General features: G+C 73.9%; 48 protein-coding genes, 1 other RNA gene and 1 riboswitch (1 of these 50 only partly in view). Of the genes, 31 read left to right on the forward strand and 18 right to left on the reverse strand.

Translation table 11 applies throughout. From position 1 onward, the window contains the following. Nucleotides 1-49: 49 nt before the first annotated feature. A complete protein-coding gene (locus G339_RS0100795) occupies nucleotides 50-1,225 on the forward strand; it encodes a winged helix-turn-helix domain-containing protein (RefSeq protein ID WP_019629174.1) in 1,176 nt (391 codons plus the stop codon). 90 nt (nucleotides 1,226-1,315) lie between these two features. On the opposite strand, the gene G339_RS0100800 is transcribed toward G339_RS0100795, so the two are convergent. Then, entirely contained in the window at nucleotides 1,316-1,654 is a 339-nt protein-coding gene (locus tag G339_RS0100800; RefSeq protein ID WP_019629175.1) for an HGxxPAAW family protein, read from the reverse strand. Nucleotides 1,655-1,839: 185 nt separating this feature from the next. On the opposite strand from G339_RS0100800, the gene secA reads away from it, so the two are divergent. Continuing rightward, complete coding sequence (gene secA, locus G339_RS0100805; protein ID WP_019629176.1) at nucleotides 1,840-4,701, forward strand: preprotein translocase subunit SecA; 2,862 nt, start codon at nucleotides 1,840-1,842, stop codon at nucleotides 4,699-4,701. Between the two features lie 61 nt (nucleotides 4,702-4,762). Here secA and G339_RS36275 read toward each other — a convergent pair whose 3' ends face one another. The 3 genes from G339_RS36275 to G339_RS0100820 form a co-directional block, all read right to left on the reverse strand. Further along, entirely contained in the window at nucleotides 4,763-5,224 is a 462-nt protein-coding gene (locus G339_RS36275; RefSeq protein ID WP_019629177.1) for an Rv3235 family protein, read from the reverse strand. A gap of 121 nt (nucleotides 5,225-5,345) precedes the next feature. Then, nucleotides 5,346-6,626, reverse strand: a complete 1,281-nt coding sequence (locus G339_RS0100815; protein ID WP_019629178.1) for a PTS transporter subunit EIIC — start codon at nucleotides 6,624-6,626, stop codon at nucleotides 5,346-5,348. A 29-nt stretch (nucleotides 6,627-6,655) separates the two neighbouring features. After that, nucleotides 6,656-7,384: a GntR family transcriptional regulator gene (locus tag G339_RS0100820; protein WP_019629179.1), complete on the reverse strand. Its 729-nt coding sequence runs from the start codon at nucleotides 7,382-7,384 to the stop codon at nucleotides 6,656-6,658. 239 nt (nucleotides 7,385-7,623) lie between these two features. Here G339_RS0100820 and nagA point away from each other — a divergent pair, with 239 nt between their 5' ends. From nagA to G339_RS0100850, 6 genes are all read left to right on the forward strand, one after another. Further along, a complete protein-coding gene (gene nagA, locus G339_RS0100825) occupies nucleotides 7,624-8,784 on the forward strand; it encodes an N-acetylglucosamine-6-phosphate deacetylase (protein WP_019629180.1) in 1,161 nt (386 codons plus the stop codon). Further along, nucleotides 8,781-9,824 (forward strand): SIS domain-containing protein, encoded by a 1,044-nt coding sequence (locus tag G339_RS0100830; RefSeq protein ID WP_019629181.1) that lies wholly within the window; start codon nucleotides 8,781-8,783, stop codon nucleotides 9,822-9,824. Before nagA ends, G339_RS0100830 begins: the two co-directional genes overlap by 4 nt. 34 nt (nucleotides 9,825-9,858) lie before the next feature. Continuing rightward, nucleotides 9,859-10,110: a PTS sugar transporter subunit IIB gene (locus G339_RS0100835; protein ID WP_019629182.1), complete on the forward strand. Its 252-nt coding sequence runs from the start codon at nucleotides 9,859-9,861 to the stop codon at nucleotides 10,108-10,110. Nucleotides 10,111-10,126: 16 nt separating this feature from the next. Beyond that, on the forward strand, nucleotides 10,127-10,576 hold the full coding sequence (locus G339_RS0100840; protein WP_019629183.1) for a PTS sugar transporter subunit IIA: 450 nt from the start codon (nucleotides 10,127-10,129) through the stop codon (nucleotides 10,574-10,576). Between the two features lie 123 nt (nucleotides 10,577-10,699). Then, nucleotides 10,700-10,972 (forward strand): HPr family phosphocarrier protein, encoded by a 273-nt coding sequence (locus tag G339_RS0100845; protein WP_026341028.1) that lies wholly within the window; start codon nucleotides 10,700-10,702, stop codon nucleotides 10,970-10,972. Further along, complete coding sequence (locus G339_RS0100850; protein WP_026341029.1) at nucleotides 10,965-12,647, forward strand: putative PEP-binding protein; 1,683 nt, start codon at nucleotides 10,965-10,967, stop codon at nucleotides 12,645-12,647. Before G339_RS0100845 ends, G339_RS0100850 begins: the two co-directional genes overlap by 8 nt. A gap of 17 nt (nucleotides 12,648-12,664) precedes the next feature. Here the strand turns inward: G339_RS0100850 and G339_RS0100855 are convergent, their stop codons facing one another. Both G339_RS0100855 and G339_RS0100860 read right to left on the reverse strand, forming a co-directional pair. Further along, the gene (locus G339_RS0100855; protein WP_019629186.1) at nucleotides 12,665-14,275 is read right to left on the reverse strand and encodes a glycoside hydrolase family 3 protein; all 1,611 of its coding nucleotides are present in this window, start codon (nucleotides 14,273-14,275) and stop codon (nucleotides 12,665-12,667) included. Nucleotides 14,276-14,580: 305 nt separating this feature from the next. Continuing rightward, on the reverse strand, nucleotides 14,581-15,678 hold the full coding sequence (locus G339_RS0100860; RefSeq protein ID WP_240489721.1) for an N-acetylglucosamine kinase: 1,098 nt from the start codon (nucleotides 15,676-15,678) through the stop codon (nucleotides 14,581-14,583). A 61-nt stretch (nucleotides 15,679-15,739) separates the two neighbouring features. Between G339_RS0100860 and G339_RS0100865 the strand changes: the two genes are divergently transcribed. From G339_RS0100865 to G339_RS0100895, 7 genes are all read left to right on the forward strand, one after another. Next, nucleotides 15,740-16,708 carry a MurR/RpiR family transcriptional regulator gene (locus G339_RS0100865; protein ID WP_240489722.1) on the forward strand — a complete coding sequence of 323 codons (969 nt, stop codon included), beginning with the start codon at nucleotides 15,740-15,742 and terminating at the stop codon, nucleotides 16,706-16,708. Next, nucleotides 16,705-17,601, forward strand: coding sequence for an N-acetylmuramic acid 6-phosphate etherase (locus tag G339_RS0100870; RefSeq protein ID WP_019629189.1), 897 nt, complete (start codon nucleotides 16,705-16,707; stop codon nucleotides 17,599-17,601). The genes G339_RS0100865 and G339_RS0100870 overlap by 4 nt, the downstream gene beginning before the upstream one ends. Before the next feature lie 83 nt (nucleotides 17,602-17,684). Continuing rightward, nucleotides 17,685-18,323 carry an HAD family hydrolase gene (locus G339_RS0100875; protein ID WP_033322012.1) on the forward strand — a complete coding sequence of 213 codons (639 nt, stop codon included), beginning with the start codon at nucleotides 17,685-17,687 and terminating at the stop codon, nucleotides 18,321-18,323. A gap of 13 nt (nucleotides 18,324-18,336) precedes the next feature. Next, entirely contained in the window at nucleotides 18,337-18,828 is a 492-nt protein-coding gene (locus G339_RS0100880) for a DUF6912 family protein (RefSeq protein WP_019629191.1), read from the forward strand. 96 nt (nucleotides 18,829-18,924) lie between these two features. Continuing rightward, entirely contained in the window at nucleotides 18,925-20,556 is a 1,632-nt protein-coding gene (pruA, locus tag G339_RS0100885; RefSeq protein WP_019629192.1) for an L-glutamate gamma-semialdehyde dehydrogenase, read from the forward strand. A gap of 114 nt (nucleotides 20,557-20,670) precedes the next feature. Further along, entirely contained in the window at nucleotides 20,671-21,381 is a 711-nt protein-coding gene (locus G339_RS0100890; RefSeq protein WP_019629193.1) for an HAD family hydrolase, read from the forward strand. Nucleotides 21,382-21,419: 38 nt separating this feature from the next. Beyond that, nucleotides 21,420-23,369, forward strand: a complete 1,950-nt coding sequence (locus tag G339_RS0100895; protein ID WP_019629194.1) for an acetoacetate--CoA ligase — start codon at nucleotides 21,420-21,422, stop codon at nucleotides 23,367-23,369. Between the two features lie 91 nt (nucleotides 23,370-23,460). On the opposite strand, the gene G339_RS36280 is transcribed toward G339_RS0100895, so the two are convergent. The 3 genes from G339_RS36280 to G339_RS0100910 form a co-directional block, all read right to left on the reverse strand. Further along, on the reverse strand, nucleotides 23,461-24,387 hold the full coding sequence (locus G339_RS36280) for a CHAP domain-containing protein (protein WP_019629195.1): 927 nt from the start codon (nucleotides 24,385-24,387) through the stop codon (nucleotides 23,461-23,463). 10 nt (nucleotides 24,388-24,397) lie between these two features. Continuing rightward, nucleotides 24,398-24,543: riboswitch (cyclic di-AMP (ydaO/yuaA leader) on the reverse strand. 707 nt (nucleotides 24,544-25,250) lie between these two features. Continuing rightward, the gene (locus G339_RS0100905) at nucleotides 25,251-25,853 is read right to left on the reverse strand and encodes a hypothetical protein (protein ID WP_019629196.1); all 603 of its coding nucleotides are present in this window, start codon (nucleotides 25,851-25,853) and stop codon (nucleotides 25,251-25,253) included. Between the two features lie 36 nt (nucleotides 25,854-25,889). Beyond that, on the reverse strand, nucleotides 25,890-26,573 hold the full coding sequence (locus tag G339_RS0100910) for a C40 family peptidase (protein ID WP_051107748.1): 684 nt from the start codon (nucleotides 26,571-26,573) through the stop codon (nucleotides 25,890-25,892). A gap of 268 nt (nucleotides 26,574-26,841) precedes the next feature. On the opposite strand from G339_RS0100910, the gene G339_RS32100 reads away from it, so the two are divergent. From G339_RS32100 to G339_RS0100930, 4 genes are all read left to right on the forward strand, one after another. After that, complete coding sequence (locus tag G339_RS32100) at nucleotides 26,842-27,999, forward strand: serine/threonine-protein kinase (protein WP_019629198.1); 1,158 nt, start codon at nucleotides 26,842-26,844, stop codon at nucleotides 27,997-27,999. Between the two features lie 160 nt (nucleotides 28,000-28,159). After that, complete coding sequence (locus G339_RS32105) at nucleotides 28,160-29,635, forward strand: serine/threonine protein kinase (protein ID WP_019629199.1); 1,476 nt, start codon at nucleotides 28,160-28,162, stop codon at nucleotides 29,633-29,635. A 173-nt stretch (nucleotides 29,636-29,808) separates the two neighbouring features. Next, on the forward strand, nucleotides 29,809-34,629 hold the full coding sequence (locus tag G339_RS0100925; RefSeq protein ID WP_019629200.1) for an NAD-glutamate dehydrogenase: 4,821 nt from the start codon (nucleotides 29,809-29,811) through the stop codon (nucleotides 34,627-34,629). A gap of 361 nt (nucleotides 34,630-34,990) precedes the next feature. Then, nucleotides 34,991-35,668 carry a carbon-nitrogen hydrolase family protein gene (locus G339_RS0100930; protein WP_019629201.1) on the forward strand — a complete coding sequence of 226 codons (678 nt, stop codon included), beginning with the start codon at nucleotides 34,991-34,993 and terminating at the stop codon, nucleotides 35,666-35,668. A 229-nt stretch (nucleotides 35,669-35,897) separates the two neighbouring features. Here the strand turns inward: G339_RS0100930 and G339_RS0100935 are convergent, their stop codons facing one another. Both G339_RS0100935 and prfB read right to left on the reverse strand, forming a co-directional pair. Beyond that, nucleotides 35,898-36,872: a DUF8094 domain-containing protein gene (locus G339_RS0100935; RefSeq protein ID WP_019629202.1), complete on the reverse strand. Its 975-nt coding sequence runs from the start codon at nucleotides 36,870-36,872 to the stop codon at nucleotides 35,898-35,900. 104 nt (nucleotides 36,873-36,976) lie between these two features. Further along, complete coding sequence (gene prfB / locus G339_RS0100940) at nucleotides 36,977-38,086, reverse strand: peptide chain release factor 2 (protein ID WP_026341032.1); 1,110 nt, start codon at nucleotides 38,084-38,086, stop codon at nucleotides 36,977-36,979. A 100-nt stretch (nucleotides 38,087-38,186) separates the two neighbouring features. Here prfB and G339_RS0100945 point away from each other — a divergent pair, with 100 nt between their 5' ends. Continuing rightward, nucleotides 38,187-39,332, forward strand: a complete 1,146-nt coding sequence (locus G339_RS0100945) for a DUF8094 domain-containing protein (protein ID WP_019629204.1) — start codon at nucleotides 38,187-38,189, stop codon at nucleotides 39,330-39,332. 9 nt (nucleotides 39,333-39,341) lie between these two features. Here the strand turns inward: G339_RS0100945 and G339_RS0100950 are convergent, their stop codons facing one another. Further along, nucleotides 39,342-39,527: a hypothetical protein gene (locus tag G339_RS0100950; protein ID WP_019629205.1), complete on the reverse strand. Its 186-nt coding sequence runs from the start codon at nucleotides 39,525-39,527 to the stop codon at nucleotides 39,342-39,344. A gap of 527 nt (nucleotides 39,528-40,054) precedes the next feature. On the opposite strand from G339_RS0100950, the gene ftsE reads away from it, so the two are divergent. The 8 genes from ftsE (at nucleotide 40,055) to G339_RS0100990 (ending at nucleotide 48,565) form a co-directional block, all read left to right on the forward strand. Further along, complete coding sequence (gene ftsE / locus G339_RS0100955; RefSeq protein ID WP_019629206.1) at nucleotides 40,055-40,744, forward strand: cell division ATP-binding protein FtsE; 690 nt, start codon at nucleotides 40,055-40,057, stop codon at nucleotides 40,742-40,744. 105 nt (nucleotides 40,745-40,849) lie between these two features. Beyond that, nucleotides 40,850-41,755, forward strand: coding sequence for a permease-like cell division protein FtsX (gene ftsX / locus G339_RS0100960; protein WP_019629207.1), 906 nt, complete (start codon nucleotides 40,850-40,852; stop codon nucleotides 41,753-41,755). 35 nt (nucleotides 41,756-41,790) lie between these two features. Beyond that, entirely contained in the window at nucleotides 41,791-42,963 is a 1,173-nt protein-coding gene (locus G339_RS0100965) for a S41 family peptidase (protein ID WP_019629208.1), read from the forward strand. A 5-nt stretch (nucleotides 42,964-42,968) separates the two neighbouring features. Beyond that, nucleotides 42,969-43,442 (forward strand): SsrA-binding protein SmpB, encoded by a 474-nt coding sequence (gene smpB, locus G339_RS0100970; protein WP_019629209.1) that lies wholly within the window; start codon nucleotides 42,969-42,971, stop codon nucleotides 43,440-43,442. Between the two features lie 10 nt (nucleotides 43,443-43,452). Continuing rightward, on the forward strand, nucleotides 43,453-45,444 hold the full coding sequence (locus G339_RS0100975; protein ID WP_019629210.1) for a penicillin-binding transpeptidase domain-containing protein: 1,992 nt from the start codon (nucleotides 43,453-43,455) through the stop codon (nucleotides 45,442-45,444). Nucleotides 45,445-45,819: 375 nt separating this feature from the next. Beyond that, nucleotides 45,820-46,192: a transfer-messenger RNA gene (ssrA, locus tag G339_RS37320) on the forward strand. A gap of 284 nt (nucleotides 46,193-46,476) precedes the next feature. Further along, nucleotides 46,477-46,944: a DUF4352 domain-containing protein gene (locus tag G339_RS32110; protein ID WP_019629211.1), complete on the forward strand. Its 468-nt coding sequence runs from the start codon at nucleotides 46,477-46,479 to the stop codon at nucleotides 46,942-46,944. 901 nt (nucleotides 46,945-47,845) lie between these two features. Next, on the forward strand, nucleotides 47,846-48,565 hold the full coding sequence (locus G339_RS0100990) for a hypothetical protein (protein ID WP_157407228.1): 720 nt from the start codon (nucleotides 47,846-47,848) through the stop codon (nucleotides 48,563-48,565). Between the two features lie 6 nt (nucleotides 48,566-48,571). Here G339_RS0100990 and G339_RS0100995 read toward each other — a convergent pair whose 3' ends face one another. After that, nucleotides 48,572-49,312 (reverse strand): AraC family transcriptional regulator, encoded by a 741-nt coding sequence (locus G339_RS0100995; protein WP_019629214.1) that lies wholly within the window; start codon nucleotides 49,310-49,312, stop codon nucleotides 48,572-48,574. Between the two features lie 55 nt (nucleotides 49,313-49,367). On the opposite strand from G339_RS0100995, the gene G339_RS0101000 reads away from it, so the two are divergent. Beyond that, nucleotides 49,368-50,543, forward strand: a complete 1,176-nt coding sequence (locus G339_RS0101000; protein WP_019629215.1) for an MFS transporter — start codon at nucleotides 49,368-49,370, stop codon at nucleotides 50,541-50,543. 3 nt (nucleotides 50,544-50,546) lie between these two features. Here G339_RS0101000 and G339_RS0101005 read toward each other — a convergent pair whose 3' ends face one another. Then, nucleotides 50,547-51,362: an ABC transporter permease gene (locus G339_RS0101005; protein ID WP_019629216.1), complete on the reverse strand. Its 816-nt coding sequence runs from the start codon at nucleotides 51,360-51,362 to the stop codon at nucleotides 50,547-50,549. Continuing rightward, nucleotides 51,359-52,339: an ABC transporter ATP-binding protein gene (locus G339_RS0101010; RefSeq protein WP_019629217.1), complete on the reverse strand. Its 981-nt coding sequence runs from the start codon at nucleotides 52,337-52,339 to the stop codon at nucleotides 51,359-51,361. Before G339_RS0101010 ends, G339_RS0101005 begins: the two co-directional genes overlap by 4 nt. Before the next feature lie 119 nt (nucleotides 52,340-52,458). Here G339_RS0101010 and G339_RS39275 point away from each other — a divergent pair, with 119 nt between their 5' ends. Both G339_RS39275 and lanL read left to right on the forward strand, forming a co-directional pair. Next, a complete protein-coding gene (locus tag G339_RS39275) occupies nucleotides 52,459-52,614 on the forward strand; it encodes a hypothetical protein (RefSeq protein WP_019629218.1) in 156 nt (51 codons plus the stop codon). A gap of 110 nt (nucleotides 52,615-52,724) precedes the next feature. Continuing rightward, nucleotides 52,725-55,322, forward strand: coding sequence for a class IV lanthionine synthetase LanL (gene lanL, locus G339_RS0101020; RefSeq protein WP_019629219.1), 2,598 nt, complete (start codon nucleotides 52,725-52,727; stop codon nucleotides 55,320-55,322). Nucleotides 55,323-55,337: 15 nt separating this feature from the next. Here the strand turns inward: lanL and G339_RS0101025 are convergent, their stop codons facing one another. The 3 genes from G339_RS0101025 to G339_RS0101035 all read right to left on the reverse strand — a co-directional run. Beyond that, nucleotides 55,338-56,144, reverse strand: coding sequence for a trypsin-like serine peptidase (locus tag G339_RS0101025; protein ID WP_019629220.1), 807 nt, complete (start codon nucleotides 56,142-56,144; stop codon nucleotides 55,338-55,340). 378 nt (nucleotides 56,145-56,522) lie between these two features. Continuing rightward, nucleotides 56,523-56,924 carry a DUF2267 domain-containing protein gene (locus G339_RS0101030; protein WP_019629221.1) on the reverse strand — a complete coding sequence of 134 codons (402 nt, stop codon included), beginning with the start codon at nucleotides 56,922-56,924 and terminating at the stop codon, nucleotides 56,523-56,525. Between the two features lie 37 nt (nucleotides 56,925-56,961). Further along, nucleotides 56,962-57,089, reverse strand: partial view of a hypothetical protein gene (locus tag G339_RS0101035; protein ID WP_019629222.1) — the 3' portion only. The gene runs 127 nt beyond the window's last position; the window shows 128 of its 255 coding nt (coding positions 128-255); the start codon falls outside the window, past its right edge; it ends in the stop codon at nucleotides 56,962-56,964.

Genomic DNA, 57,089 nt, shown 5'->3' on the forward strand with positions numbered 1-57,089 from the left:
TGTCACCGGCGTTCCGGTTTTGTCGGTGTCGTGACGTAGCATCGCCCGCATGGCGATGCTCCTTCCCGAAGCCGAGGTCGAGCTGTCCGCGTCCGAGGCGCGGCGGATCCAGTTGCGCGCGCTGGGCCTGCTGGGCGCGGACGCGCGGCGCGGCGCCGTCCCGGCGCGGATGGCACGCCTGCTGGACCGGCTGGGCGCGGTCCAGCTTGACACGATCTCCGTCCTGGCGCGCTCGCACGAACTGGTGCCCTACGCGCGGCTGGGCGCGGTGGGCCGCGCGGCCGTGGAGGACGCGTACTGGAGCGGCGGCCGCGCGTTCGAGTACTGGGCGCACGCGGCGTCGATCATCCCCGTGGCCGACTGGCCGCTGTTCGCGTTCCGCCGCCGGGAGTTCCAGCGGCGCGGCAAGCGCTGGCACTCCGTGGACAAGACCGTCCTGGACGACGTCCGCGCCCGGCTCGCCGCCGAGGGGCCGCTGACCACACGCGAGCTGGGCGGCGCGAAGGCGGGCGGCGACTGGTGGCAGTGGAGCGACACCAAGATCGCGATCGAATGGCTGCTGGACACCGGCGAGGCCGTCTGCGTCGAGCGGCGCGGCTGGCGGCGCGTCTACGACCTGGCCGAGCGGGCGATCCCGGCCGACCTGCTCGCCGCGGACCCGGGCGACGCGGCCTGCCTGACCGCGCTGGTGGCCCGGTCGGGCCGGGCGCTCGGCGTCGCCACGCGCGCCGACCTCGCCGACTACTACCGCGTCCGCGCCGAGCAGGTGGACGCGGTCATCGGGGAGACGGGGCTCGTCCCGGTCCGCGTGGCGGGCTGGCCCGCGGCGGCGTGGGCCGATCCGGCGGCGCTGGCGTCACCGCCGCGCGGCCGCCACGCCACCACGCTGCTGTCGCCGTTCGACCCGCTGGTGTGGGACCGGTCCCGCGCGTCCCGCGTCTTCGGGTTCGACCACCGGCTGGAGGCGTACGTCAAGAAGGCCGACCGCGTCCACGGCTACTTCGTGATGCCGCTGCTCGCGGGCGGGCGGCTGATCGGCCGGGTGGACCCGGCCCGGGAGGGCCGCACGCTGGTGGCCCGGCAGGTGTCGTTCGAGCCGCACGCGGCGACTCCGGCCCGCGCGGAGGCGTCCCTGGCGGCGCTGCACCGCGCGCTGGCGGACGCGGCGGCCTGGGTGGGCTGCGACGACGTCCGCGTGGAGCGCGTCACCGCGCCGCTCGGCTGAGGGCGCGCCGGGACGCGCCGGCCGGAGACGACGACGGACGGGAACCCGCGGGCGGGCCCCGTCCGTTCTCCGTAGTGTGCGCCGTGGAGGTCAGCCGTGCGGCAGCTTCTGGGTGTCGGTGCGCGTCGGCGCCTCGATGCTCTCCCCGGCGTCCCCGCCGCGCCGCTTGGCGCTCCGCGAACCGAAGACCGAGTAGTCGACGATCTCGGGGATCACCCGCGGCGCGTCCACCACCACGTCCGAGAACACGTGGACCAGGCCGCAGGCCGCGATCCCGACGACCACGATGCCCACGCCGACGTAGAAACCGACCCACGCCGGGCCGAGGCACAGCGAGACGCCGCCCACGACGAAGCCGGCGAAGACGATCGCCACCGCGACCCAGGAACTGACCCGGCCCGCGTGCGAGCCGTGGGAATCTTCGGACATAGCGCCCCCCTCATCAGGTGCATCAATACAGCTATCCGCGCGCCGCCGGGTCAAACGGTGCCCCGGGTGGATTGCGTCGCAGGGTGACCTAGACCATTCTGGGTCTCGCCTACGATGGCAATCGTACGTGTGGTGTGCGCGCCGCCCTCAGGCGGTGACCCACGATCTGCAAGGAGCCTCCTAGAGTGCCGCCAGTCATCGACAAGATCCTTCGTGCGGGCGAAGGCAAAACCCTGCGCAAGCTCAAGAAGCTCGCGGATCAGGTCAACTCGATCGAGGAGGACTTCCTCGACATGAGCGACGCCGAGCTGCGCGAGCTGACCGACAAGTACCGGGAGCGCCTCGCCGAGGGTGAGACCTTGGACGACCTGCTCCCGGAGGCGTTCGCCACCGCACGCGAGGCGGCCAAGCGGGTCCTCGGCCAGCGGCACTACGACGTCCAGGTCATGGGCGGCGCGGCGCTGCACCTCGGCAACATCGCCGAGATGAAGACCGGTGAGGGCAAGACCCTGACCTGTGTGCTCCCCGCGTACCTCAACGCGCTGTCGGGCGAGGGCGTCCACGTCGTCACGGTGAACGACTACCTCGCCAAGCGCGACGCGGAGTGGATGGGCCGCGTCCACCAGTTCCTCGGCCTGGAGGTCGGCGTCATCCTCCCGCAGATGACGCCGGACGAGCGCCGGGCCGCGTACGCCGCCGACATCACGTACGGGACGAACAACGAGTTCGGCTTCGACTACCTGCGCGACAACATGGCGTGGTCGCTGGAGGAGTGCGTCCAGCGCGGCCACAACTTCGCGATCGTGGACGAGGTCGACTCCATCCTCATCGACGAGGCGCGCACCCCGCTGATCATCTCCGGCCCCGCCGAGCAGAACTCCAAGTGGTACGGCGAGTTCGCCAAGATCGTCCCCCGGCTGAAGCGGGCGGAACTGGTCAGCACGGCCGGTCAGGTGGACGAGTACGGGCCGGGCGACTACGAGGTCAACGAGAAGAAGCGCACGGTCGGCATCACCGAGTCCGGCGTCGAGAAGGTCGAGGACTGGCTCGGCATCGACAACCTCTACGACTCGGTGAACACGCCGCTCGTCAGCTTCCTCAACAACGCCCTCAAGGCGAAGGAACTGTACAAGCGCGACAAGGACTACGTCGTGATGAACGGCGAAGTGCTCATCGTCGACGAGTTCACCGGCCGAATCCTGCACGGCCGCCGCTACAACGAGGGCATGCACCAGGCCATCGAGGCCAAGGAGGGGGTGGCGATCAAGGACGAGAACCAGACGCTCGCCACGATCACCCTCCAGAACTACTTCCGCATGTATAACAAGCTCTCGGGCATGACCGGCACCGCCGACACCGAGGCCGCGGAGTTCAACAAGACCTACAAGATCGGCGTCGTGCCGATCCCGACGAACCGGCCGATGGTCCGCAAGGACGTCGCCGACGTCGTCTACAAGACCGAGCAGGCCAAGTTCGAGGCCGTCGTCAACGACATCGCCGAGCGCAACGAGGCGGGCCAGCCGGTGCTGGTCGGCACGACCTCGGTCGAGAAGTCCGAGCGGCTGTCGCGGATGCTGAAGCGCCGGGGCGTCAAGCACCAGGTCCTGAACGCCAAGCACCACGAGCAGGAGTCGGCGATCATCGCCGAGGCGGGCCGCAAGGGCGCCGTCACGGTCGCGACGAACATGGCGGGCCGCGGCACCGACATCATGCTCGGCGGCAACCCCGACTTCCGCGCCGACCTGGAGCTGCACCAGCGGGGCCTGTCGCCGCTGGAGACTCCGGAGGAGTACGAGGCGGCGTGGCCGGAGACGCTGGAGAAGGCCAAGGAGGCCGTCAAGGGCGAGCACGAGGAGGTCGCCGAGGCGGGCGGCCTGTACGTGCTGGCGACCGAGCGGCACGAGTCGCGGCGCATCGACAACCAGCTCCGCGGCCGGTCGGGCCGCCAGGGCGACCCGGGCGAGTCGCGGTTCTACCTGTCCCTTGAGGACGACCTGATGCGGCTGTTCAACTCGGCGGGCGTCGAGGCGCTGATGAACCGCCTGAACATGGACGACGACCAGCCGATCGAGTCCAAGCTCGTCAGCCGCGCGATCAAGTCCGCCCAGGGCCAGGTCGAGCAGCAGAACTTCGAGATGCGCAAGAACGTCCTGAAGTACGACGAGGTCATGGACCGGCAGCGCAAGGTCATCTACGCCGAGCGCCGCAAGGTGCTGGAGGGCGAGGACCTGCGCGAGCAGATCCACAACATGATCGACGAGGTCGTCAACGGCTACGTCGCGGGCGCGACGGGCGAGGGCTTCGCCGAGGACTGGGACCTGGACAAGCTCTGGAAGGCGTTCCGGCAGCTCTACCCGATCTCGATCGCGCCGGACGACCTGGTCGAGGAGGGCGGGGACATCTCCGACCTCGACGCCGAGACGCTGGCCGAGAAGATCCGCGAGGACGCGCTCGCCGCGTACGAGAAGCGCGAGGCGGAGCTGGGCGAGAGCGTCATGCGCGAGCTGGAGCGGCGGGTCATCCTGTCGGTGCTGGACCGCAAGTGGCGCGAGCACCTGTACGAGATGGACTACCTCCAGGAGGGCATCGGCCTGCGGGCGATGGCGCAGCGCGACCCGCTGGTGGAGTACCAGCGCGAGGGCTACGACATGTTCAACGCCATGCTCGACGGGATCAAGGAGGAGTCGGTCGGCTACCTCTTCAACCTGGAGGTCGAGATCGAGGCGGAGGAGCCCGCGCCGGTCGTCGGCGCGAACCCCGTCGCGCTGTCGGCCACCGCCGAGGGCGGGGAGGCCGGGACGGCCGTCGCGGTCGAGGACGTCGAGGAGACCGAGGAGGCGCCCGTCGTCCACGCCAAGGGCCTGGACGACCACCACCGGCCGAAGAAGCTGGAGTACAGCGCGCCGACGGTCGACGGCGAGGGCGGCGTGGAGCTGCACAGCGAGGAGCAGCCCGACGAGTACGCGGGCGTCTCCCGCAACGACCCGTGCCCGTGCGGGTCGGGCAAGAAGTTCAAGCGCTGCCACGGGGACCCGCGCAGCAAGTGAGGTCCTGAACGGCGTGGAACGGCCCCCGGAGCGATCCGGGGGCCGTTCGTCGTCTCCGGGGTCAGGCGGCGCGCAGGGCGGCGGCGCGGCGGGCGGCGGCGGGGGCGCCGTCGCGGACGCTCATCTCCAGGGCCACGCACGTCCAGCGGCCGCGCAGCGGTTCGAGGCGCAGCGCGAGCGCCCGCACGTCCGCGCCGGTGCGCACGACCGCGCCCGCCTCGACGGCGTGCGGCGTGGGCCGCTGCGTCCAGTCCGCGACGACGCGGGGCGGCGCGAGCAGCGCGCCCGGCGGGACGGGCGGGGCGTGCGCGGCGAGGGCCGCCCGGATCTCCGGCAGGAAGCGGCCCGCGGAGCGGTCGGGCGGCTGCGTCCCGGCGAGGATCTCGGCGACGAGCGCGAGCGCGGCGCGCGCGGCGGGCACCGGGTCGGGCGGGTTCGGCGCACCCGGGGCGAGGAGCCGCAGCGGGGGCCGGGCGGGGCCGACGCGCAGGACGGCGGCGGCGCGGGGGGTGCGGACGGTCATGGGGCCTCCCTGGTGGAAGGCGCCGGGCTCTCCGGCGTCACTAACCAAGAGCACCGGGAGCCGAAAAAAATACATCCTGACCGGATGAGGTCAACGACTTACCGAGAGTGACGAGCGTCTGCTAGGGCGGTCCGGACTGGTCGTCGTCGGGTTCGCGGCCGGGCGTGGCGAAGTCGAACCGCCTGATCAGGTAGCTGAAGATCACGTAATAGAGGACGAAGTAGACCAGGCCGAGCCCGACGATCAGCGGGAGGCCGCGCGTGTTGTCCTTCGTCGCGTTGAGCGCCAGGTCGATGAACCCGGCGGAGAACCCGAACCCGAGCTGCGCGCCGGCGGCGTTGAGCACCGCCATCGACACGCCCGTCAGCACCACGTGGACGCCGTACAGGACGGGCGCGACGAACATGAACGCGAACTCGATGGGCTCGGTGACGCCGGTGACGAACGCGGTGAGCGCGGCGGAGATCATCAGGCCGCCGACCGCTCGGCGGCGCTCGGGCGCGGCGGTCCGCCAGATGGCCAGGGCCGCGCCGGGCAGCCCGAACATCAGGACGGGGAAGAACCCGGCCGTGAACCCGCCCGCGTGCGGGTCGCCCGCGAGGTACCGGTTGATCTCGCCGTGGACGACGCCGTCCGGCCCGTTGTAGGTGCCGAACACGAACCAGATCAGCGAGTTCGGGATGTGGTGGAGGCCGAACGGCAGCAGCAGCCGGTTCACGACCCCGTACACGCCCGCGCCGAGCGCCCCGGCCCCGGTGATCCAGTCGCCGAAGCGCGTCAGCCAGCCGCCGAGGACGGGCCAGCCGAGCCCGATGAGGACGCCGAGGACGAGCGCGCCGAGCGCGGTGATGATCGGCACGAAGCGGCGGCCGCCGAAGAACGCGAGCCACGACGGCGGCCGGACGCGGTGGAACCGCTGGTACAGCACGGCGGCCAGGACGCCGATGAGGATGCCGCCGAGGACGTCGGTGGGGTTCTTGGCGCCCCAGTCCACGACCTGGTGGACGGTCCCGTCGTCGTCCACGCGATGGACGACGACGCTCGCGCGGAGCGACGACGAGTGGGACAGCATCGTCTTGGAAACCCGGTCGAAGACGAGGTACCCGACGACGGCGGCGAGCGCGGTGGACCCGTCGGCCTTGCGCGCGAAGCCGATCGCGACGCCGACCGCGAACAGCAGCGGCAGCGCCTCGAACAGGGCGTCGCCCGCGCCCCCGACGACCTCGGCGACGCGGTTCCAGCCGAGCCCGGCGCGGCCGAGCAGGTCGTCCTGGCCGAGCCGCAGCAGGATCGCGGCGGCGGGCAGCACGGCGATGGGCAGCATGAGGCTGCGGCCGATGCGCTGGAGCACGGCGAGGGCGGCCTGCGCCGGGCCGGGGGCCGCCTCGGTCGGGGACGTCATCGGGGGTGTCCTTCCAGGGGCCGCCGGGGTCAGGGGAGCCCGAGTGCCGTTCGGATCTGGTAGCGGTCGGCGCGGTAGGTGGAGACGCCCAGCTCCGCGCAGATCCCGCCGGTGTAGGAGCGGCGCTGGAGCCGCAGGACCGCGCCGCCGCGCGGGATCTCCAGCCGCCGCGCCTCGTCGGCCTCCGCGAGACCGGCGTCGATGGTCTGGTCCCCGGCGTCGAAGACGAGCCCGTAGACGGCCTCCAGGACGCCGTGCAGGGACCGGTCGGCGAGCCGCCGGTCGGTGAGGTCGGGGGCGAGCGACGCGAGGATGTGGGATCGCTCGACGGCCATCGGCTCGCCGTCAGCGGTGCGGAGCCGTTCGATGACGTGGACGGGCGTGCCCGGCGGGACGTCGAAGAGGCGGGCGAGGCGGCCGTCCGCGGGGACGGTGCCGCGCGCCAGGTCCGCGCCGCCGGGCCGCATGCCGCGCGCCAGCATGTCCTCGGTGAAGGAGACCAGCCGCAGCGGCATCTCCAGTTTGGGCCGGGCGACGAACGTCCCCTTGCCGGGGACGCGGTGCAGGCGTCCCTCGCCGACGAGCAGCTCGATGGCCTGCCGGACGGTCGTGCGCGACAGCCGGTAGCGGGCGCACAGCTCGCGCTCGGAGGGGATGGGGGCGTCCAGGGGGAGTTCCGCGCCGTCGATGAGGCCGAGCAGGACGGCGCGGAGCTGCGCGTACTTGGGCAGCGGGCCGCCCGGGTCGATGCTCGTCACGGAGATCCTTCAAGCGCCGGTCAACGCCGGACTAGACCACGGTCCCCGCCCGCGTGTCAATCGCCCGGGCGCGGACCGAACCGGCGCGTGAGCATGGAGAACCCGGTCGCGGGCAGGGTCGTGGAGCGGCCGTTGCCGCCGCCGTCCGGAACGGTGCAGTATGGTGCTAACTGGTCTAGTCCGGACTAGACCAGTTGCGGCGGGGCGAAGCGCCCCCCGTGCCCCTGGAGAGTGCGCGCATGGCTTCACTGCTGATCACCGTCGCCGGAGTGGTCGCTTCCCCCGACGGCGGCCCCGCCCGGCTGCTCGCGCCCGGGTTCGTCCGCGTCGAGGACGGGCGGATCGCGGAAGTCGGGGAAGGCCGGCCGCCCGGCGCCGACGAGCACCTGCCCGACGGCCTGCTGGCCCCCGGCCTGGTGGACCTCCAGGTCAACGGCTTCTTCGGCCACGACCTCGCGGACGCGGACGAGGACGGCTGGCGCGAGGTCGTCACGCGGCTGCCGGAGACCGGCGTCACCGCGTTCCTCCCGACGTTCATCACCGCGCCCGTCGCGGAGCAGGCCGCCGCGCTGCGCCGCACGCGCGGGCTGCTGCCGCGCCTGCCCGCCCCGGCCGCGAAGGTCCTGGGCGTCCACCTGGAGGGCCCGTTCCTGTCGCCGCGCCGCAAGGGCGCGCACAACGCGGCCCACCTCACCGACCCGACGCCCGAGGCGGTCGCGGAGCTGCTGGAGACGGGCCTGGTCCGGCTCCTGACGCTCGCGCCGGAGCGCGCGGGCGCGCTGGACGCCGTCCGGACGCTCGCCGCAGCCGGGGTGCTGGTCAGCGTCGGCCACAGCGACGCGACCGCCGAGCGGACGGCGGAGGCCGCGGACGCGGGCGCGCGCATGGTCACCCACATCTTCAACGCGCAGAGCGGCCTGGACCACCGCGCGCCGGGCGTCGCGGCGCAGGCGCTGGTCGACCCGCGGCTGAGCCCGGGGCTGATCCTGGACCTGCACCACGTCGCGCCGGTCATGGCCGCGCTGGTGTTCCGCGCGGCGCGCGGCCGGACGGTGCTCGTCAGCGACGCCGCGGCCGCCGCCGGGATGGCGCCGGGCGAGTACGACCTGGGCGGCGAGCCGATCACGCTGCCCGAGCAGGGCCCGCCGCTGCGCGCGGACGGCACGATCGCCGGGTCCGCGCTGCGGCTGGACGACGCGGTCGGCAACGCGGTCGCGCTCGGCCTGGACCCGGCCGAGGCCGTGGACGCCGCGTCCCGCGTCCCCGCCGACCTGGTCGGCCGACCCGACCTCGGCCGCCTCGCGCCGGGCGCGGCGGCCGACCTCACCTGGCTCGGCCCGGACTTCCGGGCCCGGCGGACGTGGATCGACGGGCGGGAGCCCACCGGAGGAGGATCATGACGACGAGCCGGATGCGCGCCGAGATCGGCGAGCAGCCCGCGGCGCTGGACCGCACGATCGGGGCGCTGCTGCCGCGTGTGCCCGACGTCGCGGCGCTGGCGCGCGAGACCCGCCAGGTGCTGTTCATCGCGCGGGGGTCCTCCGACAACGCCGCCGTCTACGGCCGCTACCTCGTCGAGACGCGGGCGGGGCGGCTCGGCACGCTGGCCGCGCCGTCCGTCGCGACCGCCTACCACCGGAAGCTGGACCTGTCGGGCGTGCTGGCGGTGGCGATCAGCCAGTCCGGCAAGACGGAGGAGATCGTCCAGACGATGGACTGGGCGGCGGACTGCGGCGCGCGCACCGTCGCGGTCACCAACGGGGCCGGGTCGCCGCTGGCCGAGGCCGCGCAGGTCGCGCTGGTCACCGAGGCGGGCGACGAACTGGCCGTCCCGGCGACCAAGACCTACACGACGCAGCTCGCGGCCCTGGCGGTGCTCGCGATCGGCCTGGGGGCCGACGTCGCCGCGGACGACCTGCGGCGCGTCCCGGACGAGGTCGCGGCGCTGATCGCGCGGACCGAGGCGGCCGCGGCCCTCCCGGCCATCGTGGACGGCCTCGCGGGCGTGCCGGGCGCGGTCGTGTCGGGGCGCGGCCTGGCGTTCGGCACCGCGCTGGAACTCGCCCTCAAGATCAAGGAGGCGTGCTACCTGCACGCGATGGGCCTGTCCTACGCGGACCTGCTGCACGGCCCGATCGCCGTCGTCGACGACGCGACGCCCGCGCTGCTGGTCGCCGCCGGGGACGGCCCGACGCTGCCCGGCACGATCGCGCTCGCCGAGCGGGTGCGCGGCGCGCGCGCCCGCGCGTTCGCGGTCGGCGGCGGGGCGGGGCTGGCGGCCGCGAGCGACGCGGCGCTGCCCGGTCCGGAACTGCCGGAATGGGTCACTCCGCTCGGTCTGATCGTCCCCGGGCAGATTCTGGTCGAGAATCTTGCCCGTCGGCTCGGCGTGGACCCCGACGTCCCGCGCGGGCTGAACAAGGTGACGCAGACCGACTGAGCAGTCCGCCGAGCGGGCGGACGGGAAGGCCCGGATGAGAGGTCACGGCGGGATACGGCGGGCGGAGGCGATCGTCGCCGCCCTCGGCGGCGCGGCCAACATCGTGGACATCGAGCCCTGCACGACGCGGCTGCGCTCCGAGGTCCGCGACGCGGCGCGGGTGGACGAGCCCGCGCTGCGCGCGGCGGGCGCCATCGCGGTGCTGCGCAGCGGCCCGGTGGTGCAGGTGGTGGTGGGGCCGCAGGCCGACTCGATCGCCTGCGACATCGAGGACGTGCTCGGCTGACCCCGGAGGGACGCGTATGACGCGGGTGCTGTCGCCCGTCGCGGGCCGCGCGATCGGCCTGGCCGGGGTGCCCGACCCGGTGTTCGCGCAGGCGATGGTCGGGCCGGGCACGGCCGTCGACCCGGTGCGCGCGGCGGGCCGGGCCATCGCGCCGGTGACGGGCCGGATCGTGAAACTCCACCCGCACGCGTACGTCGTGGTGGACGATGAAGATCACGGAGTCCTCGTCCACCTCGGCATCGAGACGGTGAAGCTGAAGGGGCGGGGCTTCGCGCTGCTCGCGGCCGAGGGCGACGAGGTGAACGCGGGGGAGCCCGTGGTGGCCTGGGACCCCGTGGCGGTGGAGGCGGCCGGCCGGTCGCCGATCTGCGCCGTCGTCGCGCTCGATGCGGACGGTGGCGCGCTGACCCGGGTCCGCGCGGATGGACCGGTCCACCAGGGGACCGAGCTGTTCACGTGGGTTTGATACGCATGTCCGCTGTGCCGGGTAGGGGGCGCGTGGAGGTTTCCACGTCGCCTCCTGGATAAGGCGGACTTCATGGACATCAATCCGCCCCGAGCTCGGGGCCTGACGAGGAGTTGTTCCCAAGTGACCGAGCGCAGAGTGAAGATCAAGTCCCGCGTGGGCCTCCACGCGCGCCCGGCCGCGCTGTTCGTGCAGACGGCGGCGAAGGCCCCGATGGAGGTGACCGTCGGACGGGACGGCAACGATCCGGTGAACGCCAAGAGCATCCTCGCGGTGCTCGGCCTGGACGCCCACCACGGCGAGGAGGTCACCCTGACCGCAGTCGGGGACGGCGCCGAGGAGCTGCTGAACACGCTGGAGGGCATCCTCACCGAGGAAGAGCCCGAGCATGCCTGACGCGGGTCCGTTGCGCGGCACCGGGGTGAGTCCCGGTTCCGGGTACGGACCCGTCCGCCGCATGGTCGGCACCGTGCCGGAGCCGCCCCCCGGGGCGCGGCACGACTCAGACGCCGCCGCGGAGACCGCGGCGGCGTTCGCGGCCCTCGCGCGGGTCGCCGAGAGCCTGGAGGACCTGGCCGGGCGCGCCGCCGACGACGTCGGCCGGGACGTCCTGGTCGCGCAGGCGCTGATGGCCCGCGACCCCGAGCTGGCGGCGGGCGTCGCGGCGCGCGTCGCCGCCGGGCTGGCCGCGCCCCGCGCCGTCTGGGAGGCGTTCGGCGTCCACCGGGACGCGCTCGCCGCCGCCGACGCCTACCTCGCCGCCCGCGTCGCGGACCTCGACGACGTCCGGGACCGCGCCGTCGCGCTGCTGCTGGACGTGCCGCTGCCGGGCGTCCCGGTCGCCGACGAGCCGTTCGTGCTCGTCGCGCGGGACCTCGCGCCCGCCGACACGGCCCTGCTCGACCCCGCCGTCGTCGTCGCGTTCGTGACCGAGGACGGCGGGCCGACCAGCCACACCGCGATCCTCGCCCGCGCGCTCGGGGTGCCCGCCGTCGTCGCGGTGCGCGGCGCGACGGACCTCCCGGACGGGACGCCGGTCCTGGTGGACGGCGCGGCGGGCACCGTGCGGCCGGGGCCGTCGCCCGCCGAGGTGCGCGCCGCGCGGGTCCGCGACCGGACGTCCAGGCGCGCCGCGCCGGACCCGGCCCTGCCCGGCGGGACGCGCGACGGCCGCCGCGTCCCGCTGCTCGCCAACATCGGCGGCCCGGCCGGGGTCCGCGCGGACCTGGACGCGGCCCGCGCGCACGGGGCCGAGGGCGTCGGGCTGCTGCGGACCGAGTTCCTGTTCCTCGACCGGGCCGAGGCGCCCGGCCACGACGAGCAGGTCGCCGCCTACACCGAGGTCTTCGCGGCGTTCCCCGAGGGGGACGTGATCGTCCGCGTCCTGGACGCGGGCGCGGACAAGCGGCTGGCGTTCCTGCCGCCGCCCGCCCCCGAGCCGAACCCGGCGCTGGGCGAGCGCGGGCTGCGGATGCTGCGCCGCCACCCGGACATCCTCACCGCGCAGCTCGCCGCCCTCGCCGCCGCGGCGGCCGGGCGCCCGGTGGGCGTCATGGCCCCGATGGTGACGGGCGCGGACGAGGCCGCCGGGTTCGCCGCGCTGTGCCGCGACGCGGGCCTCGCGCGGCCCGGCGCGATGATCGAGGTCCCGGCCGCCGCGCTGCGCGCCCGCGACCTCGCGCGCGCCGTGGAGTTCTTCAGCGTCGGGACCAACGACCTCGCCCAGTACGCGTGCGCCGCCGACCGGCAGTCCGGGGCGCTCGCGCGGCTGCACGACCCGTGGCAGCCCGCGCTGCTCGACCTCGTCGCGCTCGCGGCGGGCGCGGGCGTCCCGTGCGGCGTGTGCGGGGAGGGCGCGGCCGACCCGATCCTGGCGTGCGTGCTGGTCGGCCTCGGCGTCGCGTCGCTGTCGATGGCCCCGCCGTCGATCCCGGCCGTCCGCGAGGAACTGGCGGGCCACACCCTGGACCGCTGCCGCGCCGCCGCAGCCGCCGCCCGCGCCGCCCGCACGGCCCCGGCGGCGCGCGCCGCCGCCCGCGCCGTCCTCGCCCGCCGCGACCGCCCGGTCTAGCGCCCGCACGGACGGGGTCAGTAGGTGAGGCCGTGGCCTGCTTTGCGGCCGGCGGCCGGGACGGGGAGCCTGCCGGCGGGCTTCACCTTTCCGGCCAGGACGCGGGCGAGGGCCGTTATCGAGACCGGCGACGACGAGTACGCCGCTACCGTGGCCGCCGCGCCGCCCGCCTGCTTGAGGACGTAGGGCAGGCCGAGAGCGGCGACCACGACCGACCGCGCGCCCGCCGGGATCGCGGGGCGGCCGCCCAGAACCGTCACCACCGTCACGTCCGCGTCCTTCGCCGAGGACGCCGCGCGGACGCCCGCCGAGCGCAGCGCGGACCTGAGCGCCGCGCTCTGCGGCCCGGTCACGAACACCTTCTTCGACCCGAGCGGCAGCGTCCCGCCGTCGTTGCGGACCAGCGTCACGGAGTGCTCGGCGACCGTGCGCGCGGTGCGGCGGTGCGCGGCCGTCCGCATCGCCGCGCCCGCCTTGTCGGGATCGACGGCGGTGCCCTTGAACAGCCCGCGCCGCTGCTTGAGCGTGAGGATGCGCGTCAGGGACTCGTCCAGGCGCTTCTCGGTGATCGTGCCCTTGCGCACGGCCGCCAGCACCGCGTCGAACGCCTTCGGCAGGTTCGGCGGCATCAGGAGCTGGTCGGCCCCGGCCTGGATCGCGCGGACGGGCGCGACGGCGTCGCCGTACTTCTTGCGCACCCCGGCCATCTTCAGCGAGTCCGTGATGATCACACCGTTGAAGTGGAGCTTGTCGCGCAGCAGCCCGGTCAGCACGGCGTGCGAGAGCGTGGACGGATCGCCGGACGGGTCCAGCCGGGGCACGACGATGTGCGCGGACATCACCGCGTCCACCCCCGCCGCCACGGCGGCCTCGAACGGCGGCGCGTCCAGCCGCTGCCAGTACGACCGGGAGTGCTCGATGACCGGCAGGCCCGTGTGGCTGTCGACGTCGGTGTCCCCGTGCCCCGGGAAGTGCTTGACGGTCGCCGCGACGCCCGCGCCCTGGTACCCCGCGACGGCGGCGCTCACCAGCGAGGCGACGAGCTTCGGGTCCGACCCGAACGAGCGCGGCCCGATCACCGGGTTCGCCGGATTGACGTTGACGTCGGCGTCGGGCGCGTAGTTCTGGTTGATCCCGACGGCGCGCAGCTCGGCGGCCGTCACCTGCGCGGCCTCGCGCACGTATCCGGGGTTCCGCGTCGCGCCGAGCGCCATGTTGCCGGGGAACCGGGTGATGAACGGCGCACGGTGGACGATGCCCTGCTCCTCGTCCACGCCGATCAGCAGCGGCGTGGACGCGGCCTTCTGCAGCGAGTTGGACAGCCGCGCGGTCGCCTCGGGCGACGGCATGTTGCGCGGGAAGTAGATCAGCCCGCCGACGTGGTACTTCTCGACGAGCTTGGTGGCGGCGGCCGCGTCGGCGAAGTCGGGGACGAAGAGCTGGCCGACCTTCTCGCGCAGGCTCATGTCCCGCAGATAGCCCGCGATCCACGACGTGGACGGCGACGCGGACGCCGAGCCGCGCGGCGTCGCGGACGTCCCGCCGCCGCCACCGCCCCCGTCGCAGGCCGCCACGGGCGCGACGACGGCCGCCGCCGCGACGATCGCGAGAGAACGTGAGGTGCGCACGCGACCAGCCCCCCGACATGGTCGACCGACAGATCCGGAAAGATCAGTGCTTACCCTGCGACGCTAGCCGTTGCACTCAGCGCTGTCGATACGGCCCCCGGCGCAGGCCCACGCCTCGATCCCGCGCTCCCAGCCCGTACCGCGCGCCTGTGCCGCGCGCCTGTGCGGTGAGCCCATGCTTCGAGCCCATGCTTCGAGCCTGTGCGGTGAGCCTGTGCGGTGAGCCCGTGCGGTGAGCCCGTGCGGTGAGCCCGTGCGGTGAGCCCGTGCCGCGCCCCCCGGAGGGAGCGCGGCACGGGCGCCGGTCAGGTCACCGCCGTCCGGCGCGGCCCGAGCACCGGGTAGCCGAGCCGCCGCAGCGCCATTCCCGCCGCGCCGACCGCGCCGTCCCCGGCGCGCCGCGGGTCGGCGGCGAACCGGTCGCGCAGCCCGGCGCGCACCGCCTCGGCGACCGGCCCGTCGCGCAGGACGGACCCGTGCATCACGACGGGCGCGAACGACCCGCCGAGCGCGGGCCGGACCGCGTCCACGTCCCGCAGCAGCACCGCCGCCGCCTCCTCGGTGATCCGCCGCGCGACCGCGTCCCCGGCCTCCGCCGCCGCCGCGACGACCGGCCCGAGCCGGCCGAGCGCGGCGGGCGGCCGCCCGTAGACCTCCTTGACGATCGCCTGCGCGAGCCGCGGGTCGGGCGGCGGCGGGGACGGCCGGGGGATGAGGACGGCCGTCCCGCCCCCGCCGGACAGGGCGGGCGCCGCGCCCGCCAGCGCGAGCGCGCGCCGGTGCCGCCCGCGGTGCCGGTGGGCGGTCAGCTCGCCCGCCGCGCCGGGGCCGAGCAGCGCGCGCGGCACCGACTCGGTGAGCAGGGTGGGCGACCCGCGCCCGTCGAACGCGGCGAGCGCGGCGCGGACGGCCTCGCGGCCGAGCCAGACCGCCGACCCCTCGTCGCCGACGAGCCAGCCGTAGCCGTCGGCGCGCCGGACGATCGCGCCGTCGTTGATGACGGCCGCGCCCGCGCCCGTCCCGGAGAAGACGACGATGCCCTTCTCGGCCGTGGTCCCGGCGGCGAACGCGACCGCGATGTCGGTGACTACGGCGGGCGACCCGCGCAGCCCCGCCTCCTGCCACGCGCGCCGCGCGGCGGCGACGGCGGCGGGCCGGCCGGCCGACCCGGCCCCGGCGATGCCGAACACGCCGCCGATCACGTGCGTCGGATCGAGGGAGCCGAGCGCCTCGTTGAGCGCCTCCGACAGTGCGCCCGCGGTGTCGCCGCCCGAGTTGGGATTGGCCCCCGGGCCGGTCCCGGTTCCGGCGAGAACGCCCCCGAGCGTGAGGACGACACAGCGGGTCTTCGTGCCACCCGCGTCGATGCCGACCACGAAAGGACCGGCCAAATGGGTCAACACATGGCGACCGTAGCCTTTTCTACCGTTGACGTGACATCCAGGCAGTAAGAAAATTTCTTCCATGAGGAAACCCACCGGCACGGAGCCGGGGAGTGCAACGGGGGAGGCGGGCGCGCCCACGGGTGACGCGGTGGCCAAGGAGGCGACGCCGCTGAGCACCGTGGTGCGGGTGCGTTCTCTGCTGCCCTCGCTGCCCCCCGCCGAGCGACGAGTCGCTCAACGCGTCATCGACGACCCCGAAGGGGTCGCGAACTCGACCATCACCGAACTCGCCCAGACCTGCGGAACCTCCGAGACCACGGTCATCAGGTTCTGCCGGGCGATCGGCTTTCATGGTTACCCCGAGCTGAGACTGACCCTCGCCACCGAGGCGGGCCGCGCGCAGAGCGCGAGCGGCGGACGGGTCATCGGCAGCGACATCAGCCCCGACGACTCCCTCGAACAGATTGTGGAAAAGGTCACCTTCGCCGACGCGCGCGCGGTGGAGGAGACGGCGACCCAACTCGACATCAAGATGCTGGAGCAGGTGGTGGACGCGATCGTCGCCGCCGGGCGGGTCGACGTGTACGGCGTCGGGGCCAGCGCGTTCGTCGCCGCCGACTTCCAGCAGAAACTGCACCGCATCGGCCGGGTGTGCAACGCCTGGTCCGACGCGCACATCATGCTGACCAGCGCCGCCGTCCTGCGCGCGGGCGACGTCGCGATCGGCATCTCGCACACCGGCGCGACGGTGGAGACCATCGACGCGCTGGAGGTCGCGGCGCAGCGCGGCGTCACGACCGTCGCGGTGACGAACTTCCCCAAGTCGCCGATCGCCGAGACGGCCGACCTCGTCCTGACGACGGCGGCCCGCGAGACGACGTTCCGGTCGGGGGCGACCGCGAGCCGGCTCGCGCAGCTCACGGTGATCGACTGCGTGTTCGTCGGCGTCGCCCAGCGCACGTTCGGGTCGACCCGCGAGGCGCTGGAGGCCACTTTCGAAGCGGTCCGGGGCCGGACCGTGCGACGAGCCGAGCGGAGGCGCCGGTGATCGACGTCGATCTGCCCACGGAGGGCCGCAACCCGCGGACCCTCGACCTCGACACCCTGCCCACCCTCGACGTCCTGCGACTGATCAACACCGAGGACGCCACGGTGCCGATGGTGGTGGCCGCGGTGCTGCCGCAGATCGCCGAGCTGGTCGAACTCGCCGTGACGTCCCTGCGCCGCGGCGGGCGCGTACACTATTTCGGGGCCGGGACGTCCGGTCGGCTCGCGGTGCTGGACGCCGCCGAGCTGCCGCCGACGTTCGGGATCTGGGGACGCGTCGTCGCGCACAACGCGGGCGGCGCGGGGGCGCTGGTGAAAGCCGTCTCGGACGTCGAGGACGACGCCGAGCAGGGGGCGCGGGACGCCGCCCAGGTGGCGCCGGGCGACATCGCGGTCGGCGTCGCGGCCAGCGGCCGCACGCCGTACGTGCTGGGCGCGCTGCGCGCGGCGGCGGGCAGGGGCGCCCGCACCGCGCTGATCAGCTGCAACCCGCACGCGCCGTACGGGGACGAGGTGGAGGTCCACATCGGGCTGGCCACCGGACCGGAGGTGATCAGCGGGTCCACCCGCATGAAGGCCGGCACGGCGACGAAGCTGGTGCTGAACGCCTTCTCGACGACGCTGATGGTCCGGCTGGGCCGCACCTACTCGAATCTGATGGTCAGCGTGAACGCGCTGAACGGCAAGCTGCGGGCCAGGCTCGTCCGCATCCTCACCGAGGCGACCGGCATGGACGCCGTGACGTGCGAGAACGCGCTGTCCGAGGCCGGGGGCAACACGCGGGTGGCGCTGGTGTCGCTGCTCGGCGAGGTGCCCGCGGCGCGGGCGACGACGGTGCTGGAGGAGGCGGACGGCGGCGTCCGGGAGGCGCTCCAGCGGCTGCGGTCCGCCTGACGCGCGCTCCGGCCCCCGCCCGCGCGGGGGCCGGAGCCCGTCGATCTAGAACACCATTCCACTTCAGGCCGTACCATCGGGACGTGACTCTCAAAGCCGTCATCACCGACTGGGGCGGGGTGCTGACGTCCCCGCTCAACGCCGCCGTCGCCGTCTGGCTCGCCGAGGACCGCATCGACGCCGCGCACTACAAGCAGGTGATGCGCGGCTGGGTCAAGCAGGCGTACGACGGCACGGGCGTCAACCCGATCCACGGCCTGGAGGACGGCAGCCTCGCCACCGCCGAGTTCGAGCGGCTGCTGGCCGCCGAGCTGCGGACCGTGGACGGCGGCGCGGTCGTCGCGGACGGCCTGATCGCCCGCATGTTCGCCGCGTTCAGCCCCGTCGAGCCGATGTACGCGGCGCTGCGGGACGTCCGCGCGGGCGGCCTGCGCACCGCCCTGCTGTCCAACTCGTGGGGCAACGACTACCCGCGCCACCTGTTCGACGGGCTGTTCGACGACGTCGTGATCTCCTGCGAGGTCGGGATGCGCAAGCCGGACGAGCGGATCTTCCGGCACGCCGTGGAGCGGCTCGGCCTGCGCCCCGCCGACTGCGCGTTCATCGACGACATCGAGCACAACGTCCGCGCGGCCGAGGCCGTCGGGATGCGCGGCATCCTGCACACCGACCCGGACGCCACCGTGGCGGCGCTGCGCGACCTCGGCGCGCTGAGCGCATAGGCTGCGGTCCGTCATGCGCGTCTTCCTGCCGTCCACGCCGTCCGCGCTCGCCGCCGCCGCGAAGGCCCGCGAGCTCGGCCCCGCCCCGCTCGCCGGCTACGCCGTCACGCCCGCGCTCCGCGAGTGGTACGCCGTCGGCGACACCGAGGAGCTGGAGTACGCGGCGATGACCGCCGCCGCCCGCGCCTCGCTCGCGCTGCTCGCCGCCGAACCCGGCGCGCCGCCGCGCCGCGTCGTGCTGGCCGCCGAGGTGCCCGACGAGCTGGTCGAGGCCGTCCGCGACGACGACGAGCCCGCGCTGGTCCGCGTCACGGCCCCGGTCGCCTGGCGGCGGATCGCCTCCGGCCACGTGGACGACGACGCGGCCGCCGACGACGTCCGCGCCGCCGTCGCCGCGCTGCCCGCCGCCCGCGCGGGCGACGACGGCGCCCGGTTCGCGGTGGACGGCGCCGAGGGCCACGAACTGCTCTGGTACGCCACCCAGGAACTCGCCGGCCTCACCTGATCAACTCCCGTCCGACCTCGCATTTTGGCGCGCGCCGCAGTGGGGTAGGGGTCCGCATATCGACGACGATGTCGGACTTCTCAGGGGAGCGAGCGCATGGACGGTGCCACCACCGTGCCGATCCCGGTCAACGAACCGGTCTACACGTACGCGCCGGGCAGTCCCGAGCGGACGGCCCTGGAGGCCAAGATCAAGGAGCTGGCGGAGAACCGGCTCGACCTGACCATGACCATCGGCGGCGACCGGCGCCTGGGCGGCGGCGACCCGATCGACGTCGTCCAGCCGCACGCGCACGCCAAGGTGCTCGGCACCCTCGGCAACGCCACCGACGACGACGTGCGCGCGGCGGTCGACGCGGCCCGCGCCGCCGCGCCCGGCTGGCGGGCGCTGTCCTTCGACGACCGCGCCGCGATCCTGCTGCGCGCCGCCGACCTGCTGTCGGGGCCGTGGCGGTCCACGCTGAACGCCGCGACGATGCTCGGGCAGTCCAAGTCCGTCCAGCAGGCCGAGATCGACTCGGCGTGCGAGCTGGCCGACTTCTGGCGGTTCAACGTCGCCTACGCCCGGTCGCTGTACGAGAACCAGCCGATCTCCTCGCCGGGCGTGTGGAACCGGATGGAGTACCGGCCGCTGGAGGGCTTCGTCCTCGCCATCACGCCGTTCAACTTCTCGGCGATCTCCGGGAACCTGCCGACCGCGCCCGCGCTGATGGGCAACGTCGTGGTGTGGAAGCCGTCGCCGACGCAGCAGTTCGCGGCGCACTTCACGATGCGGCTGCTGGAGGAGGCGGGGCTGCCGCCCGGCGTGATCAACCTCGTCACCGGGGACGGGACGGCGGTGTCGAACGTCGCGCTGCCCGACCCGGACTTCGCGGGCGTCCACTTCACCGGCTCGACCCGCACGTTCCAGCACCTGTGGCGGACCATCGGCGACAACATCACCGGGTACCGGGGCTACCCGCGCATCGTGGGGGAGACGGGCGGCAAGGACTACATCGTCGCGCACCCGTCCGCCGACGTGGACGTCCTGCGCACGGCGCTCGTGCGCGGCGCGTTCGAGTACCAGGGGCAGAAGTGCTCCGCCGCGTCCCGCGCGTACATCCCGCGCTCGCTGTGGAAGGTCATGCGCGACGACTTCCTCGGCGAGGTCGAGTCCCTGACGATGGGCGACGTCACCACCGACCTGTCGCTGTTCATGGGCGCGGTCATCGACGACCGGGCGTTCGCCAAGCACAGCGCCGCGATCGACCGGGCGCGCGCGAACCCGTCCATCAACGTCCTGGTGGGCGGCGAGGTGGACGACTCGATCGGCTGGTTCGTCCGGCCGACCGTGCTGGAGGGCGACGATCCGTTCGACGAGATCTTCACCACCGAGTACTTCGGCCCGATCCTCGCGCTGCGGATCTACGACGACGCCGACTACGACGCGACGCTCCACCAGATGGAGGGCGCCGCGCCGTACGGCCTGACCGGCGCGGTCATCGCCCGGGACCGCGCCGCGATCGACCACGCGCAGCACGCGCTGCGCTTCACGGCGGGGAACTTCTACGTCAACGACAAGCCGACCGGCGCGGTCGTCGGTCAGCAGCCGTTCGGCGGGGCGCGCGCGTCCGGCACCAACGACAAGGCCGGGTCGATCTTCAACCTGATCCGCTGGGTGAACCCGCGCGCGCTGAAGGAGACGCTGGTCCCGGCGACGGACTACCGCTACCCGCACATGGGCGGATGAGGCCGGGCCGGCCGCGGGTTGCGGCGCGCGGCGGCAGCGGCGACGATGAGGGCCGTCCGACCGCGCCCCCGGACCGCTCCGCCCGGGGCGCGCCCGAACGCGCATTGGACGCCCATGACGACGCTGACCCGCCTGGTGCTGTGGAACATCGACCACACGCTGGTGGACGTGGGACGGGTGACCCGGGAGGCGTACGCGGACGCGTTCCGCGCGACGACCGGCCGCCCGCTCGTCCGGCTCGCCCCGACCGCGGGCCGCACCGAGTCGGAGATCATCTTCGAGACGCTGGCGTTCAACGACATCGTCACCACCGACGACCACCTGCCCGCGTTCATGGACGCGCTCGCGCGGGCGTACGCGGCCCGCCGCCGGGACCTGCTGGCGCACGGCCGCGTCCTGGCCGGGGCGCGGGAGGCGCTGGACGCGCTCGGCCGCGAGCCCGGCACGCTCCAGTCGGTGCTGACCGGGTCGATCGAGCCCGTCGCGCGGCTGAAGGTCTCCGAACTCGGCCTCGCGAACCGCCTCGACCTGGACACCGGCGGCTACGAGACCGGCGTCTACAGCAAGGCGGCGCTGCTGGAGATAGCGCGGACGCGCGCGAACGAGAAGTACGGGACGCGGTTCGGGGAGTCCGCGACGGTGTTCGTCGCCGACTCGGTGCGCGACGTGCAGGCGGCCGGGATCGCCCGCTCGCCGGTGGTGGCCGTCGCGACGGGCGCGGCGACGCAGGCCGAGCTGCGGGCCGCCGGGGCGGACGCGGTGCTGCCGACGCTCGCGGAGACCGGCCCGCTGATCAGCGCGATCCGCGAGCTGACCCGCTCCTGACTCGGGTCCGCGCCGTGCAAGACCGAAGGGGAGAACCGATGTCCGACGCCACCGCGCCGCTCTGGGAGCCGACCGACGCCGTCGTCGCCAACGCGCGCGCGACCCATTTCCAGCACTGGCTGTGGGACCGGGGGATCCTCACCGAGTCCTACGACGAGCTGTGGCGCTGGTCGACGACCGAGATCGACGCGTTCTGGGACGCGGTCTGGCAGTACTTCGGCGTCGTCGGGCACCGCGGCGACGGGCCGGTCCGCGCGGGCGGCAGGACCCCGGTGGACGGCCTGCGCTGGTTCCCCGGCGCGACCCTGAACTACGCCGCGACCGCCCTGCGCCGCGCCCGCGAGCACCCCGACGAGACGGCCGTCGTGTTCCGGTCCGAGGCGGGCGGCCACCGCGTGATCACCTGGGGCGAGCTGGCGCTGCACGTCGCGGAGGTCCGGGCGGGGCTGGCGGCGCTCGGCGTCGGCGAGGGCGACCGGGTCGCCGCGTACCTGCCGAACATCCCCGAGGCGCTGGTGTGCTTCCTGGCGACGGCGTCGCTCGGCGCGGTCTGGACGTCCTGCTCGCCGGACTTCGGGTCGGCCTCGGTCATCGACCGGTTCGCGCAGACCGAGCCGACCGTGCTGATCGCCGTGGACGGCTACGCCTACAACGGGCGCCGGTTCGACCGGCGCGAGACGGTCCGGGAGATCGAGGCCGCGCTGCCGACCGTCGCCGCGACCGTCCTCGTCCCGTACCTCGACCCGGCGTCCGCGCCGGACGGGCTGCGCGCGGGCGTCCGCTACGCCGACCTGCCGAAGCCCGGCCGCCCCCTGGAGTTCGCGCACGTCCCCTTCGACCACCCGCTGTGGGTTGTGTACTCCTCCGGCACGACGGGGCTGCCGAAGCCGATCGTCCACGGGCACGGCGGCATCGTCCTGGAGCACCTGAAGGCGCTGTCGTTCCACCAGGACCTCGGCCCCGAGGACGTCTTCCTCTGGTACACCACGACCGGCTGGATGATGTGGAACTACCTCGTCGGCGGCCTGCTCGTCGGCGCGACGGTCGTGCTGTACGACGGCGCGCCCGGCGACCTGTGGGCGCTCGCCGCCGAGGAGGGCGTCACCTACCTCGGCGTCGGCGCGCCGTACCTGACGGCGTGCCGCAAGCAGGGCCGCCGCCCCGGCGCGGAGCTGGACCTGTCGCGGCTGCGCGGCATCGGCTCCACCGGCTCCCCGCTCCCGCCCGAGGGCTTCGCGTGGGTGTACGAGAACGTCGGGAACGATCTGCTGCTCGGCTCGTTCTCCGGCGGCACCGACATCTGCACCGGCATCGTCGGGCCGAGCCCGCTGCTGCCGCTGGAGCCCGGCGCGATCCAGTGCCGGGGGCTCGGCGCGAAGGTCGAGGCGTTCGACGACGCGGGCCGCCCGCTCACCGGCGAGGTCGGCGAACTGGTGCTGACCGAGCCGATGCCGTCGATGCCGGTGTCCTTCTGGAACGACCCGGACGGCGTCCGCTACCGCGAGTCCTACTTCGACGTGTATCCGGGCGTGTGGCGGCACGGCGACTGGATCGAGATCCGCGCGGACGGCTCCTGCGTCATCTACGGCCGCTCGGACTCGACTTTGAACCGGGGCGGCGTCCGCATGGGCACCGCCGACTTCTACCGGGTGGTCGAGGGCTTCGACGAGATCGCCGACAGCCTCGTCATCGACACCGGGCGGCTGGGCGACGAGGGCCGCCTGCTGCTGTACGTCCAGCTCGCGGAGGGCGCGGAGCTGACCGACGAGCTGGCGGCCCGGCTGCGCGCCGAGCTGCGCGGGGCGCTGTCGCCCCGCCACGTCCCGGACGAGGTCGTCGCGGTCCCGAGCGTCCCGCGCACGCTGTCCGGCAAGAAGCTGGAGGTCCCGGTCCGCAAGATCCTGCTGGGCACGCCGCCCGAACAGGCCGCCAACCGCGACTCCCTGGCCAACCCCGAATCCCTCGACCACTTCGTCCCGCTCACCTGAGCCTCGCCGACGCGGGAAAGCGCGGAGCCCCGCGCCGCCGGCCGGGGCCGGGGCGCGGGGCTCCGCGCTGTGCTGGTGGTGCGGGCGTCGGTCACTTGGCGTAGTTCGGGTAACCGAAGCCGACGATCTGGTCGAGGTCACGGGTCTTGGTCTTCACCGCGTTGCCGGTGTTGCCCTCGACGGTCTTCACGGTGCCGTCGCCGTTGTCCTTGACCACGAAGCCGACGTGCTCGATGTCGTCGAGCGACTTCTTGCCGTCCCAGTTGAAGAAGACGACGGCGCCCGGCTTCGGCTTGGTGCCCCAGCGGTCGTGGGACTTGAACCACTTGGCGTGGGCGATGGTCCACGCGTCCTGGCCGACCTGGTCGGAGAAGCCGACCTTGGTGCCGACCCAGGAGACGAACATCGAGCACCAGGAGGCGTCCTTGTAGGCCCCGATCGAGCCGCCGTCGCGCTTGGTGGTCTCCTTCGCGCGGTCGGTGGACATGTACCAGTCCTGGAACTTGGTCTCGCCCGAGCCGTCCTCCTTGACGCCGACCTGCGACTCGGCCTGCCGGATGACGTCCTGCGCGGTCACCTTCGGCTCGTCGCCGCGGCCGGTGCCGTGGTCGCCGCCGAGGCCCGTGTCAGAGCCCGTGCCGCCGTCGGCGCCGCCGTCGTGCCCGCGGTGGGCCGGGCGGTCGCCCTCGTCGTCCGGGACGACGGGCGCGCCGTGGTCGCGGCCGCCGTCGCCCAGCTCGGGCGTCCGGCCGCCGTCGTCGTGCCGGGCGTCGAAGCGGTCCTGCGCGCTGTCGCGGCCCTTGAGGCCGTCACCGAGGTCGCCGTCGGCGGCGAGCGGCGCGCGCGGCGCCGACACGGCGTCCTGCGGGACGTGCTTACCGGTCTCCGGGCCGGTGGCGGCCTGGGCGGAGCCGACGCCCGTCAGCGCGGTGCCGGCGAGCGCGGCGCCGGCGACGAGGGTGCCGGTGGTGCGGAGGGCGACGGACAGGGGGGTCGAGTTGCGATACTTACCGATCATGGGCGGGTACTCCTCGCTTCCATGTCGCCTACCGGGTTAGCTGACGGGTTCGGACGTGGAAGACGCCCTACGGCCCGGATACGGGCCGATTCACCCCAGTTGGGACGAGTGGGTCCCCGGCTCCGCGCTGACGCGCGGACTCGGCGGTGGGCACGCGTGCGCGCCCTGCGGTCGATGGACTGTTGCGCTGTCGCCAGATGAGGCGAGCGGCCGTGCCGCACGACGCCCGTTCGGTCCGGAGTCGTGGGCCAGGCCGTGGTCCGCCTCGCGTACTGACGCGACGCGCCCGCTTGAAAGAGCGATGATCCGTGCTCGGTAAGGCGCGGTACGGCCTGCTCGTGGGACCCCGTTCGCGAGGTCCGTCCGCCCGGTGTTCGCGGCGGTCCTAGAAGAACGCATGGGACGGTGTTGTCATTCCCGTGACGTTCCGCCGCCGTTTCGGGCGGTCCAAGGGGAACGCCTGGGTTCGTGCTGGCATTCCCACCTGGACGCCGCCGTCATGAAGGGCGGTCCTTGGTGAACGCTTGGGGTGGCGTGGCCATTCCCCCGATGCGTTCCCCGCCGCTGCGCGGGGCGGGTCCGAGAAGAACACCAAGAGCTGGTCCGGCATTCCCCACGTGCCCGCCATCCGCGTGCGGCGGTCCAGGTAGAACGCAGGGACCGGCTTTGCCATTCCCCGGCGTTCGGGCCGCCCTCGTGGGGCGGGTCCGGGCACAACACCCCAGCCCGGGCCGTCATTCCAATGGGCGTGAAGCCCTTGCGGGCACGGGTCTGAAGCGAGTCGGCAAACGATTGTTCGGCGGCGACCGAAAGGTAAAGTCCTGTTCCTCAGGACGATTCTTCGAGCGTCCTCGCAGAATGGCTCATCGCATACGGGCCGCGTAGGCCTCGACATCGCTCCGGCGGTACAGGCGGCGCACCCGGCCCCCTTTCAGGGGCTCCACCCGCACGGGTTCCGGCCAGCCTTTGGGCGGCCGGGACGCGTACACCGTCACGCTGGAGGGCGCGAGGCCCAGGATGCGGCCCGCCTCCGCCAGCGTCACCAGATCACCGGGCTCGGCCTCGGGCGACGCGAGCCCCGCGTACCAGGCCGTCCACACCGCGTCGTCCCAGTACAGGGCCTTGCCGTGGCGGTGGGCCGGTTCCGGGTGCCCGTTGGCGGCGCGGTCGGCCCACAGCTCCTTCAGGCGGTGCCTGCTGAGCCCGTGGCGCTCCGCGAGCTGGTCGCGGGTGAGCAGGCCGGGCGGCGCGGCGGACGCCGGGGAGCGGGCCGCGAACCAGCGGTCCCACTCCCCGGCGTCCCAGACGAGCCGTCCCCCGGACGTCCCCGCCGCCTCCGGGTGGCCGTTGGCCGCGCGCTCCCGGTACCACTTCTCCAGGGTGCTGCGCCCGATGCCGTGGGCTTCCATGAGGTCGGCGCGCGTGTAGACGCGGCGTCCGTCGAGCGTGGTGTGCGGACGGGTCATCCCGCCATCATGGCCGATCCCGGCGGTCGCGCCGGATCAGCCGTCGAGCGACGTCGGCACGACGGGCAGCTTCACCCAGGCCGGCCGGACGGCCCCGACGTAGTTCTGCCTGTAGTACCCCTTGAGCCGGGCCACCGAGACGGTCGCCCCGGTGTGCGGCGCGTGGATGAACCGGTTCCTGCCCAGGTACATCCCGACGTGGTTGAGGTGGTTGAAGAACACCAGGTCCCCCGGGCGCAGGTGGCGCGGCGTGCGGACGCGCGCCCGGATGCGCCGGTACTGGTCGTAGGTGACCCGCGGGATCGAGACCCCGGCCCGCCGCCACGCCTGCTGGACGAGCCCGGAGCAGTCGAACCCGCCGCCCCCGGTCCCGCCCCACACGTAGGGGCGTCCCTTCTGCTTGACGGCGAAGGCCACGGCGCGGCGCGCCCGGCGGTCCCACTTCGCGGTCATCGCGGTCCGCTTCTTGCGGACGGCGCGCTGGAGCAGCGCGAGCCGGCGGGCGCGGAGCGCGGCGCGGGCCCGGGTGCGCGACCACGTGCGGGGCGCGACCTGCTGGTCCCGCTGGTCCTGCTGCCTGTCCTGCGCTGCGGAGACCGCGTACGGCGTCTCCGCGCGGTCGGTCCCGAACGGGCCGTCGGCGGCGAGCGCCGCCGGTCCGGACGCGAGCGCGAGCGTCACCGTGGCGGCGCCGCAGGCGGCTCTTAAGGGGATGGACATGATGTGGCGTACCTCCCTACATGATCATCCGCGAGACGATCTACCCGGCTCGGCGCGGCGACATCCCCGAACTCGGCCGAAAAACGGTCATGAGCAGGGAAAATGGCGCGGGGCGCGGGCATTCTCGACGCCGCGCCGAAGCCGGTATTCACGGGAATGGCGGAAAAGTGCGTCCGGCGGTCGGTCAACGCGCCCGGCGGGCCGCGCGTCCAACACCGGCGGGGCCGGTCCGGACGGCGGGGCGGCGCGCGCGGAACATAGGGTGCGGATGGACCACGAGGGGCTGCGGCCCGGCGATCCCGACCGGATCGGCCGCTACGTCCTGCTGGGCAGGCTCGGCGAGGGCGGCCAGGGCACGGTGTACCTCGGCGTCGGCCCCGACATGGACGGCCCGCGCGTCGCGGTGAAGCTGCTCCGCGCCGACCTGGCCGCCGACGCCGCGGCCCGCTCCCGGTTCCTGCGGGAGGCCGAGACGGCGATGCGCGTCTCGACGTCCCGCACCGCCCGCGTGCTGGACGCCGACCTCGACGGCCGCCGCCCCTACATCGTCAGCGAGTACGTCGCCGGGCCGTCGCTGCGCGCGCGGGTCTTGGCGGACGGCCCGCTCGCCGGCCCGGAACTGGAGCGCGTCGCGGCCGGGATGCTGACGGCGCTCGCCGCGATCCACCGCGCCGGGGTCGTCCACCGCGACGTCAAGCCGCACAACGTGCTGCTGGCCCCGGACGGCCCGCGCGTCATCGACTTCGGCATCGCCCGCGAGGCGGCGGCCGGGGACGCGACGGTGACGGCCGACATCCTCGGCACCCCTTCCTACATGGCCCCCGAGCGCGTCCGCGGCGAGCCGGTCGGCCCGCCCGCCGACCTGTGGGGCTGGGCCGCGACGGTCGTGTACGCCGCGACGGGCGCGGCCCCGTTCGGCGAGGACGAGATGCACGTCGTCCTCACCCGCGTCCTCACCCGCCCGCCGGACCTCGGCGGCCTGCGCGGCCCGCTGCGCGGGTTCGCCGCCGCGTGCCTGGACAAGGACCCGGCCCGCCGCCCCGACGCCGCCGCGCTGCTGGCCCGGCTCGCGTCCGGCCGGGACGGCGTGACGGTCCGCCTCGGCCGCGCGGCCGCGCCGCCCCGCGGGACCAGGCGGCGGCGGACGGTCCTCGCGGCGGTCGCGGGCGCGGTCGCGGTCGTCGGCGCGGCGGCGGCGTTCACCGCGTTCCCGCGCGGCGGCGGCCCGCCCGCGCCCGCGCCGACCGCCGAGGCGGCGACGGCCGCCCCCGACGCCGCGCCGAAGCGGACCGCCGCCCCGCGCGTCACGCCGCGCACGTCCACCGCGCGGCCGGGCCGCAAGGCCGGGGTGGAGCACCGGGGCGCCCCGGCCGCGCACGCGAAGAAGAAGCGGAACCACAAGAAGAAGGGACCGCGGCGACGATGAGACGCCCCCTCCGGCACGGGCCGCCGCGTCCGCCCTCCGCCGCCCGGGACCGCGCACTAGGCTGCCCGGTGAGCGGGCGCCCGACCGCGCGGCGGCCGGGTAGGGTGCCGAAAGGCCCCCCGACACACGCACCTCACCCCGAAGGGATGTGCCCGTTCCGATGAAACTCGGGGCACTGCGCTCCGGCGACCCGGACCGCCTCGGCCCCTACGCGCTGCTCGGTCGGCTCGGTGAGGGCGGCCAGGGCGCGGTCTTCCTCGGCGCCCGCGCGCCCGAGGGCGAGGAGCCCGGCGAGGACGTCCCCCGCGTCGCGGTGAAGCTGCTGCACGCCGACCTCACCGACGACGACAAGGCCCGCTCCCGCTTCCTGCGCGAACTCGACGTCGCCAAGCGCGTCGCCCCGTTCTGCACCGCGCAGGTCATCGACGCCGACGTGGACGGCGACCGGCCCTACATCGTCAGCGAGTACGTGCCGGGGCCGTCGCTGAACCAGCTCGTCCGGGACGAGGGGCCGCTGCGCGGGGCCGCGCTGGACCGGCTCGCGGTCGGCACCGCCACCGCGCTCGCCGCGATCCACGAGGCGCGGGTCGTCCACCGCGACTTCAAGCCGCACAACGTGCTCGTCGGACCGGACGGGCCCCGCGTCATCGACTTCGGCGTCGCCCGCGCGATCACCGGCGCGACGACGCTGACCAGCCGCGTCATCGGCACGCCCTCCTACATGGCGCCCGAGCAGATCAAGGGCGAGGAGATCGGCACGCCCGCCGACGTGTTCTGCTGGGCGGCGACGCTGGTCTACGCCGCGACCGGCGAGCCGCCGTTCGGGCAGGACTCGATCCCGGCCGTCATCAACCGCATCCTGCACGAGGACCCCGACCTCGGCGACATGGACGGGCCGCTGGCCGACCTCGTCCGCGCGTGCCTGGCCCGCGAGCCCGGCCACCGGCCCGGGTCGCGGACGCTGCTGCTGCGGCTGCTCGGCACCGAGGCGAGCCCGGAGCCGGTCCCCGAGCGCGACGACGCGACGGCGATGCTGACGGCGGGCAGCGCCCTGGCGGCCGACATGGACGGCGACATGGACGGCGACATGGACGCCGACACGGGCGGCGACCCGACCGGCACCCGCCCGGTGATCCCCGGCGTCTCGCCCGTCCCGCCGCCGCCCCGGCGGCGCGTGCTGCCCGAGCCGCGCGCCGCGCTGGCGGCGCTGCTCGGCCGCTCGCGCGGTCGGCTCGGCATCGTCGCGGCCGGGGCGGCGCTCGTCGTCGCGGTCGTGGTCGTGTCGACGGTCCTGGCGCTGACCGGGCCGGAGAAGAGCAAGTCGTCCACCAAGGTCAGCGACCCGGGCCCGTCCGCCCCGGCGAACACCGGGCCGACGCGGCGGGTCGTGGACGCGCCGCACGACAGCGCGCCCGCCCCCGCGCCCCACCCGCGGACCGCGGACCCGTCCGGCTCGCCCTCCGCCACCGATTCGCCGACGCCGCCGGACCCGTCCACGAGCGTGACGCCGACGCCGAGCCACTCGTCGCCGCCGCCGTCCTCCGAGCCGCCCACCGACCCGACGACGCCGACCGAGGAACCCCCGACAGGCCCGACCGACCCGACGTCGCCCAAGGGCGACAAGGCCGGGACCTGACCGGCGGCTTCCCCGATTCCCGGTGCCGCCGCCCGGTCGGCTGGCAAGGTAGGAATCGGCACGTTCTCCGCACCGGCCCCGCCGGACGGGCGGCGTGCCGTTCATCGCTACGCTGGCGCGTGGACGCCGCCACAACGACGTGGCGCGCGGTTCTCTAGGGGAGTTGTTCAAGGATGAGCGGCGAGCTCGATCAGGAGAAGTACGACCTGCTCCGGGCCGCGGCGGAGCAGTACGCCGCCGCGCTCGGGGAGCACGGGGACATCGCGGAGACGGACGGCTACCTCCGGCTGTACTACCGCAACGTCGCCCCCGAGGACCTGATCGGCCGCACGCCGGGCGAAGTGTACGGCCCCGCGATGGCGCACCGCGCGCTCGGCGCGGAGCGCCCGCAGGGCCGCGCGAAGGTGCGGGTGTTCAACCCGTCCGAGCAGGCGGACGGCTGGGAGGACCCGGGCCGCACGGTCGTGCAGGTCGTCACCGACGACATGCCGTTCCTGGTCGACTCGGTGACGATGGAGCTGAGCCGCCACAAGCTCACCAACCACATCACCGTCCACCCGCTGATGGGCGTGGACCGCGACGTCGCGGGCCGGTTGAAGGTGTTCCGCGGCAAGCACGACAGCTCCCGCGACCTGGACGAGTCGTGGATCCACATCGAGGTCGGCCGCGTCTCCGACCCGGACAGGATCGCCGAGCTGGAGCGGGACCTGCTGCGCGTCCTCGGCGACGTCCGCGTCTCCTACGAGGACCAGGAGAAGATGCGCGAGCGGGCGCTGTCGCTGGCCCGCGAGGTCCGGGAGAACCCCCCGCTGCGCGGCGACGAGTCCGACGAGGCCGTCGAACTGCTCGAATGGCTCGCGGGCGGCCACTTCACGTTCCTCGGCTACCGCGACTACGTCCTGGCCGACGACGGGTCCGCGCTGCGGCCCGTCACCGGCACCGGCCTCGGCATCCTGCGCACCGACACCACCGAGTCGGGCAGCTTCGCGTCGCTGCCGCCGGAGGTCCGCAAGCGCGCCACCGAGCGGCACCTGCTCGTCATCACCAAGGCGAACTCGCGCTCGACCGTCCACCGGCCGGTCTACCTGGACTACATCGGCGTCAAGAAGTTCGACCGGCACGGCTCGGTGGTGGGGGAGCGGCGGTTCCTCGGACTGTTCGCGCACGTCGCCTACAGCGAGTCGATCGCGCACGTGCCCGTCCTGAAGCGCAAGGTCGACGACGTCCTGGAGCGCGCCGGGTTCACCGCCGACAGCTACGACGGCCAGGACCTCGTGGAGATCCTGGAGTCCTACCCGCGCGACGAGCTGTTCCAGATCTCCGCCGACGAGCTGCTGCCGATCGCGCTCGGCACGCTGCGCCTGCGCGAGCGCCGCCAGCTCAAGCTGTTCCTGCGCAAGGACCCCTACGGCCGGTTCATGTCGTGCATGGTCTACCTCCCGCGCGACCGGTACACGACGAAGGTCCGGCTGCGCATCCAGGAGATCCTGCGCAACGCGTTCGACGGCGTCTCGGTGGACTACAGCGCGAACGTGACCGAGTCCGTCCTCGCCCGGCTGCACGTCGTGGTGCGCGGCGAGCGCGGCCGGCAGCTCCCCGACGTGGACGCCGAGGCGCTGGAGCGGCGGCTCGCCAACGCGACCCGCTCCTGGAGCGACTTCCTCGCCGACGCCATCGCCCGCGAGTGCGCCGACGACCGCGCCGCCGAGCTGACCGCCCGCTACGGCGAGGCGTTCCCCGAGGGCTACAAGGCCGACTTCACCGCCACCACCGCCGTCGCGGACCTGCGCCGCCTCGACGCGCTCGCCGCGGACGGCGACACCTCCATCGACCTGTGGGAGCCCGCGGGCGCGGAGCCGGGCGTCCGGCGGCTGAAGATCTTCCGGCGCGGCGAGCCGATCATCCTGTCCAAGATGCTGCCGCTGCTGCAGAACATGGGCGTCGAGGTCGTGGACGAGCGGCCGTACGAGATCATGCCCACGGGCGGCCCGCGCGGCTGGATCTACGACCTCGGCCTGCGCTACACGCCCGCGCCCGGCGTCCCCGAGGACGCGGTGAAGACGCTGTTCCAGGACGCGTTCACCGCACTGTGGAACGGCCGCATCGAGAACGACGGCTTCAACGCGCTCGTCCTGCACGTCGGCCTGGACTGGCGGCAGACGATGATCCTGCGCGCCTACGCCATGTACCTGCGGCAGACCGGCACGTCGTTCTCCAAGCGCTACATCGAGCAGGTCCTGCTCGGCAACCCCGGCATCACGCGGCTGCTGGTCCGCCTGTGGGAGAGCCGCCTCGACCCGCACCTGGCGGGCGGCGAGATCGAGCGCAGCGTCGGCATCGCCGAGGAGCTGGAGGGCCGCCTGGAGGACGTCCAGAGCCTGGACGAGGACCGCATCCTCCGCGCCTACCTCGCGATGATCCAGGCGACGCTGCGCACCAACCACTACCAGGGCAAGCCGTACCTGTCGCTGAAGTTCGACCCCGAGGGCATCCCCGACCTGCCGCTCCCGCGCCCCAAGTTCGAGATCTTCGTGTACTCGCCGAAGGTCGAGGGCGTCCACCTGCGGTTCGGGTCGGTGGCGCGCGGCGGGCTGCGCTGGTCGGACCGCCGGGAGGACTTCCGCACGGAGATCCTCGGCCTGGTCAAGGCGCAGGCGGTGAAGAACACCGTCATCGTCCCGGCGGGCGCCAAGGGCGGGTTCGTCGGCAAGCAGCTCCCCGACCCGGCCGACCGCGAGGCGTGGATGCAGGCCGGGATCGAGTGCTACAAGGACTTCATCTCCGGGCTCTTGGACGTCACCGACAACCTCGTGGACGGCAAGGTCGTCCCGCCGCCCAACGTCGTCCGGCACGACGGCGACGACACCTACCTCGTCGTCGCCGCCGACAAGGGCACCGCGACGTTCTCCGACATCGCCAACGGCGTCGCCGCCGAGTACGGGTTCTGGCTCGGGGACGCGTTCGCGTCCGGCGGGTCGGTCGGCTACGACCACAAGGCGATGGGCATCACCGCGCGCGGCGCGTGGGAGTCGGTGAAGTACCACTTCCGGGTGCTGGGCGTGGATGTGCAGCGCGACGACTTCACCGTCGTCGGCATCGGCGACATGTCCGGGGACGTTTTCGGCAACGGCATGCTGCTCTCGGAGCACATCAAGCTCGTCGCCGCGTTCGACCACCGGCACCTGTTCATCGACCCCGACCCGGACCCGGCGGCGTCCTACGCCGAGCGGCGGCGCGTGTTCGAGCTGCCGCGCAGCTCCTGGGCCGACTACGACACGTCCCTGATCTCCAAGGGCGGCGGGGTGTTCCCGCGCACCGCCAAGTCGATCCGGCTGACGCCCGAGATGCGCGCCGCGCTCGGCCTGCCCGACGGCGTCGCCGCGCTCGCCCCCTACGAGCTGATCCGCGCGGCGCTGCTCGCGCCCGTCGACCTGCTGTGGAACGGCGGCATCGGGACGTACGTGAAGGCGTCCACCGAGAACAACGCCGACGTCGGCGACAAGGCCAACGACCTCGTCCGCGTGGACGGCGCCGACCTGCGCTGCAAGGTCGTCGGCGAGGGCGGCAACCTCGGCTTCACCCAGCTCGGCCGGATCGAGTTCGCCCGCACCGGCGGCCTGATCAACACCGACTTCATCGACAACTCCGCCGGGGTCGACACCTCCGACCACGAGGTCAACATCAAGATCCTGCTCGACCAGGTCGTGCGGGACGGCGGGCTCGGCCGCAAGCAGCGCGACGAACTGCTCTACAGCATGACCGACGAGGTCGGGGACCTCGTCCTGCGCGACAACTGCGCGCAGAACGTCGTGCTGGCCGCCGCGCGGGCGCAGGCCCCGTCGATGCTGCACGTCCACACCCGGATGATGCGGCGGCTCGAACGCGACGGCCTGCTCAAGCGGCGGCTGGAGTTCCTGCCCGACGACAAGGCCCTCGCCGAGCGCCGCCAGGCCGACCGGGGCCTCACCGGGCCGGAGTTCTCCGTCCTGCTCGCCTACGCCAAGCTGTCGCTGGACGACGACCTCATCGCCTCCGACCTGCCCGACGACCCGTACCTGGAGTCGTGGCTCGTCGACTACTTCCCGACGCCGCTGCGCGAGCGGTTCCGGTCCGCGATGGACCGGCACCCGCTGCGCCGCGAGATCATCACGACGGCGGTGGTGAACGACCTCGTCAACAACTCCGGGACGACGTTCGCGTTCCGCGTCCACGAGGAGACGGGCGCGTCGCCGTCCGACATCGCCCGCGCCTACCTGGTGTCCCGCGCCGTGTTCGACATGCCGCGCTTCTGGCACGCCGTCGACGGCCTGTCCCACCAGGTGGAGGAGTCCACGCAGATCACGCTGCTGCTGGAGGCCCGCAAGCTCACCGAGCGCGGCGCGCGCTGGCTGCTGCACCACCGGCGGCCGCCGTTCGACATCCGCGAGACGATCGACTTCTTCCAGGGCAGCGCGGAGACGCTCGCGCGGCACCTGCCGTCGGTGCTGCAGGGGCTGGACCAGGCGGCGTTCACCGAGCGCCGCGACACCTACCGCGAACTCGGCGTCCCCGAGGACCTCGCGGAGCGGTCGGCGGTGCTCGTCCCCGCCTACTCGACGTTCGACCTGGTGTCGATCGCGCACGCGATGAGCCGCCCGGTCACCGACGTCGCGGACGTGTACTTCCTGCTCGCCGACCGGCTCCAGCTCGCCCGGCTCCGCGAACCCGTCATCGCCCTCCCGCGCGACGACCGGTGGCGGTCGATGGCCCGCGCCGCGCTCCGCGACGACCTGTACTCGGCGCACGCGGCGCTCACCCGCGCCGTCCTCGCGATGAACGAGCCGGGCACGCCCGCCGACGTCAGCCTCACCCGCTGGGCGGACGAGAACCGCACGGCCGTCGACCGCGCCCAGCAGACGCTGCTGGAGATCTGGGAGAGCGACAGCTTCGACCTGGCCACCCTCTCGGTCGCCCTCGGCGCGGTCCGCACCCTGGCCACGACGAGCTCCCTGTAACCCGCCGCGTCCCGCCGCCACCCGGCGGCGGGACGCCGTCGCCTCCGTCTCGGGACGCACTCTCCGCCGCGCGGCCCGTCCGGGACGCGTTTCCCGCTACGCGCCCCGGACGCTGGGCGCTCAGGGCCGCGCGGTTCGTCCGGGACGCTGTGCCGCACGCCTGGTCCGGGACGCGCTCCCTGCCGCCCCCTAGGCGCCTCCGCCGCGCGGTTCGTCCGGGACGGCTTCCGCGCCGCGCGGCTCGTTGCTGCGTGCGGCCGGTTCGCGCTGCGCCGGTGTCCCGGGAGGCGCATCGCGCCGGGCGGCGCGTTCCGCGGGTGTGGCACGCTGGCCGTGGTCTTCGGTGCGGGGAGTCGGTCGGATGATCTTCGCGGTGGCGCAGCCGGTGTGCGCGGCGCACGACGTGGCGGCGAACGCCGTCGCGCACGCGGACGCCGTGCGGCGGGCGGGCGCGCGGGTCGTGGTGTTCCCCGAACTGTCCCTGACCGGGTACGAGCTGGACGCCGCGCCGCTCGCGCCGGACGACGACCGGCTCGCCCCGCTCGTCGCCGCGTGCGCGGAGACCGGGACGCTCGCGCTCGCGGGCGCTCCGGTCCCCGGCCCGCACATCGCGACGCTCGCCGTGACGGGCGGCGGCGTCCGCGTCGTTTACCGGAAGATGCGGCTCGGCGCGGCGGAGGCCGAGCGGTTCGCGCCCGGCGACGAGCCGGGGCGCGTCGTCGTGGACGGCGTCCGGATCGGCCTCGCGATCTGCAAGGACACCGGCGACCCCGCGCACGCGGCCGCCACCGCCGCGCGCGGCGTCGACGTCTACGCGGCCGGGATCGTCCACGCCGCCGACGAGGCCGACGTCCACCCGGCCCGCGCCCGCCGCATCGCGACGGCCCACGGCGTCCCGGTCGCCCTGGCGAGCTTCGCCGGCCCGACCGGCGGCGGCTACCTCCGCACGGCGGGAAACTCGGGCATCTGGTCCCCGACCGGCACCCTCTTGGCCCACACCGACGCAACCCCGGGAACCCTGGCCACCGCCGAACTCTGACCGACCGCGCGCGACCCCGCCTCGCGGCCGGCGGGTCGAGCGGCCGCCGCCTCTCTGATCTGGCCGCCACGCGCAACACCCTGCCTCGCGGACGGCGTGGACCGGGCCGTCGATCTGGACCCGGCCGCGTGCGCAACCCCCGCCTCGCGGACGGGTGCGGGCCGGGCCGTCGATCTGGACCCGGCCGCCGCGCGCACCACTCCGTCCTGCGGCCGGCGGGTCGGACTTGTCAGGAGCCGGTGACCGCCACCGCGCGGCGGTATTCGCCGGTGACGGCGGGGGCGGCGGGGCGCGCGCCGGTCGGGGGGATCTTCGTCAGGTACTGGATCAGCGTCGTCGCGGCCATGCGGTTCGGGAAGGAGCGGCGCGGCGTCAGCCCGGTGAGGTCGCCCGCCACCTGGATCTTCGCGCGGCGGGCGGCGCGGTAGCTCTCGTGCCGCCGCAGCACGTACCAGACGAGCGCGCCGCCGTCCGCCGTGCGCAGCGCGTACGCGGGCGTCCGGTCGGGGACGAACCGCGTCGTCAGCCGCACGCCCCGGCGGCGCAGCGCCGCCTGGCCCGCCAGCACGGCCCGGTGCGCGCGGACCGCGTCCGGCCCCGTCGCGAGGACGGCCGCCCCGGGCGCGCCCGGCCCGCCGGTCAGCAGCGCGGCGTGCGCCGCGCCGAGCCGCGCGGGCGCGACCGGGTACCCGGTGGACGTCGGCGGCACCGCCGTCGCGTAGCCGTGCGCGTCGAGCGCGACGCGGTCCAGCACGTCGGCGGCGGGCAGCGGGTCGGCGGCGAGCAGCCACGCCGCGCCCGGCCGGTCCTTGGCGAACAGCAGCGCGTGCCGCACCGTCCCGCCGGGGCCCCGGCTCAGCGCGCCGACCGTGAACCAGCGCGGATACCCGCTCACGCGCGGGATGTAGTACGTCGCCCGGCGCAGGTCGACCGGCGCGGGGCGGCGGCCCGCCGCGCGCAGCCGGGTGAGGGCGGCCAGGTCCATCATGAGCTGCGGCCCGCTCTCGACGGCCGCGAGCCCGGTGCCGTCCAGCGTCGCCGACGCGTGCCGGGCGATGGCCCCGTACCGGGCCAGCACCCGTTCGGCCTCCGCCCGGTCGATCGCGGGATCGGGCGCCGCGCCGCGCCCCGGCGAGCAGGCGGCGGCGCACGGGACGCACAGCAGGACGGCCGTCAGCGCGGCGGTGGCGCGGCGTGCGGGCATGGGGCGGCCCCCGGGGGTGAGGCGGGTACGGGTGCGCCGCCCATCATCGCAGTGTCACCGCAGGGTGACACTATGAATGCGGAATGACCGTTATGCCAGGCGGATTACTCGGCCTCGCGCTGCCGCAGCCAGCGGATCTCGGCCTCGATGAACTCGTCCAGGTCGCCGTCGAGCACCGACGTCGGGTTCCCGACCTCCACCCCCGTGCGCAGATCCTTCACGACCTGGTACGGGTGCAGGACGTAGTTACGGATCTGCGTGCCCCAGCTACTGGTGCCCTCGCCGCGCAGGGCGGACATCTTCTCCGCCTCCTCCTGCCGCTTGCGCTCCAGCAGCTTGGACTGCAGCACGCCCATCGCCGTCGCCTTGTTCTGCAACTGGCTGCGCTCGTTCTGGCAGGACACCACGATGCCGGTCGGCAGGTGGGTGATCCGCACCGCCGAGTCGGTCGTGTTGACGCCCTGGCCGCCGGGCCCGGACGAGCGGTACACGTCGATCCGCAGCTCGGTCTCGTCGATGTCCACGTGGTCGCTCTGCTCGACCACCGGCACCACGTCCAGCCCGGCGAACGACGTCTGCCGCCGCGCCTGGCTGTCGAACGGGGAGATCCGGACGAGCCGGTGCGTGCCGTGCTCGCCGCGCAGCGTGCCGTAGGCGTAGGGGGCCCTGACGGTGAACGTCGTGGACTTGATCCCGGCCTCCTCGGCGTAGGAGGTCTCGTAGACCTCCGTCGGGTAGCCGTGCCGCTCGGCCCAGCGCAGGTACATCCGCTGGAGCTGCTCGGCCCAGTCGGCGGCGTCCACCCCGCCCGCCTGCGCGTTGATCGTGACGAGCGCCTCGCGGGCGTCGTACTCGCCGGACATCAGCGTGCGGACCTCGAGCTGCTGGACGGACTTGTGCAGTCCGGCCAGCTCGTCGTCGGCCTCGCGGCGGGTGTCCTCGTCGTCCATCTCGTCGGCCAGCTCGTACAGCGTGGCGACGTCGTCGAGGCGCTGGCGCAGCCCCTCGACGCGGTTCATCTCGCTCTCCAGGTAGGAGAGGCGGCGCGTCACCGACTGGGCGTGCTCCTGGTCGCTCCACAGCTCCGGGTCGGCGGACTGCTCGCGCAGCTCGGCGATCTCGCGGCGCATGGCGTCCAGGTCGAGGACCTGCTCGATGCCCGTGAGCGTCGAGCCCAGTTCCTTGAGCTGATCTTTTGCGTCGATGGCTGCCACGCCCCCGAGCCTATCGCCGTCGCGGGACTGCCCGAGCGCGGACCGGACGTGCCCGGCGACACCGCCCGCCGAGCCCGCGCCGCCCGGCCAGGGTGGCAGAATGTCCGATCGGGCCGGCGCGAAGGACGCGCGGGACACGGCCCGCCCGGACGTTGCGCCGGGCTCGTCCGGGGGGCGGGGCGTGGACAGGACCTCTTCGAGACCGGCGGCGGTCGCCGCGGCGCTGCTGCTGGCGCTGTCCGGTCTCGCCGCGTGCGGGGGCGAGGAGCGCCCGCGCGCGCGGCCCGCGCCGCTGCCGAGCGTGCCCGAGCCCGTCTCCGAGCCGCTGACGCCGCAGGTCGCCGACCGGGAGTTCCGCACCTACGTCGCCGACGAGGACGTGGCCCGCGCCTCCGGCGACGAGCGGTTGGCGCTGTCCTGGACGTCCGACGGCCAGTCCGCGCTGACCGCCGCCGAGTTCCGCCGCGCCGCCTTCGACGGCGACCCGGTGCGCCGCTTCACCTACGGCAAGCCGAAGCTGTGGGTCCCGAAGCTGAAGGAGGACGTCTACCCGCAGTGGTTCGTGGCGTCCGTCCCGCGCACCGTCGCGGGGAAGCCGAAGTCGACCGGCACGGCGCTGATGGCGTTCATGCGCCGCTCCGCCGAGACCGGCTGGCGGCTCAGCTTCAGCACCGAGCTGCGGCCGAAGGCCAAGCCGCCCAAGGTCGTCGTGGACGCGCAGGGCTACGCCGAACCGCTCGCCACCACCGACGAGACCGTGCTGATCCGGCCCCGCGAGGTGCCCGGCATCCAGGCGACGATGGCGTCGGAGGGCCCCGACAGCGTCGCCGCGAAGGTCATGAAGAAGGGCGACCTCACCTCCGGGTACTACAAGCAGACCCGCAAGGAGAGGAAGAAGGCCGCGGACAAGAAGTTCACGCGGCAGATCGTGTTCGTCGCGACGCCCTACCCGTACTTCTCGCTGCGCACCGAGCACGGCGGCGGGCTCGTGCTGTACTCGCTGTTCCGCAACAGCGTGACGCGCGGCGACGTCGAGAACCCCAAGATCAAGCCCGCGATCCCGGGCAACGTGGCGCACCTCCTGGACGGGACGGTCGAGGGCGTCGAGATCGACGTCACCGAGGCGTACCAGTACGCGGTGACCGACCCGGCGCGCGCCAAGAAGGGCAAGGCGCAGCCGAAGGCCGACGTCGTCGGCTCGACCGGCGCGCCCGTCAAGGCGAACACGCCCAAGCTGAAGGACTGAGCCGCGCGCTCAGGCCGCGCAGCGCTGCAGCAGCAGCGCCCCGAACAGCAGCGCGAGCAGCGCAGCGAGCACGAGCACCGGTGGGATGGACGGCCCGTCGCCGTGCATGCGGGCGCGGACCGCGCGGCAGCTCGGGCAGCGCCCCTCGCTCACCGGATGCGAGCAGTGTGCGCAGATCAGGTGGTCGCAGCTCATCCGGCTGCCCCTCTCAGCGGGATGTTCCTGGCAGGAAGAACTTTAGGCTCCGTTTCGCGCCATTAGGCATGGGCTGGCGGTAAAGTCCTGCGAGAACGCTGGGGGGCGCGAGTGGTCGGGGCGGTGGACGTCCGCCCGTACACTGCTCGGTGCGTCCCGGTTACCGAACCGAGACGCGCCGGAGCCCTGCCGGTGACCTTCGTCTCGACGCCGGTCGCCGCCGGCGGGCCTTCGGTCCCCTGGAGTCGGCCGTCCCTCGCCCGGACGGCCTCGCACTGGAGGTGACCCATCGGCCGCAGCGCCGGCGGTATGATTCCGCCCCGGACTCCTCGCCGGGAGACCCCGGCGGCCCCGTGGCCGCGCCGGGCCCGGCGGACCGACGTCCCGCCCGCCCGCCCGGCGGCGCGGCCCAGCCTCGGCGCGAGTGCGTCAGCTCCGCGCGACGACCGACGAAAGACGCGACTCCTCCCGCACGAGACCTCGCGGGTCCTTCGCAAGAATGGTGCTGAAACCGCCGTGATGCAGCCGTGATCCACTTCGACAACGTCACCAAGGTCTACAAGACCCAGAACCGGCCGGCGCTCCAGCATGTGAACGTCGGCATCGAGAAGGGCGAGTTCCTCTTCCTCGTCGGGCCCTCGGGCTCGGGGAAGTCGACGTTCCTGCGGCTGATCCTCAAGGAGGAGCGGCCGTCGCAGGGGCACGTCCACGTGGCGGGCAAGGACCTCAGCCGCATCAGCAACTGGAAGGTCCCGCACCTGCGCCGCCGCATCGGCTGCGTGTTCCAGGACTTCCGGCTGCTGCCGAACAAGAACGTGTTCGAGAACGTCGCGTTCGCGCTGGAGGTCATCGGCAAGCCCCGGCGGTTCATCAACAAGGTGGTGCCCGAGGTCGTCGACCTCGTCGGCCTGGAGGGCAAGGCGCACCGGATGCCGAACGAGCTGTCGGGCGGCGAGCAGCAGCGCGTCGCCATCGCCCGCGCGTTCGTCAACCGCCCGATGATCCTGCTCGCCGACGAGCCGACCGGGAACATCGACCCGGCCACCTCGATCGGCATCATGAAGGTGCTCGACCGCATCAACCGGACCGGGACCACCGTCGTCATGGCCACCCACGACGCCGCGATCGTGGACGCGTTCCGCAAGCGCGTGGTCGAACTGGAGGACGGCCGCGTCGTGCGCGACCAGTCGCGCGGCGTCTACGGCCAGGCGTACTGACCGGGCGGCCCTGCCGGGCCGCAGCCACACCCCGTCCGGACCGCGGCCGCGGCCGACCGGACCCGACGCTCCCCGCGGGGCGCAGGCGATCAAGGACAGCGAGGAATGCGCGCACAGTTCGTTCTCCAGGAGATCTGGATCGGTCTCCGCCGGAACCTCACGATGACCATCTCCCTCGTCATCACCGTCGCCATCGCCATGGCGCTCTTCGGCACGGGGCTGCTCATCCGCAACCAGGTCAGCGTGTCCAAGGACTACTGGTACGACAAGATCGAGGTCTCGGTCTTCCTCTGCGCCAAGACCAGCTCCAACCCCGCCTGCCGCAAGCAGGACGCGACGCAGCAGCAGAAGGACGACATCAAGGCGACGCTGGAGAAGATGCCGCAGGTCGCCAAGGTCGAGTACGAGACGCGCGAGCAGGCGTACGCGCGCTTCAAGGACCGTTTCGAGTCCAACCCGTCGTTCGTGAACAGCACGCGGCCGGGCGACATCCCCGACTCGTTCCGCATCCGGCTGAAGGACCCGCAGCAGTACAAGGGCGTGGTCGAACCGCTGATCAGCAAGGCCGGCGTGGACCAGGTGATCAACGAGCAGGAGATCCTGAAGAAGTTCTTCAAGATCCTCAACGGGCTGCAGTGGGCGGCGCTGCTCATCGCGCTGTTCCAGGTGGTCGCGGCGGTCCTGCTCGTCGGCAACACCGTGCGGCTGTCGGCGTTCAACCGGCGGCGGGAGACGGGCATCATGCGGCTCGTCGGCGCGTCGAACACCTATATCCAGATGCCCTTCATCCTGGAGGGCGCCATCGCGGGACTGATCGGCGGACTGTTCGCCGCGATCCTGCTCGTGTTCTCCAAGACGTTGCTGCTGGACCGGCTCGCCGGGCAGATGCAGTTCACGACGCAGTTGAGCTGGGGCGCGGTGCTCGCCGTGATCGTCCTGTCCATCTGCTTCGGCGTGCTGTTGTGCGCGGTCGCCTCGTTCCTGACGCTTCGGCGCTACTTGAAGATCTAGCCCGGGGTCCGTCCGGCTCGCCCTAGACTGACCGCATGTCGCGGTACCCCGGTCGTGCGCTGCGCGCCGGAGCCGTCACCGTGGCCGTCGTCTGCGCGTACGGCGCGGGGCTCGCCACCGCCTCCTCGGGCGGCGGCGAGCACCCCGTCCGGCAGGAGGGCTCGCGGTCCCCGCTGGACGAGGCCGCCGCCGCCATCGCCGAGCGCTCCGCCGACCGGACGACCCGCGCCGACCTCGACGACGCCGCCATCGCGGCCATGCTGCGCTCCCTGGACGACAAGTGGGCGCGGCACTACACCGCCACCGAGTTCGACGACGTGCGCGGCCGCCTCGACGGCGGGTACAGCGGCGTCGGCGTCTGGCTCGGCACCGCCGGGGACGGCCGCGTCCGCGTCGCCAGCGTCCAGCCGGGGTCGGCCGCCGCGCGGGCGGGCGTCCGCCCCGGCGACGTCGTCGCCGCCGTCGGCGGGACCGCCGCCGCGGGCTGGGACGTCGCCCGCGTCGCCGCCGCGCTGCGCGGAACACCCGGCGCGCCCGTCGCGTTGACGGTGGAGCGCGGTTCCGCGCGCAAGGACTTCCAGCTCGTGCGCGCGGCCGTCGAGGACGGCGACGTGTCGGTGTCGGAGCTGCCGGGCGACGTCCGGCTGGTCCGCGTCGGGGCGTTCACGCGCGGCGTCGGCGGGCGGGTGCGCGCCGCCGTCACGCGCGATCCGGCCGCCGTGCGCGGCGGGATCGTCCTGGACCTGCGCGGCGACCCCGGCGGGCTGCTCGCCGAGGCGGTGTCCACCGCGTCGGCGTTCCTGCCGGGCGGGCTCGTCGTCACCTACGAGCGGCGCGACCGGCCGCCCGAGCCGCTGACCGTCACCGAGCCCGGCGACGCGCGCACGCCGCTGGTCGTCCTGGTGGACTCGGGCACCGCGTCGGCCGCCGAGGTCGTCGCCGGAGCCCTCCGCGACCGGGACCGCGCCGTGATCGTAGGATCGCGTACTTATGGAAAAGGGTCGGTCCAGGAGGCGTACCGCCTGTCGGACGGCTCGGCGGTCGAGCTGACCGTCGGTCGCTACCGGACGCCGAGCGGCCGTAACCTCGACGGAACGGGGATCGAGCCCGACGTGGCCGTCTCCGCCGACCTACCGCCCACCGAGGCCGAACGGCGCGCCCGCACCGTGCTGAGCGGTCTGCGAGCCGCACTCCCGGAGAAGGACTGAGATCCGTGCCACGTGAGACAGGGCGCAAGCTCATCGCCCAGAACAAGCGTGCCCGCTTCGACTACCAGATCGACGACACCTGGGAGGCGGGCCTGGTGCTCATGGGCACCGAGGTGAAGGCGCTGCGCGCGGGGCGGGCGACGCTCAGCGACGGATACGCCCACGTCATGGACGGCGAGGTGTGGCTGGAGGGCGTCCACATCCCCGAGTACACGCAGGGGACGTGGACCAACCACGCGCCGCGCCGCCGCCGCAAGCTGCTGCTGCACCGCCGCGAGATCCAGAAGATCGTCGCGAAGACGTCCGAACCGGGCTGGACGCTGATCCCGCTCGCCCTGTACTTCAAGGACGGCAAAGCCAAGGTCGAGATCGGGCTCGGTCGTGGTAAGAAGTCCTACGATAAGCGACAGGCGATCGCCAAACGGGAGGCCGACCGCGAGATGGCCAAGGCCGCGGCGGCCCGGTTCAGGAGACGGTGAAGGGTTGTCGATGCACAGGCGAGCACGGCTGCGCCGGCTGATCGCGGGCGCGGGGTGCGCCGCCCTGGGGGTCGGGGGGCTGACGGCCTGCACCGACCCGTCGCCGACCCCCACCGTCCGCGACTTCCTCATCGCCTGGCAGGTCGGCAACTACCAGGCGGCGGCCAAGCTCACCACCGGCGCGCCGCGCGCGGCGGTGGCGTCGGCGCTGTCGCAGGTCCGCGCGCAGCTCGACGCGGCGTCGCTGCGGCTGGCGATCGGCGCGCGCGACTCCACCGGGCAGGCGCGCGGCGTCGCCATCGCCAAGCCCGCCTCGGACCGGGCGCTCGCCCGCTTCTCGATCTCCATCGACCTCGGTGAGAACGGCGAGCCGTGGCGGTACGCCAGCTCGATGGAGCTGCGGCAGGTGAAGGGCGACTGGCGGGTCGTCTGGAAGCCGTCGATCATCAACCCGCGGCTCGGGCCGGGGCAGCGGCTCGCGGTCGTCAGCGAGGACCCCGAGCGCGCGTCGATCCTGGACTCCAGCAAGCGGTCGCTGCAGAAGACCGTCACGGCGGACGTCTTCGGCGTCTACCCGGGACGGGTGGGCGACGCGCGCAAGACGCTCGACCAGCTCGCGTCCGCCGCCCGCAAGGAGGGCGGGATGTCGCTGGACGTGGACCGGCTGCTCGGCCGCGTCCAGTCCGCGCCGCCGAACACGTTCCTGCCGCTGCTGACGCTCGTCCGCCCGGCGGACAACGCGCTGATCCTGCGGCTCATGCGGGTGCCGCAGCTCGAACGGCGGACCAGCAGCGAGCCGATCGGCGCGGCGGCCGCGCCGGAGGTCGTCGGCGGGCTCGGGCCGGCGACGTCGGAGACGCTGCAGCTCGTCGGCGCGCCCTACCAGCCGGGCGACACGATCGGGACGAGCGGCATCCAGCTCGCGCTGCAGCGGCGGCTCGCGGGGATTCCGACGGTCCGCGTCGTCGCGCAGGACCCGTCCGGCGCGAACACCCAGACGCTCGCGTCCTGGCCGCTGACCGACTCCCCGGCGAACCACCCCAAGGACGTTCAGACCACCCTGAACCGCAATCTGCAGAACCGCGCCGACAACGCCCTGGCCGGGGTGAGCGCGCCCGCGTCGCTGATCGCGCTGCGCGCCGGGACGAACGAGGTCCTGGCCGTCGCCAACCACGGCACGGACGGGCGCAACCTGGCGATGGAGGGCAGCTACCCGCCCGGGATGACGTTCGGGATCGTCACCGCCGACGCGCTGCTGCACGCCGGGCTGACCGGCGCGACCAAGACCGAGTGCCCCGGCAACGCGACCGTCGGCAACTCGACGTTCACCAACAAGGCGCACGGCAGGCAGACCCTCGAACGCAACTTCGGGGCGGGCTGCGCCACCACGCTGGCATCGCTGTCGTCGCACGTCTCCGCCGACGCGCTGCTGCAGGCCGCCGAGCGGTACGGCTTCGGCAAGGACTGGGCGCTCGGCGTGCCCGCGTTCACCGGCTCCGTCCCGCGGCCCGCCGACGACGCCGCCAAGGCCGCCGAGATGGTCGGCGAGGGCGGCGTCCGGATGAGCCCGCTGGCGATGGCGACGGCCGCGGCGGGCGTCCTGAACGTCACCTGGCGGCCGCCGTTCCTGCTCGCCGACCCGGCCGCGACCGACGCGCCCCCCGCGCGCCCGTTCGACGTCGCCACGACCGCGGACCTGCAGAAGCTCCTGCGCCGCGGCGTCGTGTCGGGGACGGCCCGCGCCGCGAACGTCTCCGTGGGCGGCAAGGTGTCCGGCGTCGTCGCCACCGTGGACTACCAGGAGAACGGGCGGACGAAGACCGTCTCGTGGTTCGTGGGCTCCCGGCCCGACCTGGCGTTCGCCATCGCCGTCGAGGGCAAGGTCAACCCGGCGGCGCTGGCGGCGCGGTTCCTGACCGGAGCGCACGTCCCGAGCACGACCACCAAGCCCGCGACCCCCGAGACCCCCGGCTCCACCACGACCCCGGTCACCCCCCGCTGAGCCCCCGGCAGCCCTTCCGTTGGCGCGCTCCTAGCGCACGCCGCCCGTGGCACGTCGGGCTTTGGGAGGCTCTTTGCGGTCCGATGTGCAACCGTCCGCGGCCTTCCTGGCGTCTTTCCTGGTGACTGGGGCACCGCTCGGGGGGTTGCGGACCCAGTCACCGACCAGAGCCTCGTCTCGGGGGAGGCTCTGCCGTCCGGACCGGCCTGACCCTGCCGGTCGGCCCCGGTGGGCGCGCTCCGCGCCCGCCGGGGCCATCTCGTCGTCCGGGGGCGTGCGGACCGGCCGGAATACCGTTGGCGTCCGCCGCGTTCTCCCTATATCGTCGGTACGGCGGACGTCCTTCGGGACCGGCCGCGCTTGACAACTCAACATGGGGGTGACCGGCTTCGACTTCGGTAGGTCGAGCCAGGGGAAGCGGGTCGAGGGTTGCCGTCGTGACCTCGAAAATCCTGTGACGGCAAAACAATAACTGCCAACAAGAAGCAGTCCGAGTTCGCCCTCGCCGCCTGAGCGAGGAGCGAACTCTGTCAGCCCGGGAGAGTCTCCGACCCGGGGTCTGGCATCGCTAGGAGACTCCACCTGCACGCCCGGTCGCGGGGTGCGTAGGAACACTTAACAGCGACTGAGCCCGTCGGCGACACGCCTGCGTGAGCGCCGGGGCTGAGAAAACGACTAGCAGGCTGCGCCCGGAGAAGCCCTGTCTCATCACCGAAGGACGCGGGTTCGATTCCCGCCACCTCCACCATCTGACGTCCCGCGCGGCGTCCCCAGTGGCCCCGCTGCCTTCGGCAGCGGGGCCACCGGCGTTTCCGGGGAAAGCGCGAGCCGTCCCGGCCGTCGGCCCGCGCCGCGTGACCCGTTCGCGTGTGGCGGGCGGGTGACGGGCGGGTGGCCGCCGCGTAGCGCGAGGGCGGCTGGTGGTTTACCGGCGCTGTCGACCAGGTCAGGCCGCTGCGCGGCAGAACCGGCCGGGCGCGCGTCGCGTCCCAAGGCGGCCAGAGCCTCCCGCCCCAACCTCAGGGACCACGCATGATCCGTACTCTCGCCCTCACCGCGCTGCTCGCTGCGGGTACCACCGTCCTCGCCGCGTGCGACACCGGCACCGAGCCGACCGCCGTGCAGTCGGCGGACCACGGCGGCGGCAAGGGCGGTGGCGCGCCGGCGAAGAAGGTCACCGTCGCCATCGCCGCGAAGCGCGTGGCGTACGACGCGGGCCCGCTCGACGACGGCACCCCGCACAGCTGCGTCAAGATCACGGTGGTCAACCACCGCAAGAAGAACCTCGCGGTGAACCCGCTCTACTTCAGCCTCGTCGACAGCAAGGGGGAGAAGCATGAGGTCGACGTCACCGCGACGGAGGACCAGATCCCCACGACCACGCTCGCGCCCGGCGAGAAGGCCAAGGGGACCGTCTGCGCGGAGAAGAAGTTCGTGCCGCACATCGTCGCGATGACCGACGAACTCCTGCAGGAGCAGGCCCGCGCCGAGGTCGGCTGACCCGGCACAGCGAACGGCCCGGCCCCGGATCTCCGGGGCCGGGCCTGTCTTGCTTCATTGTCGGGGGTGGTGGAACGGTGGGTTGGTCTGGGTGTTGTCGGGAGGGTGGGGGTTGGTTTGGGCGGAAGCGTTGTGGTGGCGTTGTGCGTGGTTTTCGGGGTCGTGGCAGTGATGGTTTGGGGGTTCTTGGTTTCGGAGTGGCGGGAAGTGCGGGTGCCGCCGGTGCCGCATGAGCCTGGGTCGTATTTCGCGCTGCGGATGGTCGCTTGGGAGCGGGCTCCGGAAGTACTGGCGCGGTGGCAGGACGGGGGTTTGCTGGCTGGCGGGGGGTTGGTTGAGGGGGTTGCCGTTGCAGAGGTTCTTGCGGTGCTCGACGGGGTTGGGAGTGAGGACGGGGGCGGGATTCCGGCGCGGGTGCGGTTGCGGGGAGCGGGCGGGTCGGAGACTGTCGTGCATACCGAGGTTGGGGACGTTCGGAACGTGCGGCCGGGGACGTTCTATCCGGTTCGGCCGATGCCTCGGGGGCGTAGTCATGTGCTCGGGGACACCGTGACGCCGGCCTTCGATTTGTCGGCTGAGGACGTCGGTCGTTTGTTGCTCGATCATCGGTTGAGTCTTGGGTTGATTGACGGTGATGCGTACAGCGCGCTTCTCGGCAGGCGGGCGGAGGCCGTTGGGCTTGTTTCCGTGCGGGCTACGGGGCGGGTTCGGGCGGGGCACATTGAGGTTGAGGCGGTGGTTGATCACGGCGGGCAGAGATTGACGGTGCGTGGGTTTCTGCGGCCCGAGGAGATCGCTACCGCTCGGCATGTCGGGCGGTTTCTCGTCGCTCGATCGGCGGAGGGAGCGTTGGCGCTGTGGCCCGCGTGGTACTGACATGAGCGGGGTTCCCGACGCGTTCATGCTGGACGCGCACGCTCGGCGGCTCCGGCGGGTGCGGGCGCGGCGGCGCGTCATCGTGCCGCTCGCCGTGGGCACGATCGTCGTCGCCGCCGTGCTCGTCGGCATCGGCTGGCCGACGGTTTTCGTTCTGATGGGGACATTCCTGGTGCTCGCGATACTCGGGTGCGAGGGCTTTGTCCGGGAGGACGACGCCGAGCGTCCGCGTCCTGATACCGCGTTGGAGGTCGCGGTCGTCGTCGGGGTCGAGATCACCAGTTGGGCGCACGCCGAGCAGGAGATGCACGACGTCCGCGTCATCGCCCGGCCGCTCGGTTCGGCCACGGATCAGCTCGTCCACGGGTATCGGCGGTTCCCCGCCGCCCGAGGGTGCCGGATCGCTCCGGGGATGGTTTTCGGGTTCCGCCGCTATCCGACGATGGCGCATCTCGTCTGGATCGAACCCGACGTCGATCCGCTCGCTCTCGTCGGGCTCCGCGCGGGAACTGAAGAGGCGTTGAGATCGGGCGGGGAGGACGCGGAAGTCGAGTCCGTCGCCATTGAAGACGAGCCCGATGGGGACTGGTGGGTCACCGCCGTCGAAGTTCGTACGGGAAATGGCGAAAGGCTGACGGAACGCACGCACCGGCTGCCCGAAGAACTCGCGCAGTTCGGCACCGGAGAACGCGTGCGGATCGTCCGTGACGGAAGCGCCTGCTTGATCGTGCCCCGCACGTTCTGAGCCGCGTCAGGTCGCGTGGAAGCGGCCGGGAGTCGTCCCGAACGCGTGGCGGAACGCCTCGATGAAAGCGCTCGGACCCGAATAGCCGCAGGCGGTCGCCACCGAGGTGACGGACGTGCCCGCCGCCAGCAGGACCAAAGCGTGGTGCAGGCGGAGTTGGCCGCGCCACTGCGGGAACGTCATGCCCGTCTGCTCGCGGAACAGGCGGCTCAGCGTGCGTTCGGACGCGCCGACCGTCCGGCCGAATTCCGCGAGGGTGCGGCGGTCGGCGGGATGGGCGTGCAGAAGGTCCGCGATGCGGCGCAGGCGGTCGTCGGCGGGCGAGGGCAGGCCCGTGGGCAGGGTTTCGACGCGGCGGAGCTGGTCCAGGGCGACGCGTTCGAGGTTGCGGCGCTGCTCGGCGGCCAGGCCGTCGTCGTCGGTCAGCGCGATGACGACCTCGCGCAGAAGCGGCGAGACGGCCAGGACGGTCGGGCGGTCGAACCCCGGCGGCGCGTCGGCGACGGCGAAGTTCACCGTGCGCAGCCGCGTCGGCCCGTGCGCGCGGTGCCCGTGGACGACCCCGGCGGGAATCCACACCGCCCGGTGCGGCGGCACGACCCACGTCCCCGCGTCGGTGCTGACGCGCAGCACGCCCCGGCTCGGATGGACGAGCTGGTGGTCGGGATGGCGGTGCCGCTCGACGACCTCCCGGTGCGCGAGCGGCGCCGACGTCGCCGTCTCGATGTACTGGCAGATGACCGACATAGAAGGGCAGACTATCGCTAGCCCGCAACCGGCGCCCCCCGGCACGCTGGACCGCATGTCCCTCAACCAGATCGCCCCGCCGCAGGTCACGGCCCGCGCGGCCGGGCCGATGCGGCGGATGTGGGCCTGGGGCGTCGCACACGCGGTGGACGACCTGTACCAGGGCCTGGTCCCCGCGAGCGTCCCCTACTTCGTCCTCGAACGCCACTACAGCTACCTCGCCGCGAGCGGCCTCACGCTCGCCGCGACGCTCGGCAGCGCCGTCCCGCAGCCGTTCGTCGGCATCGCCGTGGACCGGCTCCGGCTGCCCGGCCTCGCGGCGGCCGGCGTGCTCGTCGCCGGGCTCGGCTACGGGCTCTCCGGCCTCGTCGGGCCGTACGCACTCGTGTGGACGCTGATCCTGCTGTCCGGCCTCGGCGTCGCGATGTTCCACCCGGCGGCGGGCAAGGCGGCCCGCGAGGCGGCGGGGGAGAGCACCGCGGCGATGAGCGTCTTCGCGGCGGGCGGGACGGTCGGGTTCTTCCTCGCGCCCGTCCTGGCGACCCCGGCGCTGGTGTCGCTCGGCGTCGGCGCGACCGTCCTGTTCGTGCCGCCCGCCGTGCTCGTCGCGTTCGTGCTGCTGCGGATCGGGCGGCGGACGCGCGCGGCGGCGGCCGCCCCGGCGACCGGCCGGGACCGGTGGGGGCCGTTCGCGGTGCTGACGGCGGTCGAGATCGTCCGGTCCACGGTGTTCGCGGGCATCACGACGTTCATCGAGCTGTACTGGATCCGCCACCTGCACGGCTCGCGCGCGCTCGCGGGCGCCGCGCTGGCGTGCTTCCTGGCGGGCGGCGTCGCCGGGACGGTCGCGGGCGGGCGGCTCGCGGACCGGATCGGCCTCGTCCGCACGGTCCAGCTCGGCGCGGTGCTCGTCGTCCCGATGCTCGTCGGGCTGCGCGCGTCGCCGGGCCCGGTCGTCCCGCTGCTGTTCGCGTTCCTGGCGGGCGCGGCGCTGAACGTCCCGTTCGCGGTGCTGGTGAAACTCGGGCAGGACTACCTGCCGAGCCGCCCCGGCACGGCGGCGGGCGTGACGCTCGGCCTGGCCGTGAGCGTCGGCGGCCTCATCGCGCCCCTGTTCGGGCTGGCCGCTGACGCGCACGGGCCGCAGCGCGTGTTCACGCTGCTGTGCGCCGTGCCGGTCGCGGCGTTCGTCCTCGGCCTGTTCCTCACCTCCCCGGAGCGCGGGCGCTGACCGTCAGCCGGTGCGCCGGAAGCGGCGGGCCGCCCACAGCAGGAGCACCGCCCCGGAGCCGGCCAGCAGCGCCAGCTCTACCGCGACCGGCGGCTGCCAGCCGCCCCAGCGCGGTCCGGCGAACAGCCGCTCGGGGACGGGCCCGGGCAGCCGGGCGGTGATCGTGCGGCGCAGCGCGTCGACCGCGTAGCTCAGCGGGTTCGCGGTCACCGCCCAGGTCAGCCACGGCGGCAGCCCGCTGACGGGGAACATCGCGCCGGACAGGAACGCCAGCGGCGTCACGATCATGCTCATCAGCGCGTAGAACGACTCGGCGCGCTGGATGCAGACGGCCAGCAGCGTGCCGAGCGCCGTCACCGCGAGCGCGACGACCGCCAGCTCCCCGAGCAGCAGCGCGAGCGTCGCCGGATCGTGCGGGACGCCCGCCAGCGCGGCCAGCGGCAGCATCAGCGCGCCCTGGCAGCCCGCGATCGTCGCGCCGCCGAGGCACCGCCCGACCAGCAGCGTCTCCCGCCGGACCGGCGCGACGACCATCTCCCGCAGGAACCCGGCCTGCCGGTCCGCGACGAGCGAGGCCCCGGCCGACAGCGCCGGGGCCTGGACGGCCATCACCAGCAGGCCGGGGAACAGGAACGTCCGGTAGTCCGCGCCGGGCCCGGACGGCAGCAGCGCCGACAGCCCCGCGCCCAGCACCAGCAGCGTCAGGACGGGCTGGATCAGCGTCACGACGATCTTGAGCCGGTCCCGCGTGTAGTGCAGCATGTCGCGCTGCCACACGACCCGCAGCGCGGCCAGCTCGTCCGCGAGCGCGGCGGTCACCGGGCGGCCCCCTCGTCGCGGATGGTGCGGCCGGTGTAGTGAAGGAACACGTCGTCGAGGCTGGGCCGCACGACGGTGACGGCGTCGATCGGGACGTCCAGTCCGGCGCACAGCCGGGGCACGAACGACGCGCCGTCGGCGACCCGCACCGACAGCCCGGCGGGCCCGAGCGCCGGTTCGAGCCCGAACGCGCCGCGCAGCCGCTCGGCGGCGGCCGCGTCGTCGCCGGTGCGCAGCTCGACGCGGTCGGCGCCGACGACGTCCTTCAGCTCGGCGGGCGTCCCCTCGGCGACGATCGCGCCGCCGTCGATGATGGCGACGCGGTCGCAGTGCTCGGCTTCGTCGAGGTAGTGCGTGGTGAGGAACAGCGTGATGCCCTCGCGGCGGCGCAGCCGGTGCAGGTGCTCCCAGATCCGCGCGCGCGTCTGCGGGTCGAGGCCGACGGTGGGCTCGTCGAGGAACAGGACGCGGGGCCGGTGCATCAGCGCCCGGACGATCTCCAGCCGCCGCCGCATCCCGCCGGAGAACGCGGCGACCGGGTCGTCGCGCCGGTCGGCCAGGCCCGCGAGGTCGAGCAGGTCGCGGGCGCGCTCGCGGGCGTCGTCGGCGCGGACGCCGTACAGCCGGGCGTGGAAGCGCAGGTTCTCCCAGGCGGTGAGGCCGAGGTCGAGGGTGGTCTCCTGGAAGACGAGCCCGATGCTGCGGCGCACCCGGTCGGGGGCGGTGCGGACGCTGTGGCCGTCGATCCACGCGTCCCCGGAGGTGGGCGCGGTGAGCGTGCAGAGCATCCCGATCGTGGTGGTCTTGCCCGCGCCGTTGGGGCCGAGGAAGCCGAACGTCTCGCCGGGCGCGACGGCGAGGTCCACGCCGCGGACGGCGGTCGCGCCGGGGTAGCGCTTGGCGAGGGCCTGCGCGCGGACCGCGGGCCCGCCGACATAGGCGACAGAACTGGCGGCGTTTTGCCGGAGCCATGCCAAAATGTGTCGGCCTCCCTTCTTTTTACCTTCATTTTTTGCGATTCCTTGGTCCTTCGCGGACGTCCACACGTTACCGTCTGCGACTGTAAGGCAACGCAACGACATCCTGAGGAGGAGTCATGGCCGCTTCTTTCGAGCCCCGCGACGCCGGTGTCATCGAGGCCGACGAGCTCGCCGCCGTTCCGTCCGAGGCCCCCGAGTACCAGGCCGGGAGCTGCACGGTCTGCCACTGGGGCCTCACCCGCCTCTGCGACGACTTCAGCACGCAGGCCTGAGCGACACCCGTGTTGACGGCGGCCTGACCGCCTGACCGCGGCGCCGGGGGGTCATCGGTCTCGATGGCCCCCCGGTCCCGTTCGCCGACGCCCACGGAAGGGGACCCCACGTGCTCACCGAACCCGATGTCCTGGCGGAGGAGGGGGAGCTGCGCGCCGCGCTGGCGGAGCCCGCCGCCCGCGCCGGACGGACGATCTCCGCCCACGGCGAATGGCTCGTCGTGGACGACCCCTCGTTCCGGCTCCCCGTGCAGGGCTGGAAGATCCACGTGTCCGCGCGCCCGGCGACGCTGCTGGAGACCGTCCGGCGGATGCTGCCCGCGCTGACGGCGGCGTCCTGCCACTTCAAGGTCGTCCGGTCGGGGCGGGCGCTGCAGGACCTGAACTCCTCCAACAACAGCCCGGGGTCGATCGGGAAGGCGGTGACGGTCTACGCGGCGCGCGGCGACGTGGTGCCGCTGGCGCGGCGGCTGGCCGCCGATCTGGCGGGGCTGACCGGGCCGCGGGTGAACAGCGACCGGCGGGTCCGGCCGGACGCGCCCGTCTACTACCGGTTCGGGCCGTTCCAGTCGCAGTACCGGCCGAACGAGGACGGCGATTTCGAGCTGGTCGTCACCGATCCGGCGGGCGGCACGCACGCGGGCATGGCGGAGGACACGTACTGGCAGCCGCCGTGGGACCCCGACCCGTTCGCGGAGCCGGGCGTCCCCGCGCCGCGTCCGGCGGGCGGGCCGCCCGCGGTCGTGCTCGGCGGCCGGTACCGGGTCGAGCGGGCGCTGACCCGCAACGGCAAGGGCCGCGTGTACCGGGCGCTGGACGGCGAGACGGGCGCGTCGGTGATCGTCAAGGAGGCGCGCGCCCACGTCAACGAGGACGTCCTGCGCCGCGACTCGCGGTTCCGGCTGCGCAACGAGCGGGCCGCGCTGGAGCTGCTGCGCGACGTCGAGGGCGTCCCGCGCGTGCTGGACCACTTCCGGCACGGCGAGCAGGAGTACCTGGTCATCACCGACATGGGCGCGACCGCGCTGGGCCAGGATGTCGCGCTCAACGGCCTCTACACCGCCGACCCGCGCGACGGCCGCTGCCTGCGCGACCTGGCCGTCCGGCTGCTGGAGCTGGTGGACGGCGTCCACGCGCGCGGCGTGCTCGTCCGCGACGTCAGCCCGGCGAACGTCGTGCTGGACGACGCGACGGGCCGCCCGGCGCTGGTGGACTTCGAGATCGCCCACGTCGAGGACCCGCCGATCTTCGGCTGGACGCGCGGCTACGCCTCCCCCGAGCAGGAGCGCAACGAGAAACCGACCGTCGAGTGCGACTACTACTCCCTCGGCGCCACCCTCTTCTACGCCGCGACCGGCGTCCCGCCGACGTGGATGACCGGCGACGCCCACAACCACGACACCGCCCGCGCCGCCGCCGTCCTGGACGGGCGCGGCGGCATCGGCGGGACGATCCTCGGCCTGCTCAGCCCCGACCCGGCCGACCGCCGCGCCACCGCCGGACGGCTGCGCGCGGGCCGGTTCGCGACCGCGCCGACGCCCGTCCTGCAGCCCGGCGAGCGCGAGCGGCGGCTGGCGCGCGCCGTCGACCACGGCGTCGAGGACGTCGTGCGCGGCGCGAAGCGGCTGATGCGCGGCGAACGGCTCACCGGTGGACGCGTCGTCAACCCCGTCAACCTGTACCGGGGCGCGGCCGGGATCGGGCTGGAGCTGCTGCACCACCACGACCGCGCGGAGGCGGCCGACCTCGCCCGCGACCTCGCGTACTGGGCCACCGGGTTCCTGGCGATGCGCGAGCACCGGCCCGGCCTCTACACCGGCGACACCGGGACGGCCGTGTTCGTCGCGGCGGCGGGCGCGACGCTCGGCGATGACGCCCTGACCGAGACCGCGCGCGGTATGGCGCGGCCCGTCGTGCCGCGCGTCGCCGGGGACGACCAGCACGGCGGCCTCGCCGGGATCGGGCTGGCCGAGCTGCTGCTGTGGGACCTCACCGGCGACGCGTCCCGCCGCGACCTCGCCGCGCGGTGCGCGGAGCGGCTGGCCGCCGGGGGCCTGGAGCGCGTCGCGGGCGGCGGCGCGCCCGACTACGACGACTGCGGCGCGGTGTCGCGGACGCTCGGGTACTCGCACGGCGTCGCGGGCCTCGCCCACTTCCTGCTCGCGTACCGGACCGCGACCGGCGACACCGCCTGCGAGCCGGTCGTCCGCAAGGGCTACGACGTCCTCGCCGGGCACATGGCGCCGCTGCTGGCGGCGGCGCGGTCCGCGTCGGCCAAGCCCATGCACGCGGCGTTCTGCCAGGGCATGGCGGGCATCGGGGCGTCGCTGGTGCGGGCGGGCCGCGACCTGCGCGAGGACGCCTACCTCGACCTCGCGCGGGAGGCCGCCGAGGTCTGCGGACGGCTCGCGCCGCGCATGTACGCGCTGACGCAGTGCTGCGGGCTCGCCGGGATCGGGGAGCTGTACCTCGACCTCGCGGCCGTGACGGGGGAGGACGCCTACCGGCGGCGCGCGGACCGCGTCGCGGACCTGATCCTCGCGCGGGCGGGCGGCACGCCGGACGCCCCGGTCTTCCCGGACACCTCGCTGTTCGAGAGCAGTCCGGACTGGTCGACGGGGACGTCCGGCATCGTGACGTTCCTGCGGCGGCTGCGGTCGGGCGGGGCGGCGCGGCTGTGGCTGGACCCGCTGGTGCTGCCCGCCTGACCTGCCCGACCCGGGTCAGAGCGCGTCGGCGCTCCGGTAGAGCCGCCACACCGCGTCGCCGAACGGCGGGCTCCACAGCGTCGTGTTGCGGAGGTCGGTGTTGGTGGTGACGCCGGTGACGTAGCCGGTGCCGCCGTCGTACCCGCTCAACCACGGGCCGCCGCTCGCGCCCGTGGTGAGCGGGCACGGCAGCGCGCGGCGGACGCCCGCGGGGCGCGTCGTCCCGGCGCACGACTCCTGCCGCTCGCCGTCGTACGGCGCGAGGAACGGGTAGCCGAGGACGGTCGTGCGCGCCCGCGCGGGGCCGCCGGTGCGCAGGCCGTTCGCGCCGACGACGGCGGCGAGGTCGCGGCCGCCGCGCGGGGCGACCTTGACGAACGCGGCGTCGTACTCGGGCCGCGCGCCGCGCACCCAGCCGGCGAAGGCGGCGAGCCATTCGGCGCGCCACGTCCCGTACGGGCGGCGGCCGCGGTCGTAGCCGGGGACGAACGTCCAGTCCTCCAGCCATCCGGCGGCGTTGCGGACGCAGTGCCCGGCGGTGGCGACGAGGTCGCCGGACGCGCTGCGGACGACGGCGGCCGAGCACGAGTAGTCGCGGCCGTTGGCGGGGTCGCGGAAGAACACCTTCCCCGTGCTGGCGCTGACAGCGGCGCGCGGACCGGGCCTCGGCGCGACGCTGTGGACGGCCGTGCCGCGCGGCCTGCCCGGCGCGGCCCGGCGCTCGGGGATCGGGACGGGCCGCGCGGCGCGCATCCGGGCCGGGGTCCAGGACCCCGTCGCGCGGCGCGCGTCGGCGGCGGACGGGGCCCGGACGGCGACCATCCGTCCGGGGTCCTCGTCGGCTAGCGCCGGATCGCCCGCCCCCGCGATGAGAATCAGGGCAACTCCAGTGGAAATTACTTTTCGCATTCGCACCCTCGCTATCTGTCGCGGCTCGATGCTCGCGTAGACAGCGCGGGTCGTCCACCGGCTTCACCGGTTCCGTCAGGGCGTTCGGCGCGGCGCCCCGCACCCGCTGACGCGCCGTGCGCCACGCCACGTGCGCGTCGCGCCGTGCGTCGGCCGCCGTGCGCCCGCGACGCGACGCGCAGGACGCGCGGCGTACTGAGCGGCCGCCCGCGCGCGGCAGCGCGGTCGGGCGCGTGGGGGAGCCGCCGGGTGGGCCGGCGGCTCGCGGTCGGGTGGGTCAGGTCCCGCTGGTCAGTCCGTGCTGCCCTGGGCCAGGAGGTCGCGGATGTCGTCCGGGACCGCGTCGGCGATCTTGTCCATGACGCCGCCCTCGGTGGCCTCGCCCATCATCTCCAGGACGACGCGCGCGAGGTAGGCGGCGCGTGGCTCGTCCACCTGGGCGCGGGCGGCGACGCGGGCGACGAAGTCGGCGCGGTCGAAGCGCTCGCCCGTCCCCGCGCCGCCGAACACCTCGGTGCGGCGCAGGTTCTCGCCGATCTCGCGGGGAAGCTGGGCGGCCAGGTGGTCGGCGAGCCCTTCGGGGACGCGTTCGCCGAGCGTCTCCAGGGTGGCGCGGCAGGCGGTCTCGGCCTCGCCCCTGCTGGCCAGCCGGGCGCGGGCCTGGACCTGTCCGATGAGCTGGTCGTGCTGCATGTCGAATCCCCCGAAATATTCAGTGAGCGGTCGTGGTTCAGCTCCGGTGTCGCTTGGATTCCGGCTCGCCGTAGCCGGGTTTGGGGTGCGGGGACTCGTCCCGCCCCTTGCCCCGGTGGATGTCGGAGAGCCGTTCCACGTGGTGGTACGGGTCGTGGCGCGGGT

Origin of the sequence: Actinomadura atramentaria DSM 43919, assembly GCF_000381885.1 — a bacterium.
Taxonomy (GTDB): Bacteria; Actinomycetota; Actinomycetes; order Streptosporangiales; family Streptosporangiaceae; genus Spirillospora; species Spirillospora atramentaria.

What these genes read in the sequence shown, in the direction of transcription:
- G339_RS0100840 (WP_019629183.1), top strand. Translation starts at nt 10,127, where the DNA reads ATGACGCGGGTGCTGTCGCCCGTCGCGGGCCGCGCGATCGGCCTGGCC.
- G339_RS36275 (WP_019629177.1), bottom strand. Translation starts at nt 5,224, where the DNA reads ATGACCGTCCGCACCCCCCGCGCCGCCGCCGTCCTGCGCGTCGGCCCC.
- pruA (WP_019629192.1), top strand. Translation starts at nt 18,925, where the DNA reads ATGGACGGTGCCACCACCGTGCCGATCCCGGTCAACGAACCGGTCTAC.
- G339_RS0100990 (WP_157407228.1), top strand. Translation starts at nt 47,846, where the DNA reads ATGCTGGACGCGCACGCTCGGCGGCTCCGGCGGGTGCGGGCGCGGCGG.
- G339_RS0100890 (WP_019629193.1), top strand. Translation starts at nt 20,671, where the DNA reads ATGACGACGCTGACCCGCCTGGTGCTGTGGAACATCGACCACACGCTG.
- G339_RS0100865 (WP_240489722.1), top strand. Translation starts at nt 15,740, where the DNA reads ATGAGGAAACCCACCGGCACGGAGCCGGGGAGTGCAACGGGGGAGGCG.
- G339_RS0101025 (WP_019629220.1), bottom strand. Translation starts at nt 56,144, where the DNA reads ATGGTCGCCGTCCGGGCCCCGTCCGCCGCCGACGCGCGCCGCGCGACG.
- G339_RS0100910 (WP_051107748.1), bottom strand. Translation starts at nt 26,573, where the DNA reads ATGTCCATCCCCTTAAGAGCCGCCTGCGGCGCCGCCACGGTGACGCTC.
- G339_RS0100995 (WP_019629214.1), bottom strand. Translation starts at nt 49,312, where the DNA reads ATGTCGGTCATCTGCCAGTACATCGAGACGGCGACGTCGGCGCCGCTC.
- ftsX (WP_019629207.1), top strand. Translation starts at nt 40,850, where the DNA reads ATGCGCGCACAGTTCGTTCTCCAGGAGATCTGGATCGGTCTCCGCCGG.
- G339_RS0100905 (WP_019629196.1), bottom strand. Translation starts at nt 25,853, where the DNA reads ATGACCCGTCCGCACACCACGCTCGACGGACGCCGCGTCTACACGCGC.
- G339_RS0100815 (WP_019629178.1), bottom strand. Translation starts at nt 6,626, where the DNA reads ATGACGTCCCCGACCGAGGCGGCCCCCGGCCCGGCGCAGGCCGCCCTC.
- G339_RS0101000 (WP_019629215.1), top strand. Translation starts at nt 49,368, where the DNA reads ATGTCCCTCAACCAGATCGCCCCGCCGCAGGTCACGGCCCGCGCGGCC.
- G339_RS0100795 (WP_019629174.1), top strand. Translation starts at nt 50, where the DNA reads ATGGCGATGCTCCTTCCCGAAGCCGAGGTCGAGCTGTCCGCGTCCGAG.
- G339_RS0100965 (WP_019629208.1), top strand. Translation starts at nt 41,791, where the DNA reads ATGTCGCGGTACCCCGGTCGTGCGCTGCGCGCCGGAGCCGTCACCGTG.
- G339_RS32110 (WP_019629211.1), top strand. Translation starts at nt 46,477, where the DNA reads ATGATCCGTACTCTCGCCCTCACCGCGCTGCTCGCTGCGGGTACCACC.
- G339_RS0100950 (WP_019629205.1), bottom strand. Translation starts at nt 39,527, where the DNA reads ATGAGCTGCGACCACCTGATCTGCGCACACTGCTCGCATCCGGTGAGC.
- G339_RS36280 (WP_019629195.1), bottom strand. Translation starts at nt 24,387, where the DNA reads ATGATCGGTAAGTATCGCAACTCGACCCCCCTGTCCGTCGCCCTCCGC.
- G339_RS0100830 (WP_019629181.1), top strand. Translation starts at nt 8,781, where the DNA reads ATGACGACGAGCCGGATGCGCGCCGAGATCGGCGAGCAGCCCGCGGCG.
- G339_RS0100880 (WP_019629191.1), top strand. Translation starts at nt 18,337, where the DNA reads ATGCGCGTCTTCCTGCCGTCCACGCCGTCCGCGCTCGCCGCCGCCGCG.
- G339_RS32105 (WP_019629199.1), top strand. Translation starts at nt 28,160, where the DNA reads ATGAAACTCGGGGCACTGCGCTCCGGCGACCCGGACCGCCTCGGCCCC.
- G339_RS39275 (WP_019629218.1), top strand. Translation starts at nt 52,459, where the DNA reads ATGGCCGCTTCTTTCGAGCCCCGCGACGCCGGTGTCATCGAGGCCGAC.
- G339_RS0100835 (WP_019629182.1), top strand. Translation starts at nt 9,859, where the DNA reads ATGAGAGGTCACGGCGGGATACGGCGGGCGGAGGCGATCGTCGCCGCC.
- G339_RS0100930 (WP_019629201.1), top strand. Translation starts at nt 34,991, where the DNA reads ATGATCTTCGCGGTGGCGCAGCCGGTGTGCGCGGCGCACGACGTGGCG.
- G339_RS0100850 (WP_026341029.1), top strand. Translation starts at nt 10,965, where the DNA reads ATGCCTGACGCGGGTCCGTTGCGCGGCACCGGGGTGAGTCCCGGTTCC.
- nagA (WP_019629180.1), top strand. Translation starts at nt 7,624, where the DNA reads ATGGCTTCACTGCTGATCACCGTCGCCGGAGTGGTCGCTTCCCCCGAC.
- G339_RS32100 (WP_019629198.1), top strand. Translation starts at nt 26,842, where the DNA reads ATGGACCACGAGGGGCTGCGGCCCGGCGATCCCGACCGGATCGGCCGC.
- G339_RS0100800 (WP_019629175.1), bottom strand. Translation starts at nt 1,654, where the DNA reads ATGTCCGAAGATTCCCACGGCTCGCACGCGGGCCGGGTCAGTTCCTGG.
- G339_RS0100925 (WP_019629200.1), top strand. Translation starts at nt 29,809, where the DNA reads ATGAGCGGCGAGCTCGATCAGGAGAAGTACGACCTGCTCCGGGCCGCG.
- G339_RS0100935 (WP_019629202.1), bottom strand. Translation starts at nt 36,872, where the DNA reads ATGCCCGCACGCCGCGCCACCGCCGCGCTGACGGCCGTCCTGCTGTGC.
- G339_RS0100975 (WP_019629210.1), top strand. Translation starts at nt 43,453, where the DNA reads ATGCACAGGCGAGCACGGCTGCGCCGGCTGATCGCGGGCGCGGGGTGC.
- G339_RS0100895 (WP_019629194.1), top strand. Translation starts at nt 21,420, where the DNA reads ATGTCCGACGCCACCGCGCCGCTCTGGGAGCCGACCGACGCCGTCGTC.
- G339_RS0101030 (WP_019629221.1), bottom strand. Translation starts at nt 56,924, where the DNA reads ATGCAGCACGACCAGCTCATCGGACAGGTCCAGGCCCGCGCCCGGCTG.
- G339_RS0100945 (WP_019629204.1), top strand. Translation starts at nt 38,187, where the DNA reads ATGTCCGATCGGGCCGGCGCGAAGGACGCGCGGGACACGGCCCGCCCG.